Origin of the sequence: Nocardioides sp. AX2bis, from assembly GCF_902506435.1 — a bacterium.
Taxonomy (GTDB): domain Bacteria; phylum Actinomycetota; class Actinomycetes; order Propionibacteriales; family Nocardioidaceae; genus Nocardioides.
In genome coordinates, this window is the sequence record NZ_LR733215.1 from 812,355 (window position 1) to 868,943 (window position 56,589).

The 56,589-nt window shown below is 74.3% G+C and carries 52 protein-coding genes and 1 pseudogene (1 of these 53 cut by a window edge); 26 read left to right on the forward strand and 27 right to left on the reverse strand.

The window, feature by feature from the left end:
- From GV155_RS03965 to GV155_RS03975, 3 genes are all read right to left on the reverse strand, one after another.
- A partial coding sequence (locus GV155_RS03965) for an HNH endonuclease signature motif containing protein (RefSeq protein ID WP_160005441.1) occupies positions 1-1,560 on the reverse strand: 1,560 nt, incomplete at its 3' end.
- A 514-nt stretch (positions 1,561-2,074) separates the two neighbouring features.
- Positions 2,075-2,836 carry a DUF2786 domain-containing protein gene (locus tag GV155_RS03970; protein WP_160005443.1) on the reverse strand — a complete coding sequence of 254 codons (762 nt, stop codon included), beginning with the start codon at positions 2,834-2,836 and terminating at the stop codon, positions 2,075-2,077.
- 118 nt (positions 2,837-2,954) lie between these two features.
- A complete protein-coding gene (locus GV155_RS03975) occupies positions 2,955-3,320 on the reverse strand; it encodes a GntR family transcriptional regulator (protein WP_236553946.1) in 366 nt (121 codons plus the stop codon).
- Between the two features lie 69 nt (positions 3,321-3,389).
- Here GV155_RS03975 and GV155_RS03980 point away from each other — a divergent pair, with 69 nt between their 5' ends.
- Positions 3,390-4,280 (forward strand): carbohydrate kinase family protein, encoded by an 891-nt coding sequence (locus tag GV155_RS03980; protein ID WP_160005445.1) that lies wholly within the window; start codon positions 3,390-3,392, stop codon positions 4,278-4,280.
- A gap of 58 nt (positions 4,281-4,338) precedes the next feature.
- On the opposite strand, the gene GV155_RS03985 is transcribed toward GV155_RS03980, so the two are convergent.
- Positions 4,339-6,054, reverse strand: coding sequence for an FAD-dependent oxidoreductase (locus tag GV155_RS03985; protein WP_160005447.1), 1,716 nt, complete (start codon positions 6,052-6,054; stop codon positions 4,339-4,341).
- 39 nt (positions 6,055-6,093) lie between these two features.
- Between GV155_RS03985 and truA the strand changes: the two genes are divergently transcribed.
- Both truA and GV155_RS03995 read left to right on the forward strand, forming a co-directional pair.
- Positions 6,094-6,957 carry a tRNA pseudouridine(38-40) synthase TruA gene (truA, locus tag GV155_RS03990; RefSeq protein WP_160005449.1) on the forward strand — a complete coding sequence of 288 codons (864 nt, stop codon included), beginning with the start codon at positions 6,094-6,096 and terminating at the stop codon, positions 6,955-6,957.
- Positions 6,954-7,577: a class I SAM-dependent methyltransferase gene (locus GV155_RS03995; protein ID WP_160005451.1), complete on the forward strand. Its 624-nt coding sequence runs from the start codon at positions 6,954-6,956 to the stop codon at positions 7,575-7,577. Before truA ends, GV155_RS03995 begins: the two co-directional genes overlap by 4 nt.
- Here the strand turns inward: GV155_RS03995 and GV155_RS04000 are convergent.
- The 7 genes from GV155_RS04000 to GV155_RS04030 all read right to left on the reverse strand — a co-directional run bounded on the left by GV155_RS04000 (position 7,574) and on the right by GV155_RS04030 (position 14,861).
- Positions 7,574-8,365, reverse strand: a complete 792-nt coding sequence (locus tag GV155_RS04000; protein ID WP_160005453.1) for a maleylpyruvate isomerase family mycothiol-dependent enzyme — start codon at positions 8,363-8,365, stop codon at positions 7,574-7,576. The two genes, GV155_RS03995 and GV155_RS04000, sit on opposite strands and share 4 nt — an antisense overlap.
- A 4-nt stretch (positions 8,366-8,369) precedes the next feature.
- Positions 8,370-9,725: a short-chain fatty acid transporter gene (locus GV155_RS04005; RefSeq protein WP_160005455.1), complete on the reverse strand. Its 1,356-nt coding sequence runs from the start codon at positions 9,723-9,725 to the stop codon at positions 8,370-8,372.
- Between the two features lie 132 nt (positions 9,726-9,857).
- On the reverse strand, positions 9,858-11,222 hold the full coding sequence (locus GV155_RS04010; RefSeq protein ID WP_160005457.1) for an ABC transporter substrate-binding protein: 1,365 nt from the start codon (positions 11,220-11,222) through the stop codon (positions 9,858-9,860).
- On the reverse strand, positions 11,219-12,364 hold the full coding sequence (locus GV155_RS04015) for a branched-chain amino acid ABC transporter permease (RefSeq protein WP_160010803.1): 1,146 nt from the start codon (positions 12,362-12,364) through the stop codon (positions 11,219-11,221). The genes GV155_RS04010 and GV155_RS04015 overlap by 4 nt, the downstream gene beginning before the upstream one ends.
- Positions 12,365-12,380: 16 nt before the next feature.
- On the reverse strand, positions 12,381-13,256 hold the full coding sequence (locus GV155_RS04020) for a branched-chain amino acid ABC transporter permease (protein WP_160005459.1): 876 nt from the start codon (positions 13,254-13,256) through the stop codon (positions 12,381-12,383).
- Positions 13,257-13,270: 14 nt separating this feature from the next.
- Positions 13,271-13,975: an ABC transporter ATP-binding protein gene (locus GV155_RS04025; RefSeq protein ID WP_160005461.1), complete on the reverse strand. Its 705-nt coding sequence runs from the start codon at positions 13,973-13,975 to the stop codon at positions 13,271-13,273.
- Between the two features lies 1 nt (position 13,976).
- A complete protein-coding gene (locus tag GV155_RS04030; RefSeq protein ID WP_160005463.1) occupies positions 13,977-14,861 on the reverse strand; it encodes an ABC transporter ATP-binding protein in 885 nt (294 codons plus the stop codon).
- Positions 14,862-15,049: 188 nt separating this feature from the next.
- Between GV155_RS04030 and GV155_RS04035 the strand changes: the two genes are divergently transcribed.
- Positions 15,050-16,270 (forward strand): PucR family transcriptional regulator, encoded by a 1,221-nt coding sequence (locus GV155_RS04035; RefSeq protein ID WP_160005465.1) that lies wholly within the window; start codon positions 15,050-15,052, stop codon positions 16,268-16,270.
- Between the two features lie 179 nt (positions 16,271-16,449).
- Here GV155_RS04035 and GV155_RS04040 read toward each other — a convergent pair whose 3' ends face one another.
- The 5 genes from GV155_RS04040 to GV155_RS04060 form a co-directional block, all read right to left on the reverse strand.
- A complete protein-coding gene (locus tag GV155_RS04040) occupies positions 16,450-17,601 on the reverse strand; it encodes an acyl-CoA dehydrogenase family protein (protein WP_160005467.1) in 1,152 nt (383 codons plus the stop codon).
- A gap of 73 nt (positions 17,602-17,674) precedes the next feature.
- A complete protein-coding gene (locus GV155_RS04045; protein WP_160005469.1) occupies positions 17,675-18,910 on the reverse strand; it encodes an acyl-CoA dehydrogenase family protein in 1,236 nt (411 codons plus the stop codon).
- Positions 18,911-18,953: 43 nt separating this feature from the next.
- Positions 18,954-20,024 (reverse strand): phosphotransferase family protein, encoded by a 1,071-nt coding sequence (locus GV155_RS04050; RefSeq protein WP_201300046.1) that lies wholly within the window; start codon positions 20,022-20,024, stop codon positions 18,954-18,956.
- Positions 20,021-20,845 carry an SDR family NAD(P)-dependent oxidoreductase gene (locus tag GV155_RS04055; RefSeq protein WP_160005471.1) on the reverse strand — a complete coding sequence of 275 codons (825 nt, stop codon included), beginning with the start codon at positions 20,843-20,845 and terminating at the stop codon, positions 20,021-20,023. The genes GV155_RS04050 and GV155_RS04055 overlap by 4 nt, the downstream gene beginning before the upstream one ends.
- Positions 20,845-21,606, reverse strand: a complete 762-nt coding sequence (locus tag GV155_RS04060) for an SDR family oxidoreductase (RefSeq protein WP_160005473.1) — start codon at positions 21,604-21,606, stop codon at positions 20,845-20,847. Before GV155_RS04060 ends, GV155_RS04055 begins: the two co-directional genes overlap by 1 nt.
- Positions 21,607-21,677: 71 nt before the next feature.
- Between GV155_RS04060 and GV155_RS04065 the strand changes: the two genes are divergently transcribed.
- Positions 21,678-22,295 carry a TetR/AcrR family transcriptional regulator gene (locus GV155_RS04065; protein ID WP_236553948.1) on the forward strand — a complete coding sequence of 206 codons (618 nt, stop codon included), beginning with the start codon at positions 21,678-21,680 and terminating at the stop codon, positions 22,293-22,295.
- Positions 22,296-22,351: 56 nt separating this feature from the next.
- Positions 22,352-23,704 carry a WS/DGAT domain-containing protein gene (locus GV155_RS04070; RefSeq protein WP_160005477.1) on the forward strand — a complete coding sequence of 451 codons (1,353 nt, stop codon included), beginning with the start codon at positions 22,352-22,354 and terminating at the stop codon, positions 23,702-23,704.
- A gap of 75 nt (positions 23,705-23,779) precedes the next feature.
- On the opposite strand, the gene GV155_RS04075 is transcribed toward GV155_RS04070, so the two are convergent.
- From GV155_RS04075 to GV155_RS04085, 3 genes are all read right to left on the reverse strand, one after another.
- Positions 23,780-24,922 carry an acyl-CoA dehydrogenase family protein gene (locus GV155_RS04075; RefSeq protein ID WP_160005479.1) on the reverse strand — a complete coding sequence of 381 codons (1,143 nt, stop codon included), beginning with the start codon at positions 24,920-24,922 and terminating at the stop codon, positions 23,780-23,782.
- A gap of 16 nt (positions 24,923-24,938) precedes the next feature.
- A complete protein-coding gene (locus tag GV155_RS04080) occupies positions 24,939-26,093 on the reverse strand; it encodes an acyl-CoA dehydrogenase family protein (protein ID WP_160005481.1) in 1,155 nt (384 codons plus the stop codon).
- Between the two features lie 146 nt (positions 26,094-26,239).
- Entirely contained in the window at positions 26,240-27,541 is a 1,302-nt protein-coding gene (locus tag GV155_RS04085) for an Nramp family divalent metal transporter (protein WP_201300047.1), read from the reverse strand.
- Between the two features lie 124 nt (positions 27,542-27,665).
- Here GV155_RS04085 and GV155_RS04090 point away from each other — a divergent pair, with 124 nt between their 5' ends.
- Positions 27,666-29,384 (forward strand): ABC-F family ATP-binding cassette domain-containing protein, encoded by a 1,719-nt coding sequence (locus GV155_RS04090; RefSeq protein ID WP_160005483.1) that lies wholly within the window; start codon positions 27,666-27,668, stop codon positions 29,382-29,384.
- Positions 29,385-29,409: 25 nt separating this feature from the next.
- On the opposite strand, the gene GV155_RS04095 is transcribed toward GV155_RS04090, so the two are convergent.
- On the reverse strand, positions 29,410-30,744 hold the full coding sequence (locus GV155_RS04095) for a S1C family serine protease (protein ID WP_160005485.1): 1,335 nt from the start codon (positions 30,742-30,744) through the stop codon (positions 29,410-29,412).
- Between the two features lie 174 nt (positions 30,745-30,918).
- Between GV155_RS04095 and GV155_RS21090 the strand changes: the two are divergent.
- From GV155_RS21090 to GV155_RS04115, 4 genes and pseudogenes are all read left to right on the forward strand, one after another.
- A pseudogene (locus GV155_RS21090) lies at positions 30,919-31,725 on the forward strand (YihY/virulence factor BrkB family protein); the annotation flags it as partial.
- Between the two features lie 235 nt (positions 31,726-31,960).
- A complete protein-coding gene (locus GV155_RS04105) occupies positions 31,961-33,541 on the forward strand; it encodes a long-chain-fatty-acid--CoA ligase (RefSeq protein WP_160005487.1) in 1,581 nt (526 codons plus the stop codon).
- Positions 33,542-33,578: 37 nt separating this feature from the next.
- Positions 33,579-35,696 (forward strand): acyltransferase family protein, encoded by a 2,118-nt coding sequence (locus tag GV155_RS04110; RefSeq protein WP_160005489.1) that lies wholly within the window; start codon positions 33,579-33,581, stop codon positions 35,694-35,696.
- A gap of 40 nt (positions 35,697-35,736) precedes the next feature.
- Positions 35,737-36,666: an NAD-dependent epimerase/dehydratase family protein gene (locus tag GV155_RS04115; RefSeq protein WP_160005491.1), complete on the forward strand. Its 930-nt coding sequence runs from the start codon at positions 35,737-35,739 to the stop codon at positions 36,664-36,666.
- On the opposite strand, the gene GV155_RS04120 is transcribed toward GV155_RS04115, so the two are convergent.
- From GV155_RS04120 to GV155_RS04130, 3 genes are read right to left on the reverse strand one after another with little or no spacing between them, the layout of a single operon-like run.
- The gene (locus GV155_RS04120; RefSeq protein ID WP_160005493.1) at positions 36,659-37,282 is read right to left on the reverse strand and encodes an HAD-IA family hydrolase; all 624 of its coding nucleotides are present in this window, start codon (positions 37,280-37,282) and stop codon (positions 36,659-36,661) included. The genes GV155_RS04115 and GV155_RS04120 overlap by 8 nt on opposite strands.
- Complete coding sequence (locus GV155_RS04125; protein ID WP_160005495.1) at positions 37,279-37,836, reverse strand: NYN domain-containing protein; 558 nt, start codon at positions 37,834-37,836, stop codon at positions 37,279-37,281. Before GV155_RS04125 ends, GV155_RS04120 begins: the two co-directional genes overlap by 4 nt.
- Positions 37,837-37,838: 2 nt before the next feature.
- Positions 37,839-39,128: a citrate synthase gene (locus tag GV155_RS04130; protein WP_160005497.1), complete on the reverse strand. Its 1,290-nt coding sequence runs from the start codon at positions 39,126-39,128 to the stop codon at positions 37,839-37,841.
- Positions 39,129-39,374: 246 nt separating this feature from the next.
- Here GV155_RS04130 and rplM point away from each other — a divergent pair, with 246 nt between their 5' ends.
- The 4 genes from rplM to GV155_RS04150 all read left to right on the forward strand — a co-directional run bounded on the left by rplM (position 39,375) and on the right by GV155_RS04150 (position 42,215).
- On the forward strand, positions 39,375-39,818 hold the full coding sequence (rplM, locus tag GV155_RS04135; protein ID WP_160005499.1) for a 50S ribosomal protein L13: 444 nt from the start codon (positions 39,375-39,377) through the stop codon (positions 39,816-39,818).
- A gap of 66 nt (positions 39,819-39,884) precedes the next feature.
- On the forward strand, positions 39,885-40,382 hold the full coding sequence (gene rpsI / locus GV155_RS04140) for a 30S ribosomal protein S9 (RefSeq protein WP_160005501.1): 498 nt from the start codon (positions 39,885-39,887) through the stop codon (positions 40,380-40,382).
- A 20-nt stretch (positions 40,383-40,402) separates the two neighbouring features.
- Positions 40,403-41,746: a phosphoglucosamine mutase gene (gene glmM, locus GV155_RS04145; RefSeq protein ID WP_160005503.1), complete on the forward strand. Its 1,344-nt coding sequence runs from the start codon at positions 40,403-40,405 to the stop codon at positions 41,744-41,746.
- A gap of 37 nt (positions 41,747-41,783) precedes the next feature.
- Positions 41,784-42,215: an organic hydroperoxide resistance protein gene (locus GV155_RS04150; protein WP_160005505.1), complete on the forward strand. Its 432-nt coding sequence runs from the start codon at positions 41,784-41,786 to the stop codon at positions 42,213-42,215.
- A gap of 34 nt (positions 42,216-42,249) precedes the next feature.
- Here the strand turns inward: GV155_RS04150 and coaA are convergent, their stop codons facing one another.
- On the reverse strand, positions 42,250-43,230 hold the full coding sequence (coaA, locus tag GV155_RS04155) for a type I pantothenate kinase (RefSeq protein WP_160005507.1): 981 nt from the start codon (positions 43,228-43,230) through the stop codon (positions 42,250-42,252).
- A 74-nt stretch (positions 43,231-43,304) separates the two neighbouring features.
- On the opposite strand from coaA, the gene glmS reads away from it, so the two are divergent.
- Positions 43,305-45,149 (forward strand): glutamine--fructose-6-phosphate transaminase (isomerizing), encoded by a 1,845-nt coding sequence (gene glmS, locus GV155_RS04160; protein ID WP_160005509.1) that lies wholly within the window; start codon positions 43,305-43,307, stop codon positions 45,147-45,149.
- The gene (locus tag GV155_RS04165) at positions 45,146-45,499 is read left to right on the forward strand and encodes a holo-ACP synthase (protein WP_160005511.1); all 354 of its coding nucleotides are present in this window, start codon (positions 45,146-45,148) and stop codon (positions 45,497-45,499) included. The genes glmS and GV155_RS04165 overlap by 4 nt, the downstream gene beginning before the upstream one ends.
- A 48-nt stretch (positions 45,500-45,547) precedes the next feature.
- Here GV155_RS04165 and GV155_RS04170 read toward each other — a convergent pair whose 3' ends face one another.
- On the reverse strand, positions 45,548-46,501 hold the full coding sequence (locus GV155_RS04170) for a hypothetical protein (RefSeq protein WP_160005513.1): 954 nt from the start codon (positions 46,499-46,501) through the stop codon (positions 45,548-45,550).
- A 265-nt stretch (positions 46,502-46,766) separates the two neighbouring features.
- Here GV155_RS04170 and GV155_RS04175 point away from each other — a divergent pair, with 265 nt between their 5' ends.
- The 6 genes from GV155_RS04175 to GV155_RS04200 are packed head-to-tail and all read left to right on the forward strand — an operon-like array spanning position 46,767 to position 52,709.
- Positions 46,767-48,194, forward strand: coding sequence for an NAD(P)H-hydrate dehydratase (locus GV155_RS04175; RefSeq protein ID WP_160005515.1), 1,428 nt, complete (start codon positions 46,767-46,769; stop codon positions 48,192-48,194).
- Positions 48,195-48,217: 23 nt separating this feature from the next.
- Entirely contained in the window at positions 48,218-49,411 is a 1,194-nt protein-coding gene (alr, locus tag GV155_RS04180) for an alanine racemase (RefSeq protein ID WP_160005517.1), read from the forward strand.
- The gene (locus tag GV155_RS04185; protein WP_160005519.1) at positions 49,408-50,523 is read left to right on the forward strand and encodes an alpha/beta fold hydrolase; all 1,116 of its coding nucleotides are present in this window, start codon (positions 49,408-49,410) and stop codon (positions 50,521-50,523) included. The genes alr and GV155_RS04185 overlap by 4 nt, the downstream gene beginning before the upstream one ends.
- Positions 50,520-51,572, forward strand: coding sequence for a tRNA (adenosine(37)-N6)-threonylcarbamoyltransferase complex ATPase subunit type 1 TsaE (tsaE, locus tag GV155_RS04190; protein ID WP_236553964.1), 1,053 nt, complete (start codon positions 50,520-50,522; stop codon positions 51,570-51,572). The genes GV155_RS04185 and tsaE overlap by 4 nt, the downstream gene beginning before the upstream one ends.
- 19 nt (positions 51,573-51,591) lie before the next feature.
- Positions 51,592-52,230: a tRNA (adenosine(37)-N6)-threonylcarbamoyltransferase complex dimerization subunit type 1 TsaB gene (gene tsaB, locus GV155_RS04195; protein ID WP_160005521.1), complete on the forward strand. Its 639-nt coding sequence runs from the start codon at positions 51,592-51,594 to the stop codon at positions 52,228-52,230.
- A complete protein-coding gene (locus tag GV155_RS04200; RefSeq protein ID WP_160005523.1) occupies positions 52,227-52,709 on the forward strand; it encodes a GNAT family N-acetyltransferase in 483 nt (160 codons plus the stop codon). Before tsaB ends, GV155_RS04200 begins: the two co-directional genes overlap by 4 nt.
- Here GV155_RS04200 and GV155_RS04205 read toward each other — a convergent pair.
- Positions 52,655-53,545 (reverse strand): GNAT family N-acetyltransferase, encoded by an 891-nt coding sequence (locus GV155_RS04205; protein WP_160005525.1) that lies wholly within the window; start codon positions 53,543-53,545, stop codon positions 52,655-52,657. The genes GV155_RS04200 and GV155_RS04205 overlap by 55 nt on opposite strands.
- Positions 53,546-53,587: 42 nt before the next feature.
- Between GV155_RS04205 and tsaD the strand changes: the two genes are divergently transcribed.
- From tsaD to GV155_RS04220, 3 genes are all read left to right on the forward strand, one after another.
- Positions 53,588-54,667 carry a tRNA (adenosine(37)-N6)-threonylcarbamoyltransferase complex transferase subunit TsaD gene (gene tsaD / locus GV155_RS04210; RefSeq protein ID WP_160005527.1) on the forward strand — a complete coding sequence of 360 codons (1,080 nt, stop codon included), beginning with the start codon at positions 53,588-53,590 and terminating at the stop codon, positions 54,665-54,667.
- Between the two features lie 72 nt (positions 54,668-54,739).
- On the forward strand, positions 54,740-55,840 hold the full coding sequence (locus tag GV155_RS04215; RefSeq protein ID WP_160005529.1) for an S-(hydroxymethyl)mycothiol dehydrogenase: 1,101 nt from the start codon (positions 54,740-54,742) through the stop codon (positions 55,838-55,840).
- Positions 55,840-56,475 (forward strand): MBL fold metallo-hydrolase, encoded by a 636-nt coding sequence (locus GV155_RS04220; RefSeq protein WP_160005531.1) that lies wholly within the window; start codon positions 55,840-55,842, stop codon positions 56,473-56,475. The genes GV155_RS04215 and GV155_RS04220 overlap by 1 nt, the downstream gene beginning before the upstream one ends.
- Positions 56,476-56,495: 20 nt before the next feature.
- Here the strand turns inward: GV155_RS04220 and GV155_RS04225 are convergent, their stop codons facing one another.
- Positions 56,496-56,589, reverse strand: partial view of a class I SAM-dependent methyltransferase gene (locus tag GV155_RS04225; RefSeq protein ID WP_160005533.1) — the final stretch only. It continues 1,064 nt past the right edge of the window; only the last 94 of its 1,158 coding nucleotides appear in the window; the start codon falls outside the window, past its right edge; the stop codon is at positions 56,496-56,498.

Consider the following 56,589-nt stretch of genomic DNA (forward strand, 5'->3'; position numbering starts at 1 on the left):
GGTGTTGCGGGGTGGTGATTCGTCGGGTTGGTCGGGGTCGTCTGGGTTGTCTGCGGCCGGGGGTGACGGGTCCAGGTACGGGGTCGAGTCCGGTTCTTCGGGCAGGGGTTCGGGTGGTGGCCCGGGCGGGAGCTGGTCGATGGGGTGGGTCCCGGCGTGGGAGCGGAGGTACCGCTCGCCTTGGGGACTGGTCCACAGGTACAGCCCGGGGCCGAGGACGTCGTAGTCCCAGCCCATGTGGGTCTTGGCGCGGTGGTGGGTGCGGCAGGCGGGGGCGACGTTCCCGGTCTCCGTGGGGCCCTCGGGGTAGGGGATGACGTGTTCCATGTCGGTGAAGACCGCGGGGTTGGTGCACCACGGGAACACGCAGGTGGTGTCGCGCAGCTGGGTCTGTTCCTTGAGGCGGTCGGAGCACTCGTAGGAGTCGCAGTGGATCGTCTCGGCCAGGTCGAGGACCGGCCGGATCGTGATGCTCGCCGCGGTCCGCGCCCACTCGCGGACCTGCGCGGTGGTGATCGGGCCCTTGGCGGGGTGCCGGTTGTCCAACCGCGACACCAGGGCGTCGTTGACGCCGCCGGCGCCCGCCTGGAAGAGCGGGTTGAACACCCCGCCGGGGATGTGAGCGAACAACACCAGGGCCGGCCCCACCGGCCCCGCCGGCGCCGTGGGTGTCGTGTCGGTGTCGGTGTTGTCGGTGGGCAGGGTCTGCTCGCCGAGGGCCAGGGAGCCGAGGGCCATCGAGCGGCGGACGTCGAGGGACTCCGTGGACCCGTCCTGGGCGTAGGCCTTCGCCCGGTCGCGGACCGCTGCTTCGAGAGCGAGGGCGTCGGCGAGGTCGAGGCCGGCGTCGAGCTGGACGGTGCCGTCGGCGTGGTCGGCGAGTCCGATGCGGCAGTACCTGCCGTCGGCGGCAGCCTTCCGCTTCTCCTCTGCCGCGGCGGGGTCCCACCGCAGGAGTGCTTCGTCGGTCAGGCGGGACAGCTGGGCGTAGGAGATGGAGTGCGCGAACGGAGCGACGAGCCGGTCGACCTCCGCGGCACCGTCCTCGCACAGGGCCATGGTCTTCTCTGCGACGAGTCGGGCCCGCCAGACCGGGCAGGCACCGGACACGACGCGTTCGTAGAGTCTGGGGAGGCGGTAGCGGAGCTCGAGGGTGATCGCGATCTGGTCGGCACCGGACCTGGTCGAGACGCCCAGGACGGCGGAGATCTCGATGACCGCGGACTCGCGGACCAGGGGGCACCCGGCACCGCCGAGGGACAGGCCGTGGTCGCCGTAACCGGCGATCCACATCGCCTCGTCGTCGCGCAGTGCTTCGTTGATCACGCACCACTCCACGATCGACTGCAGGACCGCGACCTCGGCCGCTGCGCGGACTGCACGTGCGTTCTTCACGACTGCGAGTGCGTCGGCCCTGGTGGCTTCGCGGCGGTTGTCGAGCTCGTGGACCCAGTCGAGGAACGAGGGGTCCGGGGACATGACGGCCTCCACCTGCACGTCGACGTCGAGCATCGGGTCGGGCCCAGTGCAGTCGTCGTTGGTGTGGGCGGTGGTGGTCATGGATCTAGTGTAGTCGAACATGCGTTCGATTGTCAGTGGACCTATGTCCCTTGTGGAGGGGTCTCGTGACGCTCGCTGGCGCTCGCTCCTCGACCACCGACGCCTGGTCTCGTGACGCTCGCTGCGCTCGCTCCTCGACCACCGACGCCTGGTCTCGTGACGCTCGCTGCGCTCGCTCCTCGACCACCGACGCCTGGTCTCGTGACGCTCGCTGCGCTCGCTCCTCGACCACCGGGCTTGGTCTCGTGACGCTCGCTGCGCTCGCTCCTCGACCACCGGGCTTGGTCTCGTGACGCTCGCTGCGCTCGCTCCTCGACCACCGGGGTGGTGGCGCGGGTCTCGTGACGCTCGCTGCGCTCGCTCCTCGACCACCGGGGTGGTGGCGCGGGTCTCGTGACGCTCGCTGCGCTCGCTCCTCGGCCACCGTCGGGGTGGTGGCGCGGGTCTCGTGACGCTCGCTGCGCTCGCTCCTCGACCGCCGGGGCTCCCTGGCGCACTTCCGCCCGGGCAGGGGCTACCTGGGCGGGAGGGTGCGGCGGGCGCCGCCCAGGCGGGTGCCGCCGAGGTCGGCGCGCTGACCCGCGGCGAAGCCCTGGCCGGCGCCGCTGCCCGAGAGCTGGCGGGAGCGGGCGGTGCGGGCGTTCGGGTAGGCCTGGCCGGCGGCGTCCAGCACCTCGAGGGTCCGGTCGGCCAGCACCAGGGCCGTCGAGCGGCCCGCGGTGCCGGCGCGCCCCTCGGACTCGGCCTCGGCCTGCGCCGCCTCCTCGGCCTCGCGGAGGCGGCGGGACACCGCGGCGGTGAAGCCGGCCAGCCAGCTCCGACGGAACGCGGCCGGGTGGTCCCACGCCGGCACCGGGGTGGACAGCATCCTGGTGGAGGCCTGCAGGAGCAGGCTGGTGAAGAGCACCTCGGCCCGCTCGAGGTCGCTTCGGTGCCCGAAGACGTGGAGGGTCCAGCCGGAGCCGGAGCCGTCGGCGTCGCGGCTGCGGAGCCGGACGACCTGGCAGCGCAGCCGCATCGCCACGGTGCCGAGCAGGTCGGCCTTGTCGGCGGCGTACGGCGCGTCCAGCGGGATGCGGCGGTCCTCGACCGGGTCGGTGCCGGGGTCGGCGACGGCCAGCAGCGCCGCGTCGATGCCGTACGACGCGACCAGCGCCGCGGCCTTCGCGGTGTAGGTCTCGGCCTCGGCCTCGGTGGCCGCCGGGTCCTCGGCCTTGGCCAGCAGCTTGCGGACCTTCGCCAGCATCGCGGCGTGCGCCGCGCCGGTCGCGCTCATCGGTGCTCCTGACCTCGTCGGTGGTGCCGTCGTCCCCGCGGGCGCCAGCATGCGGCATCGGGCCGACACCCCGCGGGCTCCCTCCACAGGCACCGCGACGCCCCGAGGCGCGCCGGCCTCACCAGGCGTCGTCGAGCAGCCGGCCGGCCTCGGACCGGCTGAGCCCGGCACGGCGCGCGGCGGCGGCGTACCGCGCGGCCTCCTCCTGCACGTCGCCGCCCAGGCCCGCGCCGGCGGAGGCGGACGTCGAGGCCACGAAGGTGCCGCGCCGCCCCTCGGTGACGACCACGCCGTCGGCCTCGAGCTCGCGGTAGACCCGCGCCACGGTGTTCACGGCCAGCCCGACCTGGGCCGCCAGCGCGCGCACCGTGGGCAGCTTCTCGCCGGGCTCCAGCTCCCCGGAGGCCGCCCGGCCCGCGATCATGGCCCGGAGCTGGGCGAAGGGTGGCTCCGGCGAGGTCGGGTCGATGCTCAACGGGTCCACGACGACCACCCTGGCACGCTCCCCGCGGTGCCACCCCCGCGGCACGGCCGGTGGTGGTAGACCCTCCCCATGGCACCCGCGCAGCCCGTCAGCGACCAGCCCGTCCTCGTCCTCGGCGAGGCCCTCGTCGACGTCGTGCTCGACCCCGACGGAGGTCGCCGCGAGATGCCCGGCGGCAGCGCCGCGAACGTCGCGGTCGCCCTGGCCCGGCTGGGCCGCCCGGTGCGGTTCGCCACGTCGTACGCCCGGGACCGCCTCGGGGGCCTGATCGCCGACCACCTGGCGGCCTCCGGGGTCGAGCCGGCCGGGGACCACCGCGTCCTCGCCCGCACCTCCACCGCCGAGGCGACGCTGGCCCCCGACGGTTCCGCCTCCTACGTCTTCGACCTCGAGTGGCGCCTGGGGCCGCTGCCCGACCTGACCCCGCGCGCGGTGCACGTCTGCTCGATCGGGGCGGTGCTGGACCCCGGCTGCCGCGACGTCCTCGCCGCCCTGGAGCGGTTCGGCGGCGACGCGCTGGTGACCTACGACGTCAACGTGCGCCCGTCCATCACCGGGACCGGTCCCGAGGTCCTCGAACGGGTCGAGCGCGTCGCCGCCCTGGCCGACGTGGTCAAGGCCAGCGACGAGGACCTCGAGGCGCTCTGGCCCGGCCTCGACGAGGCCGGCGCCGCGCAGCACCTGCTCGGCCTCGGCGCCGGCGGCGTGGCCGTGACCCGCGGCGCGGCGGGCGCGGCGTGGTACGACCGGGCCGGTGCCACCGAGGTCGGGGCGGTGCTCCTCGGGGTGGCCGACACCATCGGCGCCGGCGACACGTTCTCCGCGGGGATCCTGGACGCGCTCTGGGACGACCCGGGCCGCGACCGTGCGGAGGTGCTGGCCCACGCGGCCCGGCTGGCGGCCGTCACCGTCTCCCGGCCGGGCGCCGACCCGCCGTGGCGGCACGAGGTGGCGGGCTAGGGGAGGTCCGGGGTCTCGAGACGCTCGCTGGCGCTCGCTCCTCGACCTCCGGGGCGCGCTAGGTGCGGTCCGGGGTCCCGAGACGCTCGCTGGCGCTCGCACCTCGACCTCCGGGCGCCGGGTCCGCCAGCCAGGCGTGGACCAGCGGCACCACCGAGGCGCCCTCGCCGGTCGCCGCGGCCACCCGCTTCATGGACCCCGCGCGGATGTCCCCGGCGGCGAAGATGCCGGGCACGGTGGTGGCCAGCTCCGGCGGGGGCAGCCCGTCGACCCAGCCCTCGCGCGGGACCTCGCGCCCGGTCAGCACGAACCCGCGCTCGTCCCGCCCGACCTCCGGCGGCAGCCACTCGCAGTGCGGCTCGGCGCCCAGCAGCAGGAACAGCCCGCCGGCGGCGACGGTCTCGCGGGTGCCGTCGCGGACGTCCTCCAGGACCAGCTGCTGGAGCCGCGCCTCCCCGCCACCGTCCACGACGCGGGTGTGCGGCCGCACGGCGATCCGCGGGTTGTAGCCGATCTCGTCCACCAGGTAGGACGACATCGTCGAGGCCAGCCCGTCGCGCCGCACGAGCACGGTGACCGACCGCGCGAAGCGCGCGAGGTGCACGGCGGCCTGGCCCGCGGAGTTGCCGCCGCCGACCACGAAGACGTCCTGGTCGGTCATCTCCCGTGCGGCGGTCATCGCCGCGCCGTAGTTCACCCCCGCGCCGACCAGCGCCTCCAGCGGCTCGACGCGCAGCTTGCGGTAGGCCACCCCGGTGGCGACCAGCACCGAGCGGGCGCGGACCTCGCCCTGGTCGGTGCAGAGCACGTGCGGCTCGTCGCCCTGCCCGACCCGCACCCGGTCGACCTGCCACCCGGTGAGGAAGCGGGTGCCGAAGCGCAACGCCTGGTTGCGGGCGCGCTGGGCCAGCCGCATGCCCGAGACCCCGCGCGGGAAGCCGAGGTAGTTGCGGATCATCGAGGAGGTGCCGGCCTGGCCGCCGACGGCCTCGGCCTCCAGCACCACCGTCGACAACCCCTCGGAGGCGGCGTAGACCGCGGCGGCGAGCCCGGCGGGGCCGGCACCCACGACCGCGAGGTCGACGACCTGCTCGAGGTCCTCGGCGGTGGCCCGGCCGTAGACCGCCAGCGCGACGTCGCGCACCGAGCGGGGTGCCAGGGGGACACCGCTCATCGGCACGACCCAGGGGTACGGCGCGTCGTGCGGCAGGGCCTCGCGGGCCGCGCGGGCGACGTCGCCGTCGGGGGCGTGGACGCGGTGCGGCAGGCCCATCCGGTCCAGGAAGTCCCGGATCTGCAGGGTCAGGCCGTCGACGTGCGGCGTCACGATCCGGACGGACTCCACCTCCGGCGCCGCCACGGTCGAGCCCCAGTCCGAGAGCAGCTCGCTGACGGCGTGGTGGAACTCCTCGTCCCGCGGGCCCTGCGGCATCAGCAGGTACGCGTCGTACTTGCCGGTCGCCATCCCGGCGCGCAGGCGCGGCGCGTCCTCGAGGAACCAGTCGACGTGCGCCGCGATCATCCGCCGTGCGGTCGGCACGACGGTGCGCCAGGCGTGGAAGGCGGTGAGCACCGCGCTGTCCGGCAGCCGGGAGTCGCTCACGAACAGCGCCACCTGGCCGCCGGACGCGCGTACCCGCTCGGCCACGTCGAGCGCCTCGGCGCACGAGGTGGCCGTCAGCACCTCGTAGTCCTGCTCGTAGCGGGCCAGGCCGGCGCGCAGCTGGTCGAGGTGCTCGCCCGAGACCAGGACGAGGGACGGGGTGGCGGCCACCCCACGACTGTACGACCGCTGCCTCCTAAGGTGGGGCCCGTGCGCCTCCGGATCGACCTCGCCTACGACGGCGGCGACTTCCACGGGTGGGCCGTCCAGCCGGGCCTGCGCACGGTCCAGGCCGAGCTGACGGCCGCGATCGCGACGGCGCTGCGGATCCCGCCCGACGACCCCGCGGAGCGGGTCGAGGTCGTGGTCGCGGGGCGCACCGACGCCGGCGTCCACGCGCGCGGCCAGGTCTGCCACGTCGACGTCGACGACGCCCGGATGGCCCGCTCGGCCGCCGACGGCCCCGCGCGGCTCGTGCGCCGGTTGAACGGGCTGCTGCCCCCCGACGTGCGGGTACGCACGGTGGCCGAGGCAGCCCCCGGCTTCGACGCCCGCTACGCCGCCCTCTGGCGCCGCTACACCTACCGCGTCTCCGACCGGACCACGACCTCCGACCCGCTGCGACGCGGCTGGGTCCTGGCCTGGCCGCGCGAGCTCGACGACGCCCTCATGCACCAGACCGCGCAGACCCTGGTCGGCCGGCACGACTTCGCCTCGTTCTGCAAGCGACGTGTCGGCGCGACGACCATCCGCACGCTGCTGGACCTGGACGTGGCGCGTGACGCCGAGGGCCTGCTGGAGGTGCAGGTGCGCGCGGACGCGTTCTGCCACTCCATGGTCCGCTCGCTCGTCGGCTGCCTGATCGCGGTGGGGGAGGGCCGCCAGGTGGCGTCGTGGGCGACCGGCCAGCTGGCCACCCGACGCCGCGACCCCGCGCTCACCGTCGCCCGGGCCCGCGGGCTGACGCTGGAGGAGGTCGCCTACCCCGCCGACGCCGACCTGGCGAGCCGGACGGCGGTCACCCGGGCCACCCGTCAGGAGCACGAGGCGACGGGGGAGAGGGTGGAGCCGTGAGCGAGGACCACTACTTCACCGCCGACCCCTCGGTGCCCTTCACCCGGGAGCCGGTCCAGGCCTCGGTCTGGGGCCACGACCTGGCGCTGACCTCGGGGTCCGGCGTCTTCGCCCGCGGCCGCGTCGACGTCGGCACCGCGGTGCTCCTGCGCGAGACCGAACCGCCCGTCGGCGTGCGCCGGCTGCTCGACCTCGGCTGCGGGTACGGCGTGCTCGCCGTCGCGCTGGCCGTCGCCGTGCCCGGGGCCCGGGTGACGGCGGTCGACGTCAACGAGCGCGCCCTGGCCCTGACCCGGGAGAACGCGACCGCCCTGGGCGTCGACGACCGGGTCACGGCCCTGACGCCGGACGAGGCGCTGGCCGGCGCCGGTGCCGGTGACGAGGACGGGACGTACGACGAGATCTGGTCCAACCCGCCGATCCGGATCGGCAAGGAGGCGCTGCACGCGCTGCTGCTGACCTGGCTGCCGCGGCTCGCGCCGGGCGGTCGCGCGGTGCTGGTGGTCGGCAAGAACCTGGGCGCCGACTCGCTGCAGCGCTGGCTCGGCGAGCAGGGCTGGCCCACCACCAGGACGGCCAGCGCCAAGGGGTTCCGCGTGCTCGAGGTCCGGCGGGCCTAGGGCACCAGGGGCCGGTCGAGCAGGTCGGCGGCCACGGCGGGGTCGCCCTCGACGTGCAGCCGCTCGTCGTCGAGGCCGAGCCGGTGCCACAGTACGAGCAGCAGCGCGTCGGCCGGACCGTGCAGCACGACGTCGGCCGGTGCCGCCGCGTCGCGCGGGTCGAGGGTGCCGTCGCCGCGCAGCAGCCACCCCGGGCCGTCCGGCTCGTCGGTCGGGCTGAGGCGGATCGCTGCCGGGAGCGGCGCGCACCGCTGGCTGCGGACCTGGCGGGGGAGGAACACCGAGGTCACCTCGTCGATCCCGTCCAGCGCCAGGACGGGGTCGTCGGACACCGTCCAGGGCGGGCCCGAGCGCTGGGCGGCGCGCACGTCCCAGGTGTGGAGCGTCGTCTCGTGCACCATCCGCCGCCACCAGAAGGCCGACGTGCGCGGCGGGGGACCGAACCCCCAGGCCGGAGCGTCCGGTCCGGCCTCGTCCAGCGCGTCCTGGAGGTCGTCGGCCTGGCGCGCGCTCCAGGCCAGCAGGGCCTGGCGCTCGCGGGCGTCGGTGGGTGCCGGGTCGGGCGCCGGGTCCGGCGGGCCGGCGGCGGGATCGGCCGCCCTGAGAGCGGCCGCGGCCCACCGGTGGACGTCGCCGAGGTGGCCGGCCAGGTCGACGACCCGCCAGCCGGGGCAGCCGGCGACCGGGGCCCCGAGGTCGGCGGAGTCCAGCGCCGCGACCGCGTCGCCGAGCACGGCGGGCAGCAGCCGCTCCAGCGAGGCCTGGGGCACGGGGGTCGTGGTGCTCACCGGGTCAGCCCGCCCCGACGATCAGCAGCGTGCCGCCGAACACGATGCCGGTCAGCACGAGCACCACCGAGGTGTAGCCCAGGATGTCGCGCACCCGCAGCCCGGCGACGGCCAGCAGCGGCACGGCCCAGAACGGCTGGATCATGTTGGTCCACTGGTCGCCGTAGGCGATGGCCATGATGACGACCGGCTGCGCGACGCCGAGCTGCTCGGCGGCGCCCGCGAAGATCGGCGCCTGGAGCGCGAACTGCCCCCCGCCGGACGGCACGAACACGTTCAGCAGGCCCGCGGCCAGGAACGCGAACAGGCCCAGCGTGCCCGGCGTGGCGGCGCCGACGATGGCGTCGCTGATCATCTCGGCCAGGCCGCTGGCGCCCATCATGGCCGCGATCCCGGCGTAGAGCGGGTACTGCAGCAGGACCTCCACGACCGTGCGCCCGCCGCGGGCGACCGTCGCGGCGAGCTGACGGGCGTTGCCGACCAGCAGCAGGACCAGGCACAGGAAGGTCCAGTTGACGATGTCCAGGGTCAGTGCGAAGCCGTTCGCCTCGAAGTAGAACACCAGGTAGAGCCCCAGCAGCACGCCCATCGTCAGCGTGACGAGGCGGGAGGTCTCCATCCGGTCCGCGGGTGAGTCCTTCTCCTGCGCCGAGGCGTCCTCCTGGTCGTCGGCGACCGCGAGCGCGGCCTCGGGGGCCTCGCGGACCTCCTCGCCCGGGCCCGGAGCCATCAGCGGCATCGCGACGGCGAGGACGACCAGGGTGACCACGATCGCGGCCAGGTTCCACGGCGCGAAGGTGGTCTCGGAGACCGGCACCACGTCCATGCCCAGCGTGGTGGCGTAGACGCCGGACTCGGTCGCCGCGTTCAGCGGCCCCGAGCCGGAGTAGCCCATGTGCCAGATCACGAAGCCGGCGTAGGCGGAGGCGACGAGCAGCGGGTAGTGCAGCGGGGTGCCACGGTCGCGGAACCGGCGGGCCACCTCGACCGCGACGACACCACCGACGATCAGGCCGAGCCCGAAGCTGAGCAGAGAGGCGAGCCCGGCCACCACGGTGACGAACGCGTACGCCGTCCGGGGCGTGCGCGGCACGCCGGCGACGCGGGCGAGCAGCCGGCGTACCGGCGGGAGGTTGGCCAGGGTGTAGCCGAGCAGCAGGACCAGCGCGACCTGGGTCATGAAGGCCAGCAGGCCGATCAGGCCGTCGCCCCACGCCAGGGTCAGCTCGCGCGGCCCGGTGTCGGTCAGCAGCAGCGCGAGCGCGGCCACCACGACGGTGAGCACCACCGCGAAGACGAACGCGCCGGGGAGCCAGCGCTCCACGGCTCGGCTGGCGGGGGTCGCGATCTTTCTCAGCATCGGCACACCTCATCGGTCGGCGGGGGGAAGGTCAAGGTCCGGCGCCCCCGGAGGAGGCGGGGACGGCGACGGCCGGGGACCTGGTGGGGTCCCCGGCCGTCGCGGGGTGGTGCGGGCATGCGAGCGAGGGGGTCAGCCCTCCTCGGGGATCCCGCTCTCCGGCGGGGCGTCGTCGGCGGAGCCCGAGGACTCCTCCTCGATCGGGGCGTCCCCGATGTCGGTGACCAGCACCGGCGTCAGCTCCTCGGTGTCGTTGCCCTGGAGCTCGACGATCCGGACGCCGGAGATGCCCATGTGGCTGTCCGCGCTGAAGCGGAACGGGGCCAGCGGGGGACCACCGAGGTCGGCGCCGATCTCCTCGACCGTCTCCACGAGGCCGTCCCGCGTGAGGTCCGGGCCGGTGGCCATCAGGGCCTGCGTGAAGGCGTAGGCCTGGCTCATGCCGTAGATGCGGTAGTTGGTCAGCTCGCCCTCCTCGCCGCTGGCGTCCCAGACCTCCTGCCACAGCTGCACCCAGGGGTCGTCGGGCTGGTCGGTCCCGGGGATGTACTCGGAGGTCATGACGCCGTCGAGCGCGCCGCCGCCGTCGACCGCACCCTCCGAGAACTGCTCGAGCAGCGATCCCACCAGCGCCGGGTCGGAGCCGACGTTGGAGTAGTACCAGTCGGGCTCGTAGCCCAGCTGCTGGGCGGTGAGCTGGCTCAGGGCGGTGTAGGAGGGCACGTTGAAGCCGAGCACCAGGTCCGCGCCCGAGGCCTGCAGCGCGGCGATCTGCGGGCCGACGTCGGTGTTGCCGGAGGTGTAGCGGACGGACTCCACGATCTGGTCGTCGATGTACTGGCGGACCCCGGCCTCGCCGTCGTCACCGAAGTCGTCGTCCTGCAGGAAGAGGCCGACCTTGGCGTCGGGCATGTTCTCGGCGATGTACTGGCCGATGATCTTGCCCTCGATCTCGTAGTCGGGCTGCCACGAGAACGTGTACGGGTTGGTCTCCGGGTCCTCGCCCCAGGCCAGGGCGCCGGAGGAGACGAACATGTCCGGGACCTGCTCCTGGTTCAGGAAGTCGATCACCGCGGAGTGGGTGGGCGTGCCGAGGCCGCCGACCATCGCGAAGATCTCGTCCTCGAGCACCAGCTGGTCGGTGACGCGGCTGGTGTTGGAGGGGTTGTAGCCGTCGTCCTCGACGAGGTACTCGATCTGGCGGTCGTAGACGCCGCCGTTCTCGTTGACGTAGTCGAAGTAGGCCTTCGCGCCGGTGGGGATCTCGCTGTAGCCCGGCGCGGCGACCCCCGTGAGCGGGAAGTGCGCGCCGATCTTGATGGAGTCCTCGGTGACGCCGGTCTCCGTGGCGCCGCCGCTCTCCTCGGTCGAGGACTCGCGGTCGGCGCCGGCGCCGCACGCGGCCAGGCCGAGGGTCAGGGCGGTGGCGGCCGCGGTGAGGCTGCCCAGGCGTACCGCCCGGGCCCCCCGCCGTCGCCGTGGGTCGAGGTGGGTCATGGCTGATCTCCCTTCGTGGTGGCGACGGGCCGGCGCTGCTGGTCGGCGGGGCCGTCGGGGTGGTGCGGGTCGGTGGGACGGGCGGCGGGGGGAGTCGTACGACGGTCCGCGCCGCGGGCGGCACGGGCGGCGCGCCACCGCAGGAGGGACCCGACCAGGCCTGCGGGGGCCAGCAGGATGACCAGGATCATCACGGTGCCGTAGACCAGCGGCGCCAGCTCGGCGGCGGCGATGCTGTCCAGGCCCTGCGCGGTCCCCACGTCGGTGGCGATCCGGGCGGTGTAGACGAGCACGACCGAGCCGATGATGGCGCCGGACAGCGTGCCCAGCCCGCCGAGGACGATCGCGGTGAGCAGGGTCAGGGACAGCGTCAGCTCGAAGGCCGTCGGTGCGGCGAGGCGGATCTGGATGGCCATCAGGGCGCCGGCGAGCCCGGCGACGGCCGCGCTGACGGTGAAGGCCGAGACACGGGCACGGGCGAGGTTGATCCCGGCCAGCTCCGCGGCGACCTCGTCGTCGCGCACGGCGGCCCAGCGCCGTCCGACCCGGCCCCGGATCAGGTTGGCCAGCAGGAAGAACACCACCACGAGCAGGGTCCAGCCGAGGATCGCGTAGTACTGGCTGTTCGAGGGCTCGGTGCCGGTGAGGAAGAACAGCGCGTCCAGGAACCACGCCGGCGGCTCGGGGCTGGTCACGCGCAGGCCCTGCTCGCCGCCGAGGGTGGTGGAGAAGTAGCGGGCGATGCCGGGCACGGCGATGGCCAGCGTCAACGTGGCACCGGCGAGGTACGGCCCGTGGAGGCGGGCCGCGGCCACGCCGACCAGGACGCCGACGACGAGCGCGACGAGCAGCGAGGCCAGCAGGACCAGCGGCAGCGGCAGCGCCGTCTCGGGGTCCTGCAGCAGCAGCGCGGTGGTGTAGGCGCCGATCGCCATGAACGCGCCGTGGCCCAGGGAGATCTGCCCGTTGATGCCGGTCAGCAGCGTCAGGCCGCCGGCGGCGAGGGCCATGTAGGCCAGCTCGGTGAGCTGGCGGTTGCGGAAGTCGTCGACCGACATCAGCACGACCACGGCGACCAGCAGCCCGAGGACGGCCAGGGTGGCGTGGCGGACCAGGGTGTGGCGCCAGGCGCGGGAGAGCATCTGCACGGTGTCCTCCTCAGACCCGTCGGGCCTGGGCCTGCGAGAACAGGCCGGCCGGTTTGAGGGTCAGGAGCAGCATCAGGATCACCAGCGCTGCCAGCGGCACCAGCTGGGAGCCGACGTACCCGCTGACCAGCGACAGCGAGAGGCCGAGGACCAGGCCGCCGACGACGGCGCCGACGGGGCTGTCGAGGCCGCCGAGGACGGCCGCGACGAACCCGTAGACCACGACGGGGTCCATGTAGCCGGGGTGGACCAGGCCGCCCCCGGCGATCAGCAGGCCGGAGAGCGAGCCCACCACGGCGGCCAGCGCCCAGCCGAGGGTCAGCATCGAGCCGACCCGGACGCCGAGCAGCTTGGCGACCTCCTGGTTGAAGGCCGAGGCCCGCATCTTCAGGCCGACGTCGGTGAAGCGGAAGAGCAGGACCAGCAGGCCCATGGTGACCACGACCGCGCCGATCGCGAACAGGTCGGCGGGGCCGATGCCGAAGGTGGTGCCGCCGACCTCGAGCCCCCGGATGCTGAAGGGGGCCGGGAAGGAGCGGAACTGGCTGGAGAAGATGATCGCGGCGGCGGCGTGCAGGGCCACGAACAGGCCGAGGGTGAGGATCACCGGGTTGATCTCGGAGCTCTGGTCGACCCGCCGGATCAGCAGGAACTCGACCGCCGCGCCGAGGACGAGCCCGGCGAACAGGGCCACCGCCCCGGCCACCCAGTAGGAGTAGCCGGCGTCGATCAGCTCGAGCGCGAGCAGGGTGGTCACCATGGCCATCGGGGCCTGGGCGAAGTTCACGATCCGGGTCGAGCGCCAGATCAGCACGAGCGCCAGCGCGAACGCGGCGTAGACCGCGCCGAGCGTGAGGCCGCTGAGGAGGGTGTTGAGCAGCTGCATCGGTCAGTCCTCCCTTAGAAGCCGAGGTAGGCGTGTCGGAGCGTGTCGTCGGCCGCGAGGCTCGCGGCGTCCTGGTCGGCCACGACGGCGCCCAGGTTGAGCACCACGCCGTGGTCGGCGATCGACAGCGCGCTGCGGGCGTTCTGCTCGACGAGCAGCACCGCGAGCCCCTCGCGGGCGACGAGGTCGCGCAGCAGGGCGAAGATCTGGGCCACGACCCGGGGGGCGAGTCCCAGCGACGGCTCGTCGAGCAGCAGCATCCGGGGGCGGGCCATCAGGGCCCGGCCGACCACCAGCATCTGGCGCTCGCCGCCGGACAGGACGTGGGCGACCGCCGTACGGCGCTCCCCGAGCACGGGGAACAGGTCGAAGATGCGCTGCAGGTCGTCGCCGCGGACCTTGCCGCCGCGACCGAGGCCGCCCAGGCGGAGGTTCTCCTCGACCGTGAGCTCGGTGATCACGCCGCGTCCCTCGGGCACGTGCGAGAGCCCGAGGCGGGGCATCTTCTCCGGGGCGGTGCCGACGAGGTCGGTGCCGTCGAAGGTGGCCGTGCCCGAGGTCGGGCGCAGCAGGCCGGAGATCGTCCGCAGCAGGGTGGTCTTGCCGGCGCCGTTGGCGCCGAGGACGGCGGTGATCGCGCCCTCGCGGGCGGTGAAGGACACCTCGCGCAGGGCCTTCACGGGCCCGTAGCTGGTGGACAGCTCGTGCAGCTCCAGCACGTCAGGCCTCCGTCGGGGTGGCGGGGTCGGTGGCGGGGCCGGTGTCGGCGTCGAGGTCGGCGACGTCGTCGCCGAGGTAGGCCGCGACCACCGCGGGGTCCTGCTGGACCTCGGCCGGGCTGCCGTCGGCGATGACCTTGCCGAAGTCGAGGACGGTGATCCGGTCGCAGACCTTCATCACGAGGTCCATGTGGTGCTCGACCAGCATCACGGCCATCTCACCGGACAGGCCGCCGATCAGCGCGGCGAGCTCGTCCATCTCCTCGCTCGACAGGCCGCTGGCCGGCTCGTCGAGCAGCAGCAGGGTGGGCTCGGCGACCAGGGCGCGGGCGAGGGCGACGCGCTTGCGCAGGGCGTACGGCAGGCTCGGCGGGTACCGGCGTGCGTGCTCGGCGATGCGGAGACGCTCCAGCGCCTCCATCGCCCGCTCGCGCAGCCGGTCCTCGTCGCGGGTGGCGCCGGGCAGGGCGAGCATCGTGCCGAGGAACCCCGACCGGCCGTGGCGGTCCGCGCCGACCATGACGTTGTCGAGCACGCTGAGCCGGTCGAAGAGGCCGAGTCCCTGCAGGGTGCGGGACATGCCGTACGAGGCCAGGCGGTGCGGCCGGAGCCGCGCCAGGGTCTCGCCCCGGCGCACGACCTGGCCCTCGTCGGGGCGGAGGAAGCCGCAGGCGACGTTGAACAGCGTGGTCTTGCCAGCACCGTTGGGCCCGATCACGCCGTGCACGGTGTGCTCGGCGACCCGCAGCCCGGCGGCGCTGAGGGCGGTGACGCCGCCGAAGCGGACGGTGACGTCGCGCAGCTCGAGGGCGGGCGTGGCGGTCGCCGAGGGCGTGGCGGACGTCGGGTCGGGCGTGGCGTGGGCGACCTGGTCGGATGCCGGCATCCGCGTCCTCCGCTCGGTCGGGGGGTGGGCAGGGTGGTGGGGCTCCTGGCGGGGCCGTGTGACCGGCACCACTCTGGTGACTCCGTCCAAGGAACGCACTAGGCGGAACGCACAATGTTGCCTGTCTGACGGGGCGAATGTGCGCCCTGCTCTGGTCATCGTTGTGCGCGGAGTGCGAACGTGCCTTCGTGCGCACCGACCAGCCCGTCCCACCGCCTGAGCCGCGGGTACGCGTCGAGAACGCCTGGTCCCTGCTGGCCGACCAGTCCGACGCGATCGCCGACGACATCACGCTGACGTTGTTCGAGCGCGACACCGACATCTACGAGAGGTTCGGTCCCGAGCTGCGCGTGGACGTGCGGCAGAGCACCCGGATGCACATCCGCCGCGGCCTGGACGTGCTCAGCGGGGACCGCTCGCAGCTGGACTCGGCCCGGGAGACCTGGCGCGAGACCGGTCGACGGCGGGCACGGCAGGGCGTACCGCTGGAGCTCGTCATCAACGCCTACATCACCGGTGCCCGCAAGCTGTGGGAGGCGCTGGTCGAGCGCTCGCGCACCGACCTGGTGGACGTCATCGACGCCGAGATGCTGATCCGGGCCGGCAAGGCGGTGTGGGCCAACCTGGACGTGCAGAACGGCGTCCTGATCGAGGCCTACCACCGTGAGTCGGGCCGTCTGCAGCGGCAGGACCTCCAGCGCCAGCAGGCCGTGATCGACGGGCTGCTGGAGGGCCGGGGGGCCGACCCCGACTTCGCCCGGGACGCCCACCAGGCCCTCGGCGTCGGTCCGGAGGACCCCGTCGCCTGTGTCGTGGTGCTCTCCGAGGACTCGCCGGCCGACGCGCTCGCGCCCGCCGAGGACCGCCTCGACCGGGCCGGCGTGCACGCCTTCTGGCACCTGCGCGGCGGGGTCTACCTCGGTCTGCTCGCCGGGCCGCTGCCGGCCGAGGAGGAGCTGGTCGAGATCTTCGCCGCCGCCGGTGCGGGCCGGGTGGGGCTGGGTCGGTGCGCCGGGGGCGTCGCTGGGTTCGCCACCGCCTTCCAGCTCGCGACCCGGGCCGCCGAGACGCTGCCGCGCCAGGCCCGCGGGGTGGTCCCGGTCAGCGGCGCGCTGCCCGAGGTGCTGCTGGCCGGCAGCCCGCAGATGGTGCCGCTGCTGCTCGCCGAGGCCCTCGGCCCGTTGCTGGCCCAGCCCGACCCGCAGGGCCGCACCCTGCTCGACACCCTGGCCGCGCTGCTGCGCCACGACGGCTCACCCACGCACGCCGCCGAGGAGCTCTACTGCCACCGCAACACCGTGATCTACCGGCTGCGCCAGATCGAGGACCTCACCGGCCGTACCCTCGCCGACCCCCGCGACAAGCTGCTGCTGACGCTGGCGATGATCGCCCGGGGCGCGGGGGAGTAGCGGGCTGGCGGGGTCGGCGCCCCTCAGCCCCGCCCGCCTCATCCGCCCCAGGATCCCCGCTCGAGCGGGGGTTCCCCGGGTTGTCGTCCCTTGCAAGGCGCGCGAACCCCGGGAACCCCCGCCTGAGCGGGGATTCCCGGGGCTCCTAGGGCTCCTGGTGCTGACGGTGCCGGCCCTGCTCAGACGAACGCGCTGATCCCCGTCTCGGCCCGCCCGATCAGCAGCTTCTGGATCTGGCTGGTGCCTTCGTACAGCGTCATCACACGGGCGTCGCGCAGGTACTTCGACGGGGGGTACTCGTCGACGTACCCGGCGCCGCCGTGCACCTGGATGGCCAGGTTGGCGGCGCGGACGGCGGCCTCGGAGGCGTACAGCTTGGCCTTGGAGGCGGCCACGCCGAACGACTCGCCCCGGTCGATGAGGTCCGCGCAGCGCCACACCAGCAGACGCGCGGCGTCGGCGTCGAGCGAGATGTCGGCGATCATGTCCTGCACCATCTGGAAGCCGGCGATCTTGCGGCCGAACTGGGTGCGGGTGGTGGCGTAGTCGACCGCGGACTCCAGGCAGCCCTGGACGATCCCGACGCAGCCGGAGGCGACCGCGAGGCGGCCCTTGTCGAGGGTGCTCATCGCGATCTTGAAGCCCTGACCCTCCTCGCCGAGCATCGCCGAGTGCGGCACGCGCACGTCGGAGAGGAACAGCTCGGCGGTGGCCTGGCCCCGCAGCCCGAGCTTGCCCTTGATCTCGCGGGCCTCGAAGCCGGGGGCGTCGGTCGGGACGAGGAAGGCGGTGACGCCCCTCGGCCCCTCGCCGCCGGTGCGCGCGAAGACCAGCGCGACGTCGGCCCAGGTGCCGTTGGTGATGTAGAGCTTCTGGCCGTTGATGACCCAGTCGTCGCCGTCCCGCTTCGCCCGCGAGGTCAGGTTGCCGGCGTCGGAGCCGGTGTCGGGCTCGGTGAGGCCGAAGCAGCCGAGCTTCGAGGCGGTCGCCAGCTGCGGCAGCCACTCCTGCTTCTGCTCCTCGGTGCCATGGAAGAGGATCGACTTGCCGACCAGGCCGGAGGAGACCGAGACGATGCCGCGCAGGGCGGAGTCGGCGCGGCCGAGCTCCTCCATCCCGATCGCGTACGTCACGTAGTCGCCGCCGAGGCCGCCGTACTCCTCGGGGATGGTCAGGCCGAAGAAGCCGATCTCGGCCATCTTGGGCACGATGTCGAGGTCGACGGCCTCGCGGCGGTCCCACTCGATGCGGTGCGGGACGGCTTCCTTGTCGAGGAACTCGCGGGCGAGGTCTCGGAAGCTCTGTTGCTCGTCGCTGAGGCTCAGGTCCATGAGGGGGATCCTCCCTGGTCGGGGTGGGGTGGCGGTAGGTCCTGGTGGGGTGTCCGGCGTGGGCCGGGCGGGGTCACGACAGCGTCGCGACCTGGCGCGCGATCTCGGCCTTGGCCAGGGAGTTGCGGTGCACCTCGTCGGGCCCGTCGGCGAAGCGGAGCGTACGGATCCCGGCCATCTGCTCGGCCAGCGGGAAGTCCTGCGACAGGCCCCCCGCACCGTGCGCCTGGATGGCCTTGTCCAGGATCCACTCCACGGTGGCCGGGGTGGCGATCTTGATGGCCTGGATCTCGGAGTGCGCCCCGCGGTTGCCGACGGTGTCCATCAGCCACGCGGTCTTGAGCACCAGCAGGCGCAGCTGCTCGATGCGTACCCGCGACTCGGCGATCCACTCGCGGATCACGCCCTGCTGGGACAGCGTCCGACCGAAGGCGACCCGGCTGTCGACGCGCTGGCACATCAGCGTGATCGCCCGCTCGGCCACACCGATCGAGCGCATGCAGTGGTGGATCCGGCCGGGGCCGAGGCGGGCCTGGGCGATCGCGAAGCCCTCGCCCTCGCCGCCGATCAGGTTCGAGACCGGGACGCGTACGTCGTCGAAGCGCAGCTCGGCGTGCCCGCCGTGCTCGTGGTCGTCGTAGCCGAGCACGTGCATCGGGCGGACCACGGTCAGCCCGGGGGTGTCGCGGGGGACCAGGACCTGGCTCTGCTGGCGGTGCCGCGCGGCGTCGGGGTCGGTCTTGCCCATCACGATCATGATCTCGGCGTCGGGGTTCATCGCCCCGGTGATCCACCACTTGCGACCGTTGATGACGTACTCGTCGCCGTCGCGCACGATCGAGGTGGAGATGTTGGTGGCGTCCGAGGACGCCACGTCGGGCTCGGTCATCGCGAACGACGACCGGATCTCGCCGTCGAGCAGGGGGCGGAGCCAGCGCTCCTGCTGCTCGGGGGTGCCGAACATCGCCAGCACCTCCATGTTGCCGGTGTCCGGCGCCGCGCAGTTCAGCGCGGCCGGGGCGAGGGTGCCGTGGTGGCCGGTGATCTCGGCCAGCGGGGCGTACTGCAGGTTGGTCAGGCCGGCACCGAGCTCGCCGTGCTCCTTCGGCAGGAACAGGTTCCACAGCCCGCGCGAGCGGGCCTCGGCGCGCAGCTCGGCCACCACCGGCGTGCGGGACCAGGCCCAGCGCTCCTCGCCGGTGCCGAGCTGCTCGTGGAAGACCTGCTCGGCGGGGACGACGTGCGTGGTCACGAAGTCCCAGAGCCGCTCCTGCAGGTCCTGGGTGGTGGAGTCGAGCTCGAAGTCCATGGGTCTCCCTCGTCGGGGTGCGGGTGCGGGTGGGGGCGCGGGGTCAGACCAGCGAGCGAGTGGCGTCGAGGCCGGCCGCGAGCAGCGTCGGGACGGCCTCGCCGACGCCGTCGAAGCCCGCGCCGACCGTCTGGCCCTGCTGGTGGCGGAAGTGGATGCCCTCGAGGATCGCGGCGAGCTTGAAGTAGGCCAGCCCGAGGTGGAAGTCGAGGGTGTCGAGCGCGAGGCCCCCGCCGGCGGCGTACCGCTCGAGGATCGCGTCGGGCCCGGGGTAGCCCGGGGCGCGCGAGGCGTCGGCGACCGCGGCGCCGCCGGTGATCGTCGAGAGCCGGTCGTAGACCAACAGCAGGGCGACGTCGGTCAGCGGGTCGCCGAGGGTGGCCATCTCCCAGTCGACGACGGCCAGCACCTCCGAGCCGACCCGGGCGGGGTCGGCGAGCAGGTTGTCGAGGCGGTAGTCGCCGTGCACGATCCCCGCCCGGACGGCCTCGGCGTCACCGGCCGGGACGTGCTCGCGCAGGCGGGTCACGAGGGTCTCGGCGTCGGGCAGCTCCCGGCTGGAGGAGCCCTCGAGCTGACGCGCCCAGCGGCGCACCTGGCGCTCGAGGAACCCCTGCGGGCGTCCGAGCTCCTCGAGCCCGACGGAGGCCGGGTCGACCTGGTGGAGCGCCGCGAGCACGTCGACCATCGCGCCGGCCAGGCGGCCGGTGGCCTCGGGGCCGATCTCGGCCAGCTGGTCGGCGGTGCGGTACGGCGTGCCGCGCACCAGCTCCATCACGTAGAACTCGGCGCCGAGCACGTCGGTGTCGCGGCACATCGCGTAGGTCTGCGGGACCGGGACGGCGGTGCCGGCCAGGGCGCTCATCACGGTGTGCTCGCGGCCCATGTCGTGCGCGGTGGCCTGGACGTGACCGAGCGGCGGGCGACGCACGACGCGGGTGGTCGTGCCGTCGGTGACCTCGTAGGTCAGGTTGGACTTGCCGCCGGCCAGGAAGCGCCCGCGCAGGTCGGCGCCGAGGTCGCCGGGGCGCTCGCCGTCGTACCAGCGGTGGAAGGCGGCGAGGTCGAGCCCGCGGAGGTCGGTGGTGAGCTGGTCGGTCGTGTCGTCGGTCATCGTTCTCCCAGGGCGCGGGCCTGCAGGCGGCGCATGCCCGCCAGCCAGCGGTCGGTGTCGGTGGCGCGGGCGACGTAGTAGTCGGCCACCTGCGGGTGGGGCAGGACCAGGAAGCGGTCGTCGGCCAGGGAGTCGACCCAGGCCTGCGCGACGTCGTCGGGCTCGAGCGCGGCGTCGCGCGAGAGCAGGGCCTGCAGCGGCCCGGACTCCTCGAGCATCCGGGTGGCCACGCCCTGCGGGCAGATCGCCTGGACGGCCACGCCGCGGTCGCCGTAGGTGATCGAGAGCCACTCCGCGAACGCCACGGCGGCGTGCTTGGTCACCGAGTACGGCGCGCTGCCGATCATGGTGAGCAGGCCCGCGGCGGAGGCGGTGACGACGAGCCGGCCGCCCGCGCCGTCCCCGGTGTCCTCGAGCCAGCGGGGGACCAGGGCACGGGCGGTGCGGACGTGGGCCATCACGTTGACGTCGTGGACCTGCGCCCAGACCTCCTCGCTGGTGTCCAGGCTCGACCCCGAGCCGGCGGCCGCCCCGAGGGCGCCGTCGATGCCGGCGTTGGCGAACCAGACGTCGACCCGGCCGAGCTCGGCCGTGGCCGCCTCGACCAGTGCGTCGACGCCCTCGACCGAGGCGCAGTCGCCGGGCAGCGCGGTGGCGCCCAGGGCCTCGGCGGTCTCGCGGCACGCGTCGGCGTCGAGGTCGTTCACCACGACGCGGGCGCCCTCGCGCACGGCCCGGGCGGCCAGGGCGCGCCCGATCCCGCGGCCGGCGCCGGTCACGACGACGCCGCGGCCCTCGAGGACCTCGGGGGCGGTGGCCATCACACGCCGCCGGTCTGGCTGACGCCGCCGTCGAGGGTCAGGCACTGGCCGGTCACCCAGGAGGCCTCGTCGGAGAGCAGGAACGCCACGGCGCTGGCCACGTCGGTGGTCTCGCCGAGCCGCTTCAGCGGGTACGCCGCGGAGACCTGCTCCTCGCGGCCCTCGTAGAGCGCCTCGGCGAAGCGGGTCTTGACGACCGCGGGCGCGACCGCGTTGACCCGGATGCCCGGGCCGAGCTCGACGGCGAGGTCGCGGGTCAGGTGGATGAGCAGCGCCTTCGTCGCGCCGTACCAGGAGATGCCCGGGGCGGGCTTCACGCCGGCGAGGGAGGCCACGTTGACCACGGCCCCGCCGTGCTCGCCCATCCACGCCCGGTGGCACTCCTGGACCCAGGCCAGCGCGGCGACGCCGTTGACGTCGACGGTCTTGCGGGCGGCGTCGAGGTCGAGGTCCATCAGCGGGCCGTAGGTCGGGTTGATGCCGGTGTTGTTGACCAGCAGGTCGACGCTGCCGAACGCCTCGAGGGTGGCGGCCACGGCCTCGCGGCGGTGGTCGGCGTCGCCGGCGTTGCCGGCCACGGCGATCGCGCGGCCCTCGCCGTGCTCGGCGGTGATCTGCTCGACCGCGGCGGTGAGCGCCTCGGGCTTGCGGGCGGTCAGCGTCACCCGGGAGCCCTCGGCGACCAGGCGCTGCGCGATGGCCAGCCCGATCCCGCGGCTGGCTCCGGTGACGATCGCGGCGGTGCCGTCCAGGCCCTGCATGGGCGCCTCCCAGGTGGTGGATGGTGGTGGGTCGTTGCCGAGTGACTAAGCGCTTGCTTACTCTGGATCGCGTGACCACGTCCCGTCAACCCGCCCCGACGGGCTCCTCGCGCGCCGCGGACGCCCGGGCGCGGCTGCTCGACGCGGCGGTGACGGCGTTCGCCGAGCGAGGCTTCCACGGCACGACGACCCGCGACATCGCCGCCGCGGCCGGGATGTCGCCGGCGGCGCTCTACGTGCACCACCGCTCCAAGGAGGAGCTGCTCTACGAGATCTCGCGCGCCGGCCACCAGCGCACGCTGGACCTGGTCACGCAGGCGGCCGAGGGCACCGACGACCACCGGGAGCGGCTCGGGCGGGTGGCCGCCGACTTCGTGCGCCACCACGCCCGCGCGCACACCACCGCGCGGATCCTCAACTACGAGCTCGAGGCGCTCGAGCCCGCGCACCGCGCGGAGGTGGAGGAGCTGCGCCGTGCGATCAGCGCCCAGGTCGTGTCCGTCCTCGAGGACGGTGCGAGAGCCGGCGTGTTCGCCGCGGGCGACGCCCGGATGACCGCGGCCGCCCTGCTGTCGCTGGGCATCGACCTGGCCCGGTGGTTCGACGACGCCCGCGGCTGGGACCCCGACGCCCTCGCCGCGCACTACCGGGAGCTGGTGCTGCGGATGGTCGGGTCTGCGCCGACCTGAGCGTCCGGGGCGACCTGGGACGCGGGAGGGTGGTCCACGACCTGGGACGCTGTGGTGTGACCGCCTTCCCGCTCAACCCCGTCGACTCGATCTGGTGGCGCACCGACCGCCCCGAGAACCTGATGGTGATCGAGTGCCTGGTCCGGCTCGAGGGCCACCTGGACCGTGCGCGCCTGGCCCTGGTCCTGCAGGAGCGCGTCGTCGACCGGTTCCCGGTCTTCCGGCGCCGACCGGCCCGGTCCCGCGTCCCCGGTGGCCTGCCGCGGTGGACCGCGATCGACGACTTCCGCCTCGACGACCACCTGGTCGAGGTCCGGCTGCCCCCGGGCGCCGGTGACGAGGAGGTCCAGGAGCACGTCGGTCGTCACCTCGGGCAGCCGCTGGACCCGGGCCGCTCGCCGTGGGAGGTGCAGGTCCTCGAGGGGCACCCCGACGGCACGATCCTCTACGCGCGCCTCCACCACGTCCTGGCCGACGGGATCGCGCTGACGCGCGTCCTGCTCTCGCTGACCGACGCCGGTCCCGACGCACCCGTGGACGCCGGCCCCGCCGCGACCTCGGTGGCCGCCGCTCCCCGCCCCAGCCGGCCGACGTCCGGTCGGTCGGTCAGGGCCCGTGCGGCGGCCGCGGCCACCGTGCGTACGCCGGCGGTGCTGGCCAAGCTGCTGCTGAGCCGCACCCCGCCGACCCGGCTCACCGGGCAGGTCACCCCCGGCAAGGCCGTGGTGTGGTGCGAGCCGGTGCCGCTGGACCGCGTCAAGGCCCTCGCCCGCCGCACGGGCGCGACGGTCAACGACGTGCTCGCCGCGGCGCTCGCCGGTGCCCTGCACCGCTACCAGACCCATCACCACGCGGTGCCGAGGGACATGACCACGATGATCCCGGTCAACCTCCGCCCGCTCGACAAGCCGCTGCCGCGGCGGCTGGGCAACCGCTTCGCGCTGGTGCTGCTGCGGCTGCCGTCGGGGACCCCGGAGGCCGGGGCGCGGCTGCAGGAGGTGCAGCGACGGATGGGGGCGATCAAGAGGTCGCCCGAGCCGGTGCTGACCTTCGCGCTGCTGCACGTGATCGGGCTGCTGGGGGAGTCCGTGGGCCGGGGGCTGGTCCGCTTCTTCGCGGCCAAGGCCGTCGGCGTGACCACGAACGTGCCCGGCCCGCCGGAGCACCGCTACCTCGCGGGCACCCGGATCGGCGGTCTGCTGGGGTGGGTGCCGGGCTCGGGCGAGCAGGCCGTGGGCACCTGCATCTTCACCTACGCCGGGTCCGTCCACGTCGGCTTCAAGACCGACGCGGCGGTCGTGCCCGACCCCCGACGGCTGCTGGCCTGCTTCGAGGACGAGCTGGCCGCGATGCTCGACCCGGCCCCGTCGACCGCGACCAGCGGGGCCTCGGCCGCCGCCCTCGTCTGACCCGCGGGCCCCCGGGGTCGTGTGCCTGAGAGCGGTCCGGGGACCGTCCTCAGGCACACGACCTGGTCGCGCGGGTCAGTGCAGCGGGTCGACGCCCTCGTGGTCGCCGATCCGGCCGACCAGCTCGCCGAGGTGGTGCGTGCCGTCGCCGAGCAGGTGGTCCAGCGCGGTGAGCCGGGCGACGTGGTTGCCCACGGCGTACTCGGCGGTGACGCCGATGCCGCCGTGCAGCTGGATGGCCTCCTGGCCGACGTGGCGCGCGGCCCGCGAGACCTGCAGGGAGGTACGGCGGGCGGCGTCGGAGGCCGCCTGCGCGTCGCCGCTCATCAGCACCATCGTCGCCCACTGCACCATCGAGCTGGCCAGCTCGAGCGAGACGTACATGTCCGCGGCGCGGAACGTGAGCGCCTGGAAGGTGTTCAGCGTGACGCCGAACTGCTTGCGGCTCTTGAGGTAGTCGGTGGTGAGCCGCAGCGCGGTCTCCATCGACCCCAGCGCCTCGTTGGCGGCGGTGATGCGGCCGACGTCGAGGATGGTGGCCACGGTGGACTCGCGGTCGGCGACCTCGCCCAAGGGCGTGGCCGACGTGCCGGAGAAGGTGACCTTCGCCGCGCGGCCGCCGTCGTAGGTCCGGTAGGAGCTGCGCTGCAGGTCGGCGGCGTCGCCGTCGACCAGGAAGAGGCCGGTGCCGCCGTCGGGCAGCGCCGCGGTCACCACGAGGGTGTCCGCGCGGGCACCCTGCACGACCGGCTCCTTGACGCCCTCGAGCGTCCAGGCCCCGCCCTGCTCGGTGGCCGTGACCGCCGAGGCGGTCGGGACCCAGCCGCGGCCGGGCTCGTCGTGGGCCAGGGCGAGCACGCGCTCGCCCTCGGCGACCGCGCCGAGGATCTCCTCGCGCTGCTCGGCCGACCCGGCCGCGGAGACCAGGCCGCCGGCCAGGACCACGCAGGCCAGGAACGGCTCGGGCGCGATGACGCGTCCCAGCTCCTGGGCCACGATGCCGATCTCGACCGGTCCGGCGCCGACGCCGCCGTCGGACTCGGCGAACGGCAGCCCGAGGATGCCCATCTCGGCCATCCGCGCCCACTGCTTCTCGTCGAAGCCGGGGTCCTCGTTGACCGTCTGGCGGCGGTGCTCGTGGTCGGAGTACGTCTTGCCGACCAGGCCGCGCACCGCGTCGCGCAGGGCGACCTGCTCGTCGTCGTAGGTGAAGTCCATGTCTGTCCCGTCCCCCTCAGAGCCCGAGGATCGTCTTGCTGATGATCTGACGCTGGACCTCGTTGGAGCCGCCGTAGATGGAGGCCTTGCGCAGGTTCAGGTAGGTCGGCGTCGCCCGGCGGGCGAAGCCGGGGAGCGCGGACCCCTCGTCCGCGCCGGAGGCCAGGGAGGCCGGGCCGGCGAGGTCGACGGCGAGCTCGCTGACGGCCTGCTGCAGCTCGGTGCCCTTGAGCTTCAGCACCGAGCTGGCCGGGTGCGGCTCGCCGCCCTCGGAGTGGGCAACCACGCGCAGCGCGGTCAGCTCGAGGGCGAGCAGCTCGTTCTCGAGCTCGGCCACGCGGGCGGCGAGCAGCGGGTCGGCGGTGATCCGGTCGGCGTACCGCTCCTTGGCCAGGGCCAGGTTCCGCTTCGTCGCCGCCACCGGGGCCACGCCGACGCGCTCGTTGCCGAGCAGGAACTTCGCGATCGTCCAGCCGCCGTCGACCTCGCCGACGAGGTTGGCGCCGGGGACGCGGACGTCGGAGAACCAGACCTCGTTGACCTCGTGGCCGCCGTCGATCAGCTCGATCGGGCGCACCTCGAGGCCCGGCGAGGTCATGTCGATGAGCAGCATCGAGATGCCGGCCTGCTTCTTGACGTCCGGGTTGGTGCGCACCAGGGTGAAGATCCAGTCGCCGTACTGGCCGAGCGTGGTCCAGGTCTTCTGGCCGTTGACGACCCAGTCGTCGCCGTCGCGGACCGCGGTCGTGCGCAGGCTGGCCAGGTCGGAGCCGGCGTCTGGCTCGGAGAAGCCCTGGCTCCACCAGACGTCGAGGTTCGCGGTGGGCGCCATGAAGCGCTCCTTGAGCTCCTCGCTGCCGAACTGCGCGAGCACCGGGCCGATCATCGAGGTGTTGAACGCCAGCGGCGCCGGCACGAAGGCGCGCTGCATCTCCTCGTTCCACAGGTGGCGACGCAGGTCGGACCAGCCGCGGCCGCCGTACTGCTCGGGCCAGTGGGGGACGGCGAGGCCGGCGGCGTTCAGCGCCTGCTGGCTCGCGACGATCTGGTCCTTGGAGAGCTCGCGGCCCTCCTTGACGGCGTCGCGGATCTCCTCGGGCACCTTGGTGGTGAAGAAGTCGCGCATCTCCTCGCGGAACGCGCGGTCCTCCTCGGACAGCTCGAGCTGCATCGCTCGCCTCCTGCTCGCGTCGGTGGGCGGCCGCCTGCGGCCGCCGGTCGGGCGTCGTACCCGACGTCCGAGTCCATCATGACGCGCGAACCTACGCGTCGGTAACCCCGCCCAGTCCTTGTCGGGCGCCGCGCCCGTCCGACCCGTCAGAACACCCCGGCGACGGCGTCGTAGACCTGGGTGACGGCCAACCAGGCGAAGACGACCGTGCACACCACGAGGGCGACGTTGGAGGGCGGCTTGTTGCGCCACTGGCGCGGCACCCGGTCGGTGTTGAGCAGCCACAGCAGCGTCACCGAGAGGAACGGCATGAAGAACGCGCCGAGCACGCCGTAGGCCAGGATCAGGTAGACCGGCTCGCCGAGGAACAGCATCGGGACCGGCGGCAGCGTCAGCCACAGGACGTACGCGGTGTACCACCGCCCGCCGAGGCGGTAGCGCGGCTCGTCCGGGTCGCCGCCCGAGACGTGACCGACGAAGTCGGCGAACATCAGGCTGACGCCGTTCCAGACCCCGACCAGCGACGACATCGCCGCGGCCCAGAAGCCGACCAGGAAGACGGTGCCGGCCGCGGTGCCGTAGCGGTCGGCCAGCACGTCGGACAGGTCGAGCAGGCCCTGGTCGCCGGAGCTGACCGCGATCCCGGCGGAGTAGAGCAGCTCGGCCCCGACGATCAGGGTGGAGACCACGAAGACGCCGGTGATCGCGTACGCCATGGCGTTGTCGATCCGCATGACCCGCATGTGGCGCGGGCTGTCCCAGCCCTTCTCGCGCAGCCAGTAGCCGTAGGCGGCGAGCGTGATCGTGCCGCCCACGCCGCCGGCCACGCCCAGGACGTAGACCAGGCCGCCGTCGGGCACGACCGGGACGAGGCCGCCGGCCATGTCGGGCAGGTTCGGGACCGTGAGCGCGGCGGCGCCGACCATCGAGACGAACATCAGCAGCACCAGGACGCTGCAGACCTTCTCGAAGACCGAGTAGCGCCCGAGCAGCACCAGCCCCGCGCCGAGCAGGCCCGACACGACGCCCCACCACGCCACGGACAGGCCGCCGAGCAGCGAGTAGAGGGCCAGGCCGGTGCCGGCCATCGCGGCGGCGCCGTAGACGAAGCCCCAGATGACGATGTAGGGCCCGAAGTACCAGTGGGTCCAGCGGCCCAGGCTCGACCAGCCCTCGTAGATCGTGCTGCGGGTGGCCAGGGACCAGCGGCCGGCGCCCTCGACGAGGACGACCTTGAGTACGCAGCCGAGGACCGCGGTCCACAGCAGGGCGTAGCCGTACCTGCTCCCCGCCAACAGGGTGGCGACGAGGTCGGCGCCGCCGACCCCGGTGGCGGCGACGACGAGGCCGGGGCCCACGAGGTGCCAGCGGGGTGCGGGGCGGTCGTCGGTGGTGGTGCCGGACGGGCCGGAGCCGTGGGGGTCGGAGGGTGTGGACGAGGACGGCACGGGGCCTCCCGAGGGCCTGGGGCGTGTCAGTCGGTCAGGGGCCCGGACCCTACAAGAGGCCCGCGTCCGCCGCGAGGGCGAAACCGACCTGCGCCGGTGGCGGGTGGCAGGGGAGGATGCTCCCGTGGGACACGTCGAGGTCAGTGGAGTGCGCTACGAGCTGCCCGACGGGAGGGTGCTGCTCGACGACGTCTCGTTCCGGGTCGGCGACGGGGCGAAGGTGGCCCTGGTCGGCGCGAACGGGGCCGGCAAGACGACGCTGCTGCGCATCGTCACCGGCGAGCTGGAGCCGCACGGCGGCGCGGTGACCCGCACCGGCGGCCTCGGCGTGATGCGCCAGATGGTGGCGGCCGGCCTCGGCCGCCCGGGCACGCCCGACGGCGAGCCGACCGTGGCCGACCTGCTGCTGTCGGTGGCGCCGCCGCGGGTGCGGGCGGCCGCCGCGGCCGTCGACACCTGCGAGCGGGCGCTGATGGACACCGACGACGAGCCCACGCAGCTGCGCTACGCCGCCGCGCTGGGCGACTACGCCGACGCCGGCGGCTACGACGTCGAGGTCACGTGGGACGTCTGCACCGTGCGGGCGCTCGGGGTGCCCTACGACCGGGTGCGTCACCGCGAGCTGCGGACACTGTCGGGCGGGGAGCAGAAGCGCCTGGTGCTGGAGTACCTCCTGGCCGGGCCCGACGAGGTGCTCCTGCTCGACGAGCCGGACAACTTCCTCGACGTGCCGGGCAAGACCTGGCTCGAGGGGCGGATCCGCGACTCGGCCAAGACGATCCTGTTCGTCAGCCACGACCGTGAGCTGCTGGCCAACACCGCCACCCGCGTGGTCACCGTCGAGCTGGGCGCGGCGGGCAACACCGTGTGGACCCACCCGGGCGGCTTCGGGTCGTACCACGACGCGCGCCGCGACCGGTTCGCGCGCTTCGAGGAGCTGCGCCGGCGCTGGGACGAGGAGCACGCCAAGCTGGTCGCCCTGGTCCTGCGCTACCGGGTGAAGTCGGAGTTCAACGACGGCCTGGCCGCGCAGTACAAGGCCGCGCAGACCCGGCTGCGCAAGTTCGAGGAGGCCGGCCCGCCGACCGAGCAGCCGCGCGAGCAGCAGGTGACCATGCGGCTGACCGGCGGGCGTACCGGCAAGCGCGCGGTCGTCTGCGAGCAGCTCGGGCTGACCGGGCTGATGAAGCCCTTCGACCTCGAGGTCTGGTACGGCGAGCGGGTCGCCGTGCTGGGCTCCAACGGCTCCGGCAAGTCGCACTTCCTGCGGCTGCTGGCGGCCGGGGGCAGCGACCCCGACGTGGAGCACCGCCCGGTCGAGGAGAAGCCGGTGGAACCGGTCCCGCACACCGGTCGCGTCCGGCTCGGCGCGCGGGTGCGCCCCGGGTGTTTCGTGCAGACCCACGAGCACCCCGAGCTGCGGGGCCGCACCCTGCTCGAGGTGCTGCACCGCGGCGAGCGCGGTCCCGACGGCGGTGGCCGGGCGGGGATGGGCCGCGAGCAGGCCGCCCGCGTGCTGGACCGCTACGAGCTCGCCCACGCCGGGGAGCAGCGCTTCGAGCAGCTCTCGGGCGGGCAGCAGGCCCGCTTCCAGATCCTGCTGCTGGAGCTGTCCGGCGCGACGCTGCTGCTGCTCGACGAGCCCACCGACAACCTCGACGTCCAGTCGGCCGAGGCGCTGGAGACGGGCCTGCGGGCCTTCGAGGGCACGGTGCTGGCGGTCACGCACGACCGCTGGTTCGCCCGTGGCTTCGACCGGTTCCTGGTCTACGGCTCGGACGGCGAGGTCTACGAGCCCGACGGCCCGGTGTGGGACGAGGCGCGGGTGGTCCGCGCCCGCTGACCCGCACCGGGCGTCGACCCCGGCCTCAGTCCGCCGCCACCTCGCCGTCCGAGCCGAGGGTCAGCGTGGTGGTCTCCTCGTCGCCGCCGCGGACGTAGGTCACCTCGACCTCGTCGCCCGGGCGGTAGCTGCGCACGGTGGTGATCAGCGAGTCCGGGTCGGAGATGCGGGTGTCGTCGATGCCGGTGACGACGTCCTCGGCCTCGAGCCCGGCCTCCTGGGCCGCCGAGCCGTCGTTGACCTCGGCCACCTGGGCGCCGGCCTCGACGGGCGCGCCGCCCTCGGTCGTGGACTGCACCGGCTGCACCGAGATCCCGAGCAGCGCGTGCGTGGGCTCCTCGCCGGCGATGATCTGGTCGACGATCGGCCGCACGTCGTCGATCGGGATGGCGAAGCCGAGACCGATCGAGCCGGAGGACTCGCCGGTCACCGAGCTGCCGCTGGTGCGGATGGAGGAGTTGATGCCGACCACGCGGCCCTGCGAGTCGACCAGCGGGCCACCGGAGTTGCCCGGGTTGATCGCGGCGTCGGTCTGCACTGCCGGGTAGGCGGTGACGTTGCCCTCGTCGTCCTGGCCGACGTCGACCGGCCGACCGAGGGCGCTGACGATGCCCGAGGTCACGGTGGCGTCCAGGCCGTAGGGCGAGCCGATCGCCACGACGTCCTCACCCACGTTGAGGTCGGCCGAGCTGCCGATCGTCGCCGGGGTCAGCCCGGAGACGCCCTGGGCCTGCACGACCGCCACGTCGGTGATCGGGTCGGTGCCGACGATCTCGGCCGGGGCCGTGCTGCCGTCGCTGAAGGAGATCGTGATCGACCCGCCGCCCTCGGCGACCTCGGCCACGTGGTTGTTGGTCAGGATCCGCCCGTCGGAGGAGATGATCACGCCCGAGCCGGAGCCCGAGCCCTCCTGGCCGGCCACGTCGAGCTTGACCACCGACGGCAGCACGGCCGCGGCGACCTGCTCGACGTCGGTCTCGCTGCCGTCCGCCTCGCCGGTGTCGACCACCGGCGAGGTGGTCACCGCGCTGCTGCTGCCGCCGCCGCTGCTCAGCGTGCCGTCGTCGTCGAACCAGGTCGAGTACGCCGCAGCGCCGCCGAGGCCGGCGCCGCCGCCGACCACGAGGGCGGCGGTGAGGACACCGGCCGCGAAGCGCTTGCGACCGCGCGAGCGCTCCCGCGGCGCCGGGGCGGGGGAGCCGAACGGCGGGCCGTACGGGTCGCCGTACGGCGGCTGTCCGCCCGCACCCGCGGGCGTGCCGCCGAGCTCGGTGGTCGGCTCGTGGTCCCCGGCCCAGGAGGGGCGGCTCGACGGCTGGTCGGCGGAGGGGCGGTCGGGGGTGGGGGTCTGGTCGGACATGGCTCCACTCTCGGGCGTCGGCCTGTGAGCAGGCTGAGACGCACCTGACGGTCGGCCAAGAGTCGGGGCCGGAACCCGGACCGGAACCTGGGCCCGCGCCCTGCTCGAGCCACCCCGGGGGTGTGCCAGAGTTCCGCCGTGACCACCGCCCGCACCGTCCCGGTGACCACCGAGATGGGCGGCGACGAGCTCGACGCCGAGGACGCCTGGCACCTCGCCCGGCGCCACGGTCTGCGCCGCATCCTGGTCGACTCGTTCGTCCGGTTCCGCTACGGCGACGGGTTCACCAACAGCCGGGCGCTGGCGCTCCAGGCCTGCCTGGCCGTGGTGCCCTTCCTGCTCGCCGTCACCGGCCTGGCCGCCGACATCGACGACGAGAAGCCGGCCCGGGTGGTCGCGCAGACCATCGAGGCCGTCTCGCCCGGCCACGGGGGCGAGGCCGGCGACGCGCTCGCTCGGGCCGCGACCTCGCCCGAGACCTCCGGGGAGGTCGCGCTGGTGCTGGGGCTGCTCGTCGCGCTGGTCTCGATGACCACCGCGATGGCCCAGGTCGAGCGGGGGACGAACCGCATCTACGGCATCCGGCGGGACCGCCCCGCGAAGGCGAAGTACGGCCGCGCCGCCGTGCTGACCGCCCTGCTCGCCGTGCCGACCGGGGTCGGCTTCCTGCTCCTCGTCGCCGGCGGCGCGTTCGCCCAGGCGATGACGGAGGTCTACGGCTGGGGGGACGGGCTGCGGCTGTGGTGGAACGTGCTGCGCTGGCCCGCGGGCCTCGCGCTGCTCGTGCTGACCATCGCGGTGCTCCTCGACCACAGCCCGCGCCGTCGTCAGCCGGCCCTGTCGTGGCTGGCCCTGGGCGCCGGGGTCTCGGTGGTGCTGTGCATGGGGGCGACGGCCGCCCTCGGGATCTACGTCGAGGCCAGTGGCTCGTTCGGGACCACCTACGGGCCCCTGGCCGGCATCGTGGCGCTGCTGCTGTGGAGCCTGATGGCCTCGGTCGCGTTCTTCTACGGCGCCGCCGTCTGCGCCCAGCTCGAGGCGATGCGGACCCGCCTCACCGACCCCGCCGAGGACGACCCCGGGCGCCCCCACCACGAGGTCACCACGAGGTCGTCTGACCCCCTCCGACCCCCGCGGTGCGCCGGAACCGTCATCTCGAGGCGCCGCGAGCGTCATCTCGGCTTGTGGGGGCGTGTGGGCTCGGTCACAATCGACCATGGACGCACCGCACCCGATCTTCACCGACGACCGCCTCGCCCACTGGGCCGCGACCACCCCCGACGCCGAGGCGATGACCTACCTCGGGCGGACGTGGACCTGGGCGGAGTGGGACGACCGCGTCCGTCGGGCCGCCGGCGCCCTGCGCGGGCTCGGCGTCGGTCGCGGCGACGTGGTGGCGTTCCTGGACAAGAACCACCCGGCCTGCGTCGAGCTGTCGCTGGCCGCCGGGTCGCTGGGCGCGGCCAACGCGATCGTGAACTGGCGCCTGGCCGGGGACGAGGTCGACTACACCCTCAACGACTGCCGGGCCAAGGTCCTCGTCGTCGGCTCCGAGCTGATGCCGGTCCTTGCCTCCGTCCGGGACCGGCTGTCCCACGTGGAGCACGTGGTCGAGGTGACGCCCGACGGCGCCGCGGGGGACGGCTGGGAGGCGCTGCTGGCCGCGGCCGAGCCGGTCGGCCGCGACCCCGAGGTGGAGCCGGGCGACGTGTGCCTGGTGATGTACTCCTCCGGCACGACCGGGCGGCCCAAGGGGGTCATGCTGACCCACGCCAACATGGTCGCCCACACGCTCGCCGCGCACGACGGCTGGGAGTTCCGGCCGGGCCAGAAGTCGATGGTGGCGATGCCGCTGTTCCACGTCGGCGGGTCCTCGTACGTCCTCTTCGGCCTCCACGACGGCATCCCCAGCGTGATGACCCGCGAGCCCGACGCCGCCTCGCTCGGCGGGGCGATCATGGCCGGGGCGACCGCCACCTTCCTGGTGCCGGCGGTGCTGGCCCAGGTGCTCCAGTCGGGCCCCGAGGCCGTGGCGCTCTTCGGCCGCCTCACGACCTACACCTACGGCGCGGCGCCGATGCCGCTCCCGCTGCTGCGCGAGGCGATGGAGGTCTGGCCGGACACCGACTTCATCCAGGTCTACGGCCTGACCGAGGTCGCCGGCGTGGCCACCCACCTGATGCCGGAGGCCCACCGCGAGGCGATGGCCTCGGGACGCCACGACCTGCTGGTCTCCGCCGGCCGGCCGCTGCCGGGCGTCGAGGTCCGGGTCGTCTCGCCCGACACGCTCGCCGACGTCGGGGTCGGGGAGCCCGGCGAGCTGTGGCTGCGCACGCCGCAGCTGATGGCGGGCTTCCTGGGGCGCCCGGAGGAGACCGCCGCGGCGATCACCGAGGACGGCTGGTTCCGCACCGGTGACCTGGGCAAGGTCGACGCCGAGGGCTACGTCTTCGTCGAGGACCGCCTCAAGGACATGATCATCACCGGCGGCGAGAACGTCTACAGCCCCGAGGTCGAGCGGGTGCTCGCCGAGCACCCCGCCGTCGCCGAGGTGGCGGTCATCGGCGTGCCGCACGACCGCTGGGGCGAGACGGTCAAGGCCGTCGTCTCTCTGCGCCCGGGCGCGAGCGCGACCCCCGACGAGCTGATCGCGCACTGCCGGGCCTCGCTGGCGACCTTCAAGTCGCCCACCTCGGTCGACGTGGTCGCGGCGCTGCCGCGCAACCCCACCGGCAAGATCCTGAAGCGGGACCTCCGCACGCCGTACTGGGAGAGCCGGGACCGCGCGGTGGTGTGACCCGGGTGTGACCCGCGGCCCCCTAGGCTCGGGACCGATGACCTCAGCTGCGCCGCACCCCTCCGTCCCGACGACCGGCGCCGAGCGCCCTGCGAGCAGCTTCCGCTACCGCCCCGAACTGGACGGGCTGCGGACCTTCGCGGTCGTGGTCATCGTGTTCTTCCACGCCCGGGTGGCCGGGGCGTCGAGCAGCTTCATCGTGCTGGACCTCTTCTTCGTCCTGTCGGGGTTCCTGGTCACCAACGTGGTGCTCCGCGAGATGGACACCACGGGGGGCCTGCGGCTGGGGCTCTACTACGCCCGCCGCGTGCGACGGCTGCTGCCGGCGGCCGTCGTGGCGATCGTGGTGACCTCCGGGGTCTTCCTGCTCGTCGCCTCCCAGCCCGAGCGGCTGGCCCTGGTCCGGCAGGCGCAGGCGGCCCTGCTCTACCTGGCCAACTGGCAGTTCGTGGCCGACGGCGCCGACTACTTCGCCGGGGACGTGCGCAGCTCGCCGTTCCTGCACTACTGGTCGCTGTCGATCGAGGAGCAGTTCTACATCGTCTTCCCGCTGCTGCTCCTGCTGTGGTGGAAGGTCGCCCCGCGCCGCCCGCGGGTGCTGCTGGTGTGGTTCGGCGTCCTGATCGCCGCCTCCGTCGCCTCCCAGCTCTACTGGGCGCAGGTCGACCCGACGCGGGCCTACTTCGGCACCGACGCCCGGCTCTTCCAGCTGCTCGCGGGCGCCGTCCTCGCGGTGGCCCTGCGCGAGTTCGCGACGCCGGCCGCCGCGGGCGGCGTGGAGTGGCGGCGGGCCGGTCGCGTGCTGGCCCTGGCCGGCCTGGGCGGCTACCTCGTCCTGGGCAGCGAGCTGGTCGACATGACCGTCTCGCACCGCAACCTGCTCGCCACCCTCCTGGCCGGGGCGCTGGTGGTGGGCACCTACACCGCACCCGGCTCCCTGGTGGCCCGCGGCTTCGCCCTGCCGTGGATGACCTACCTCGGCAAGATCTCCTACGGCATCTACCTGTGGCACTACCCGGTGCTGCTGGTGCTGGCCCGGGTGCTCGACGTGCGCCCTGTGGTGGTCGCGGTGCTGGGGCTGGGCCTGGCCGTGGCCCTGGCCTCGGCGTCCTACCAGCTGATCGAGACCCCGATCCGGCGCGGTCGGCTGCTCGACCCGTTCCCGTGGACCGCCGTCGGCGCCGGGCTGGCCGTCAGCGTGGTCACCGCGCTCGTGGTGGTCGGGCCGGTCCTGGGCAGCGACCGGCGGCCGTCGCTGGTGGCCGGCACCGGTGGTGCCGGGACCGCGATCGCCGCGGCCGACCCCGCGGTGGACCGCCAGCTGGAGAGCAGGGTGCCCGACCTGGACCTGCGCCGGGTGAGCAACGACCGGGGCCCGGCCGACGTGTCGTGCACGCCGGACGCCCCCGAGGACTGCACCGTCGTCGAGGGCGACGGCCCGCACGTCGTCGTGGTCGGCGACAGCCACGCCCGGATGCTCGCCGAGGCGTTCACGGACCTGGCCGAGGAGCAGGGCTTCCGCCTCTCGCTCAGTGTCGTGACGGCCTGTCCCTGGCAGGACGGCCTGCTGAACACGGCCGCGGCGCCCGACGTGCAGCAGCAGTGCCTCGACGCCCGGCGCGGCTTCTACGACCGGACCCTGCCGGCGCTCGAGGCCGACGTGGTGGTGCTGGCGAACCTGAACCGCAGCGACCCCGACGAGTGGGAGGGCAAGGTCCGCGACTACGACGGCCGGCGCACCGGCCCGCTCGGCGAGGTCCAGCGCGACGCGGTGCAGACGACGGTGGACAAGGTCAACGCCGCCGGCGCCAAGGCCGTGATGCTGCGCAGCATCCTGGGCACCGGCGGGTGGGACGGCGAGGGCTTCGACCCCCTGGACTGCCTCGCGCGGGCCGACCGGCAGCGCGAGTGCGTGGTCGACCCGCCCCTGGACCGGCCGCTGGTCGACTCCTCCTACGACATGGCGGCGCTGGGCAACGAGGACGCGGCGACGGTCGACCTCAACCCGGTGTTCTGCCCCGACGTCCCGGCGTGCCGACCGATCCTGGACGGTGCCGTGGTGTGGCGCGACGCCCGGCACGTCACCGCCGAGGTGGCCCGCGACCGGCGCGGCCAGATCCTCGAGGCGCTGGAGGCCACCGGCTTCCTCTCCTGAGCACCCCGGTGGGGGGTCGGGGCGCTGGCAGGGTGAGGGGATGAGCGACTCCACGAGCACCACCTCGGCCACCGCACCCTCCGCCCCGATCGTCGTCGTCACCGGCGCGAACGGCCTGGTCGGCAGGCAGACCTGCGCCGCGCTCCTCGAGCGGGGCGCGACCGTGCGGGCCGTGGTCCGGCGGGCCGGGACCGCCCCGGAGGGCACCGAGGAGCACGTCGGGGAGTTCGGGGACGCGGACCTCGCCGACGAGGTCGTGCTCGGCGCGGACGCCGTGGTCACCACCGTGCACCCGATGGGCAGCGACCTGGCCACGCAGCGACGGATCGCCGTCGAGGGCACCCCGCTGCTGGCCCGCGCGGCCGCCGACGCCGGTGTCGCCCGGCTGGTCCACATCTCGACCGCCGCCGTCTACGACCGGGCGCCCGGCGGGGTGGACGTCGACGAGTCCTCGGCCCTGGTGGGTCAGGACGGCGGCGACTACCCGGTCACGAAGCGCGAGACCGACGAGGCGCTCGCGGCCGTCACCGGCCTGACCCGTGTCCTGCTGCGGCCCCCGGCGATCCTGGGCGCCGGCGAGAGCTCGGTGTGGAACTCGCTGCGTCCGGCCGCGGTCCGCGACGACGAGGCCGCCCGGCACGTGGACCCGCGCAAGAGCTTCCCCTGGGTGCACGTCGACGACCTGGCGGCGCTGGCCGCCGACGTCGCCACCGCGCGGGTCCCGGAGTCCGACGACGCGACCCGTGGACCGGTGGCGGGGGAGTGCACGGTCGTCAACGTCGCGGCGGAGCCCGCGACCTGGCGCGACTACCTCGGCGCGGTGACCGAGGCGCTCGGCGTCGAGCCGGTGTGGGTCGAGGGCGACGAGTGGACCCGGCAGGTGCTGGCCGACCGGGCCCGGGGCTGGGGCTGGGAGCCGCAGGTCACCCTCGCCGCGGCGCTGGACGAGGTGCGCGCCGGGCTCAGGTAGGGCCGAGCAGGCCGCGCTCGCCGAGGTCCCGGCGCAGCCGGGCGGCGTCGGTGAAGAGCACGCCGTCGAGCCCGGCCGCCGCCCCGGCCGCGACGTTCTCGGCACGGTCGTCGACGAAGACGAGCCGGTCGAGGGTCACGCCCACCCGCTCGCGCAGGACGGCGAAGATCCGCGGGTCGGGCTTCGCGACCCCCTCGGTCCCCGAGACGACGACGTCCTCGAGCAGCGAGAGCACCTCGAAGCGGGCGGGGGCGTGCGGCCACAGCTCGTGGCTCCAGTTGGTCAGCCCCCACAGGCGTACGCCGCCGCGGTGCAGCTCGCGGACCACGTCACCGGTGCCGGGCACCTCACCGCGCAGCGAGGCACCGAAGTGCTGACGGTAGGCGCGCACGTGCGGCAGCCAGCGGGGGTGCTCACGGGCCACGTCGGCCAGCACGTCGTCCCAGTCGCGACCGGCGTCCGCCTGGTGGTTCACGGCCCGGAAGTCGATCTCGGCGCTGGCCAGGAAAGCCCGGGCCTCCTGCGCGCCGACACCGGCGGCGACGGCGTGGAAGGGGTCCCAGTCGACGACGACGTTGCCGAGGTCGAGCACGACGCCCGACGGCGCCGCGGTCACAGGAACAGGCGCGGGTCGAAGTCGTCGATCGGGATGACGCGCATCCGGGGCAGCCGGGTGGTGAAGGCGGCCACGTCGTCCTCGAGGTCGAAGACCTCCAGCCCGCGCGGCACCAGCGAGGAGAACTGGTGGTTGCGGAACTCGGTGAAGCCGATCAGGCCGACCCGTCGGGCGGAGCCGTCCAGCAGGGCACCGACGTGCTCGAAGAAGTCGCCGTCGTTGCTGACCAGGACCACGTCGGCCTCGCGGAGCGCGATCTCCTCCAGCGTGCGCAGGATCGCGATGTCCACGACCTTCTGGCCCGGCGCGCCCTGCAGCGGGATCGGCCGGTAGTGCAGCGCGGTCAGCGCCTGGACGAAGGACATCGGCAGCTCGCCGTTGACGGCGAGGTAGAACAGCCCGCTCGGCTCGCACTCCCACTCCGTGGCGACGAAGTCGAGCAGGCGCTCCCAGCGCGGCCGTTCGGCCGGCTGGGGGCGCCTGCCCAGGATCGAGTTGCCGAGGGTGGCGTCGATGTTCTCCCCGTCGACGAGGACGTACGTCGGGGAGGTCATGCTCAGGCCCAGCGCTCCGAGGCGGGGACGAAGTCGAGCCTGCGGGCCCCGGTGTAGATCTGCTTGGGGCGCGCGATCTTCTGCTCCTTGTCCTGCACCAGCTCGAGCCACTGCGCGAGCCAGCCGGGCGTGCGCCCGATCGCGAACAGGACCGTGAACATCTCCGGCGGGAACTGGAAGGCCTCGTAGATGAGGCCGGAGTAGAAGTCGACGTTGGGGTAGAGCTTGCGCTTGACGAAGTACTCGTCCTCGAGCGCGATCTTCTCCAGCTCCAGGGCGATCTCGAGCAGCGGGTTAACCCCGGTGACCTCGAAGACGTCGTCGGCGGCCTTCTTGATGATCCGGGCGCGCGGGTCGTAGTTCTTGTAGACCCGGTGGCCGAAGCCCATCAGCTTCTCGTTGCCGTTCTTCACGCCCTCGATGAAGGAGGGGATGTTCTCCTTCGAGCCGATCCGGCGCAGCATCCGCAGGACGGCCTCGTTGGCGCCGCCGTGCAGCGGGCCGTAGAGCGCGCCGACGCCGGAGGCGACCGCGGAGTACGGGTCGACCTGCGTCGAGCCGACGCTGCGCACCGCGTTGGTGGAGGCGTTCTGCTCGTGGTCGGCGTGCAGGATGAACAGCACGTCGAGCGCCTTGACCAGCCGCGGGTCGGGCTCGAAGGTCTTCTCGCTCATCTTGAACAGCATCGAGAGGAAGTTCGCGGTGTAGGAGAGCTCGTTGTCGGGGTAGACGAACGGCTTGCCCTGCGCGTGCCGGAACGACCAGGCGCCCAGCGTCGGCATCTTGGCGATCATCCGCACGATCTGCATGTGGCGGTTCTCGGCGTCGTGGATGTCACGGGCGTCGGGGTAGAAGGTCGACAGCGCGCCCACGGAGGCCATCAGCATGCCCATCGGGTGGGCGTCGTAGCGGAAGCCCTCCATGAAGGTCTTGATGTTCTCGTGCACGAACGTGTGGTAGGTGATCTCGTGCTCCCAGGCGTCGAACTCCGCCTTGGTGGGCAGCGCGCCGTGGTTGAGCAGGTAGGCCACCTCGAGGAAGTTCGAGCCCTCGGCGAGCTGCTCGATCGGGTAGCCGCGGTACTCCAGGATCCCCTCGTCCCCGTCGATGAAGGTCACGGAGGAGCGGCAGGAGGCGGTGTTGACGAAGCCGGGGTCGTAGACGGCCAGGCCCGGCTGGTCATCGCCGGCCTTGATCTTCCCGAGGTCGGCGGCCTTGATGGTGCCGTCGGCGATCGGGACGTCGTACTCCTGCCCGGTGCGGTTGTCGCGTACGGTGAGAGAGTCAGTCACGCCCCACAACCTAGTCCGCGCGCCGCGAGCGGCGCCAACGGGTGGTTTGCGAGGCGAGACGGACACGGGGCACGGGCCTCGCAGCACGGGCCGTTTTGACCTGTGCGCAGGCCCCGCCGTAACATCGACGGTCGCGGCCAGCCGCGCAACGACTGCAGGTGCGCCACCGCACCGATCCGGGCCCGGACGGGCGAGATGCCCACCGGACGCCCCGCTCCACCGACACCGACGAGAAGGCCTATCACCGTGCGTACGTACAGCCCCAAGCCCGCTGACATCCAGCGTGAGTGGCACGTCATCGACGCCGAGGACGTGGTCCTCGGTCGTCTCGCCGTCGAGACCGCCACCCTGCTGCGCGGCAAGCACAAGCCGATGTACGCCCCGCACATGGACGTCGGCGACTTCGTCGTCGTCATCAACGCGGAGAAGGTGTCGATCAGCGGCGACAAGGCCACCAAGAAGATGGTCTACCGCCACTCCGGCTACCCGGGCGGTCTGTCCGCGACGCCCATCGGCGAGCTGCTGGCCAAGGACGCCCGCAAGGCCGTCGAGAACGCCGTCTGGGGCATGCTCCCCAAGAACAAGCTCGGCCGCGCCATGCTCGGCAAGCTCAAGGTCTACTCGGGCCCCGCGCACCCGCACGAGGCGCAGCAGGTCAAGCCGTTCGAGATCCGCCAGGTCACCCAGTGACCCTGCTCTCCTGAGCAGCAGCACCACCCACACGTACGCACCAGATGAGCACCAGTGAGGAATGACGTGGCTGACACCACCGAGGTCGAGGAGACCTACCAGGCCGACGAGCAGGGCGTCGCCTACAGCTCCGAGACCGTGCCCAGCGCCGAGTCCACGGACCGCCCGGCCACCATCGCCCCCGCCGCGGCCACCGGCCGTCGCAAGGAGGCCGTGGCCCGCGTCCGCATCGTCCCGGGCACCGGCCAGTGGCGCGTCAACGGCCGCACGCTGGACTCGTACTTCCCGAACAAGCTGCACCAGCAGGTCGTCAACGAGCCCTTCGCCGCGACCCAGCTCGAGGGCCGCTTCGACGTCGTCGCCCGCATCCACGGTGGCGGCATCACCGGCCAGGCCGGCGCGCTGCGCCTCGGCGTGGCCCGTGCGCTGAACGACGTCGACCTCGACGCCAACCGCGCCACCCTGAAGGCCGCCGGCCTGCTGACCCGCGACTCGCGCGCCATCGAGCGCAAGAAGGCCGGTCTCAAGAAGGCCCGCAAGGCGCCCCAGTTCAGCAAGCGCTGATCCCCGCCGCGGAGCCCGTCATGGACCGACTCTTCGGCACCGACGGCGTCCGCGGCCTGGCCAACGGCACGCTGACCGCCGAGCTCGCCATGGAGCTCGGCGTCGCGGCCGCGCGCGTCCTCGTCGAGGACGGGTCGTACGCCGGGCCGCGCCCGCTGGCCGTCGTCGGCCGCGACACCCGCGTCTCGGGGCAGTTCCTCGAGCACGCCGTCGTCGCGGGGCTGGCCTCGGCCGGCATGGACGTGCTGCGGCTGCGGGTCCTGCCCACCCCGGGCGTGGCGTTCCTCACCGGCACCCTCGGTGCCGACCTGGGCGTGGTCATCAGCGCCTCGCACAACCCGATGCCCGACAACGGCATCAAGCTGCTCGCCCGCGGCGGTCGCAAGCTCGACGACGCCGTGGAGCGCGAGATCGAGGCGCACGTCGGCCGGCCCTGGGACCGCCCGACCGGTGCCGACATCGGCCGCGTCACGCCGTACGGCCCGACCGTCGAGGACTACGCCGCCCACCTGGTGCGGACCGTCGAGCGCCCGCTGGCCGGCCTGAAGGTCGTCCTCGACTGCGCCCACGGCGCCGCCTCCGAGGTGGGCCCGCGTGCGCTGATCGACTCCGGGGCGACCGTGGTCGCGATCGGTGACCAGCCCGACGGCACGAACATCAACGACGGCTACGGCTCGACCTACCTCGACCGGCTCTCGGCCGCGGTGCTCGAGCACGGCGCCGACGCGGGCTTCGCCGTCGACGGCGACGCGGACCGCTGCCTGGCCGTCGACCACACCGGCACCGTCGTCGACGGAGACCAGATCATGGCCGTCCTGGCCCTGGGCATGCACGAGCAGGGCCGGCTCGTGCGCGACACCGTCGTGGCCACCGTGATGAGCAACCTCGGTTTCGTCCAGGCCCTCGAGCGGGCCGGGATCACCGTGCTGCGGACCGCGGTCGGCGACCGGTACGTCCTCGAGGCGATGAACGCCGGCGGCTACAACCTCGGCGGCGAGCAGTCCGGCCACGTGATCATGAGCGACCACGCCACGACCGGCGACGGCCTGCTGACCGCGCTGCAGGTGCTGGCCCGGATGGCCGGCACCGGCCGTACCCTCGCCGACCTCGCCGGCGTGATGACGCGACTCCCGCAGGTGCTGCTGAACGTGGGCGGCGTCGACCGCGCCCGCACCGACGACGAGGGTGTCCTGGCCGCCGTGGCGGCCGAGGAGGCCGCGCTGGCCGGCGAGGGGCGCGTGCTGCTGCGCCCGTCGGGCACCGAGCCGATCGTGCGGGTGATGGTCGAGGCGCCGACGCAGGACCGCGCGACTGCCGTCGCCGAGCGGCTCGCGGCCGTCGTGCGGCAACGACTCGCGCTGTAGCGGAATGGACCGCCGCCCGGTCGGTGTTGGGCCGAGCATGACCAACACCCCGGAGAAGATCGTCTACACCGCCCGCGCCACCGTCACCGGCGGCCGTGCCGGACACGCGCGCAGCGAGGACGGCGTCCTCGACCTGGCGCTGACCGCGCCCAAGGAGACCGGCGGGCCCGGCACCGGCACCAACCCCGAGCAGCTCTTCGCCGTCGGCTACGGCGCCTGCTTCCAGGGTGCCCTGGGCATGGTGGCCAAGAAGGAGGGCGTCGACGCCTCGGCCTCCACCGTCGACATCGCGGTCGGCTTCGGTCCCGAGGGCGACTCGTTCGCCATCACCGCCGACATCACCGCCACCATCCCGGGCGTCGACGACGAGACCGCCCAGCGCCTCGTCGAGACCGCCCACCAGGTCTGCCCCTACTCCAAGGCCACCCGCGGCAACGTCCCCGTCACGGTGACCGGCAAGGGCGCCTGAGCCACCCCGCCCTGCCCCGGTCGGTACGTCCGCCTCACACCTTGCGGAGGCGGACGTACCGCACCGAGTGGTCGCGGTCCTTGCGCAGCACCAGGGTCGCGCGCGACCGGGTCGGCAGGATGTTGTCGACCAGGTTGGGACCGTTGATGGTGTCCCAGATCCGCTCCGCCTCCCGGACGGCCTCGCCCTGGGAGAACGCGGCGTACTTGGCGAAGTACGAGCCCGGGTCCTGGAACGCGGTCTCGCGCAGCCGCAGGAAGCGGGAGACGTACCAGTCGCGGATCTTGTCGCGGCCGGCGTCGACGTAGATGGAGAAGTCGAAGAAGTCGCTCAGCGTCAGCCCGGCGCTGCCGTCCTCGCGCACGCGCGCCGGCTGCAGGACGTTGAGGCCCTCGATGATCACGATGTCGGGCCGCTTGACCACGACCCGCTCGTCGGGGACGACGTCGTAGACCAGGTGGGAGTACGTCGGGGCGACGACCTCGTCGCGGCCGGACTTGATGTCCACCACGAAGCGCAGCAGCGCGCGCCGGTCGTAGGACTCCGGGAACCCCTTGCGCTGGAGCAGCCCGCGCCGCTCGAGCTCGGCGTTGGGGTAGAGGAAGCCGTCGGTGGTGACCAGGGCCACGTTCGGGTGCTCGGGCCAGTGGGCGAGCATCTGCTGCAGCACGCGGGCGGTGGTGGACTTGCCCACCGCCACCGAGCCGGCCAGCCCGATCACGAACGGGGTGCGCGGCGGGGTCCGCTGGTGCAGGAACGCCTCGGTGTCGTGGTGCAGCTTGCCCGCGGACTCGACGTACATGCTCAGCAGCCGCGACAGCGGCAGGTAGACCTCCTGCACCTCGCGCAGGTCCAGGCTGTCGCCCAGGCCGCGGAGGCGGGCGATCTCCTCGTCGGTCAGCGGCGCCTCCATCTGGGGCGTCAGTGCGGCCCAGGTGTCACGGTCGAGCTCGAGGTAGGGCGACGACTCGTGGCCGGCGTGCTCCTCGACCGGGGGGCTCCCGCCAGCGGACATGCGGGGGAGTCTTGCAGCACTCCTGCCGCGTGGGTCGTCGGGGCCGGGCCCCGGGCTCGGTAGAGTCGTGCCCCATGTGCGGGATCGTGGGCTACGTCGGGCCGAAGTCAGCCCAGGAGGTCGTCGTCGAGGGACTGCGCCGCCTGGAGTACCGGGGATACGACTCCGCGGGGGTGGCGCTCGTCGTGGACGGTGCGCTGGTCGTCGACAAGAAGGCCGGGAAGCTGGCCAACCTGGAGAAGGCGATCGCGGAGACGCCGCTGCCGGCGGCGACGACCGGCATCGGGCACACCCGGTGGGCCACGCACGGTCCCCCGACCGACGCCAACGCCCACCCGCACCTCGGGGAGTCGCGCCGGGTCGCGCTGGTGCACAACGGGATCATCGAGAACTTCGACGCGCTGCGCACCCAGCTCGAGGCCGACGGCCACCAGCTAGTCTCTGACACCGACACCGAGATCGTGGCCCACCTCGTCGAGCTGCAGGTGCGCTCCGGGGTCGACCTGACCGAGGCGATGCAGCGGGTCTGCCAGGTCCTCGAGGGCGCGTTCACGCTCGTCGCCGTGGACGCCGAGGACCCCGACCGGGTCGTCGCGGCCCGCCGCAACTCCCCGCTGGTCGTCGGGCTGGGGGAGGGCGAGAACTTCCTCGGCTCCGACGTCGCCGCCTTCATCGAGCACACCCGCGAGGCCCTCGAGCTCGGCCAGGACACCGTGGTCACCATCACCGCCGCCGGCGTCGAGGTCACCGACTTCCACGGCGTGCCGCAGGAGGGCGTGCGCTACCACGTCGACTGGGACCTCTCGGCCGCCGAGAAGGACGGCCACGACTGGTTCATGCGCAAGGAGATCTTCGAGCAGCCGCGGGCCGTCGCGGACTCCCTGCTCGGTCGCCGCACGCGTACCGGAGCCCTGCAGCTGGACGAGATGCGGCTCTCGGACCAGGAGATCCGCGACATCGACAAGATCATCATCATCGCGGCCGGCACGTCGTTCTACGCCGGCATGGTGGCCAAGTACGCCATCGAGCACTGGTGCCGCGTCCCGGTCGAGGTCGAGCTGTCCAGCGAGTTCCGCTACCGCGACCCGATCCTGGACTTCTCGACCCTCGTGGTCGCGATCAGCCAGTCCGGCGAGACCGCGGACACGCTCCAGGCGATCCGGCACGCGCGCACCCAGCGCTCGAAGGTGCTGGCGATCTGCAACACCAACGGCTCGACGATCCCGCGCGAGTCCGACGCGGTGATCTACACCCACGCCGGCCCCGAGATCGGCGTCGCCTCGACCAAGGGGTTCCTGACCCAGCTGGTCGCGACCTACCTGCTCGCGCTCTACATCGCGCAGGTCAAGGGCACCCGGTACGGCGACGAGATCGCCGAGGTGATGCACCAGCTCGAGGCGATCCCGGCCCAGATCGAGGAGCTGCTGGGGCGCAGCGAGGAGGTGTACGAGCTGGCCCGCGCGCACGTGAAGGCCACCTCGGTGCTCTTCCTCGGCCGGCACGCCGGCTACCCCGTGGCGCTCGAGGGGGCGCTGAAGCTCAAGGAGATCGCCTACCTGCACGCCGAGGGGTTCGCCGCCGGCGAGCTCAAGCACGGTCCGATCGCGCTGATCACCGACGGCCTGCCGGTGCTGTGCGTGGTGCCGCCGCAGGGCCGCGACCAGCTCCACTCCAAGATGCTGTCGGGCATCCAGGAGGTCCGGGCCCGCGGCGCCCTGACGATCTGCCTGGCCGAGGAGGGCGACGAGGCGATCCCGCGCTACGCCGACCACCTGATCCGCCTGCCCAAGGTGCCGGTGCTGCTCCAGCCGCTGGTGGCCACGGTGCCGCTGCAGCTGTTCGCCTGCGAGCTGGCCACCGGGCTCGGCCACGACGTCGACCAGCCGCGCAACCTGGCCAAGTCCGTCACCGTCGAGTGAGCGTGCTCGGCGTCGGCATCGACGTCTGCGACATCGCGCGCTTCGGGCTCTCGCTCGAACGCACCCCCGGGCTGCGCGAGCGGCTGTTCACCCCCGCGGAGGCCGGCCGCTCGCTGGCCTCGCTGGCCGCCCGGTTCGCCGCGAAGGAGGCCCTGGCCAAGTCGCTGGGCGCCCCCGGCGGCCTGGCCTGGCACGACGCCGAGGTGGTCTCGGAGGACACCGGCCGGCCCCGCCTGGAGATGCGGGGGTCGGTCCTCGCCCGGGCGGCCGAGCTCGGCGCCACCTCGGTCCACGTCTCGCTCTCCCACGACGCCGGCATCGCCTCGGCCGTGGTGGTGCTGGAGGGCTGACCCAGGGCCGGGGCAGTCGTGTGCCTGAGCACGGTCCCTGGGCCGTTGTCAGGCACACGACCCTCCCGGCCCGAGGCGCAGCAGGACCCGGAGGTCCCGGACCAGCTCCTCCGGCTCGTGCCGCAGCTCGTGGGCGGTGCAGCCGACGACGGTCCGACCCGGCCCGGAGAGTCGTCGGTGGCGCTGCTTGTCGTTGCTCCACGACCGGATCTCGGTGTGGAACGCGCCGTCCACCTCGAGCACGACGACGTGGCCGTCGGGCAGGTCCCACTCGGCGTCGGTCCACCGCGCTCGACCGGCAGGGTCACGGCGCGGCCGCTGCCGGTCCGGGAGCGGGAGCCCGTGGTCGCGGCACAGGTCGACGAGGTCGAGCTCGGCGCGCGAGTGCGACCCGCGGGCGACGTCCTCCAGCACGGAGCGGAAGGACGCGGCGCGCCGGAGCGGTCGGAGGACGGGGATCCAGGACTGCAACCGCTCGGCGGTGGTCAGTCGTTGCTGGACCACCGCCGCCAGGACGCCGTGGGCGGAGCGCAGGTCCGCGTCGTACGCCGCCCAGAGCAGCACCGCCGGCTCGAGCTGCGCGAGCGGCAGACCGTGCGCGTGGCGCAGGAGCAGGTCGTGGGGCCGGCGGGTCCGGAAGAACCGGACGCCCGGGACCGGGTCGAAGCTGAGCTCGTCGTCCACCCAGACGGTGAGCGTGTCGCGTCCCCACCCGGCCAGTCCGTGCGCAGCCGCGGCGGACAGGCTGCCGAGCATGCTGCGCGGGCCGGCGTGCAGGACGGCGAGCCACCGACGCTGCTGGAGGTCGAGCGGGCCGGTCGTGGTGCTGACGACGCGGGGCGTACGGGCGACCCAGCGGCTGGCGCGCACGGCGGCGTCGACGTGGTCCCAGTCCACCCCGTGGGCCGTCAGCTGGCGGCGGGCGACCATCCCGGCCTGGTCGGTGATGAGGGCCCGCAGGTCGCGGTGCTGCTCGCCGTGCGGTCGGGGGTCGGGATCCACCGGTCCACTGTCGGCGCGCCGTGGTGCGGCCGGCTGGCGAGAGCAGGCGCCCTGGGGACGACGGCACGAGTCGTGTGCCTGTGCACGGTCCATGGCCCGTGCTCGGGCACACGACCGCGGGCGGGGTGGGTGTCCGTCCCCGCTCCCGGGCAGTCGTGTGCCCCACGACGGTCCCGGGGCCGGTCTGAGGCACACGACTCCTCCGCCCCGCCCCGGCTCGCCCCGGCTCGGCCCGGGCCCGGTCGCGCCGGGCTAGCGTGGCGGGATGAGGCGCGCGCACACGGTGGAGCAGGTCCGGGCGGCGGAGGGGGCGCTGATAGCACGGCTGTCCCCGGGGGCGCTGATGCAGCGGGCCGCGACCGGGCTGGCGCACGCGGTGCTGGACCTGCTGGCCGGGCCGGCGGGGGACCAGCCGGCGTACGGGCGTCGCGTGCTGCTGCTCGTCGGCGGCGGCGACAACGGCGGGGACGCCCTGTGGGCGGGGGCGCGGCTGGCGGCGCGCGGGTGCGCGGTCGAGGCCGTGCTGCTCTCCGACCACGCCCGCGCCGACGGCCTGGCCGCGCTGCGCGCCGCCGGCGGCCGCGTGGTCGCCGCGGGCACCGCCCACCGGCCCGACGTCGTCCTCGACGGCATCGTCGGCATCGGCGGTCGGCCCGGGCTGCGGCAGGACGCGGCCGAGGAGCTCGGGCGGTACGCCGGGGTGCCGGTCGTCGCGGTCGACACCCCGTCCGGCGTGGACGTCGACACCGGCGAGGTCGACGGGTCCCACGTGCGGGCCACGCTGACCGTCACCTTCGGCACCCACAAGCCCTGCCACCTGCTCGACCCCGCCGCGCTGGCGTGCGGCCCGGTGCACCTGGTCGACCTCGGCCTCGACCTTCCCGCCCCGGAGCTCGAGGCGCTGCAGCCCGACGACGTGGCCGCGCTGCTGCCCGTGCCCGGCGCGGCGGACCACAAGTACTCCCGCGGCGTGGTCGGCGTCCGCGCCGGCTCCGCCACCTACCCCGGGGCCGGCCTGCTCAGCGTCATGGGCGCCGCGACCGGGCTGGTCGGGATGGTGCGCTACGTCGGTGACGACCTGGTGGGCGACCGGGTCCGCACGGCCCACCCCGAGGTGGTCGGCGCCGGCCGGGTCCAGGCGTGGGTGGTCGGCAGCGGCAGCGGCGACGGCTCCGCCGGCACCTTGGCCGAGGCGCTGGCCGACGACGTGCCGCTGGTCGTCGACGCCGACGCCCTGGTGCACCTCGCCGCGCCGGCCCCCGCCCACGCCGTCCTGACGCCGCACGCCGGCGAGCTGTCCCGGATGCTCGACGTGGCCCGCGAGGACGTCGAGGCCCGCCCGCTCCACCACGTCCGGGCCGCGGTCGAGCGGTACGGCTGCACCGTGCTGCTCAAGGGCCGGCACACCCTGGTCGCCGCCCCGGGGCGCCCGGTCCGGGTCACCACCACCGGGACGCCCTGGCTGGCCACGGCCGGCGCCGGCGACGTCCTCGGCGGGCTCGTCGGGGCCCTGCTCGCCGCGGGCCTGGAGCCGTACGACGCGGCGTCGGCCGGCAGCTGGCTGCACGGGGCCGCGGCCACGACCGCCGCGGCCGGCGGTCCCCTCACGGCGAGCGCCGTCGCCGGCGCGCTGCCCGGCGTCGTGCGCGACCTGCTCCGCGCCGCTCCGCGGGGTGGGAGGTCCACACCCTGACGACGGTGGAAGGATGGTCGGTCATGAGCAGGTCCACCACCGAGCGGCCCCCACCGCGCGCGGAGATCGTGGTCGACCTCGCCGCGGTGCGGCACAACGTCCGCGTGCTGCGGGAGACCGCCGGCGTGCCGCTGATCGCGGTGGTCAAGGCCGACGGCTACGGCCACGGGATGGCGCCCGTGGCCCGCGCCGCCCGGGCCGCCGGGGCCGAGTGGCTCGCGACCGCCACGCCCGACGAGGCCCTGGCCCTGCGGGCCGCCGGCGACACCGGCCCCCTGCTCTGCTGGCTCGGCGCCCCCGGCGAGGATCTCGCGCCGGCGCTGGTCGCCGGCATCGACGTCAGCGCCTACTCCGTCGAGGCCCTCGACGAGCTGGCCGACGCGGTACGGCGCGCCGGTGCCGACGCGCCGCCGGCCCGGGTCCACCTGAAGGTCGACACCGGGTTGTCCCGCGGCGGCGCCGCCGAGGCCGACTGGGCGCCGTTCCTGGCCCGGGCCCGTGCCGGCGAGCAGGACGGGACCTGGCGCGTGGTCGGGCTGTGGTCGCACCTGGCCTGCGCCGACGAGCCCGACCACCCCGCCAACGACGCCCAGCAGGCCGCCTTCGAGCGGGCGCTCGCCCTGGCCACCGCCGCCGGCCTGAGCCCCGAGCTGCGGCACCTGGCCAACTCCGCGGCCACCCTGACCCGCCCGCAGGCGCGCTACGACGCGGTCCGCTGCGGGCTCGCGGTCTACGGGCTCGACCCCGCCCCGGGCGTGCCGCACGGTGCCGACCTGCGACCGGCGATGACGGTGCGGGCCCGGGTCGCCCTGCTCAAGCGGGTCGGACCCGGCGACGGCGTCTCCTACGGCCACACCTGGGTCGCCCCGGCGCCCACCACGCTGGCGCTCGTCCCGGCCGGGTACGCCGAGGGCGTCCCGCGCCACGCCGCGACCGGGCCCACGGGGCCGGCGGCCGAGGTCGCGGTCGGCGGACGACGCCGCCCGATCCGCGGTCGCGTCTGCATGGACCAGGTCATGGTCGACCTCGGCGACGACGACGTCCGCGCGGGCGACGAGGTCGTCCTGTTCGGACCGCCCGGCGAGGGCCGCCCCACCGCCCAGGAGTGGGCCGAGGCGTGCGGCACCATCAGCTACGAGATCGTCACCCGGGTCGGCGGCCGGATGCCGCGCCGCCACACCGACAGCGACACCGACCCCCAGGAGGTCCGGCCATGAGCCGCGGACGTGTGATCGGCGCCGTCGCCGGCGGGCTCGGGCTGGCCGCGGCCGGCACCGCCTTCGGCGTGGTCCACCAGGCCCGCTCGATCGGCCGACGCCGACCCAGCGCCGAGGACGAGGAGCACCGCGACGACGAGCAGGCGGCGTACGGCCCGGACGGCACGCCCACCTTCGGCCGGCTCCGCTCGCGCCCGCTCACCGTGGTCGCCGACGACGGGGTGCCGCTGCACGTCGAGGTCGACGAGGTCGACGGGGTCGCCGCACGGGCGGGCGCCGGCCCGGCGCCGACGGTGGTGCTGGTCCACGGCTACTGCCTCCAGCTCGACTGCTGGCACTTCCAGCGGGCGGCCTACCGCGGCCGGCTGCGCACGGTGCTCTACGACCAGCGCAGCCACGGCCGCTCCGGCCGGTCCGCCCGGGAGCACGCCACGATCGCCCAGCTCGGCCGCGACCTGCTGCGCGTGCTGGAGGAGGTCGTGCCCGACGGTCCCGTCGTCCTGGTCGGCCACTCCATGGGCGGGATGAGCGTGATCTCCCTGCTGGTCACCTACCCCGAGCTGCTCGAGGAGCGGGTGGTCGGTGTCGCCCTGGTGGCCACCACCGCCGGCGGTCTCGACCCCGGCCGCATCCTGCTGCCGCTGCTGCCGGCGCGGCTGTCCGGCGAGCTGACCGGCACCGCGGTCAGCACCCTGCGCCTGGGTCACCGCGCGGTCGACTCGGTGCGGCGGCTCGGGAAGATCGTGGCCCGCGTCGGCACCGACGTGCTCGCCTTCGGTGACCCGGTGCCGGCCTCGTACGTCGACTTCGTCGACCGGATGCTGGCCTCGACCCCGTTCGAGGTGGTCAGCGACTTCTTCCCCAGCTTCCGAGGCTTCGACGAGTTCGGCACGGTGGGCGTGCTGGCCCGGGTGCCGACGGTCGTGGTCTGCGGCACCGCGGACCGCCTGACCTCGATCGGGCACAGCCGCAAGCTGCACCAGCGCATCCCCGGCTCGCGCCTGGTCGAGCTCGAGGGCGCCGGGCACCTCGTGCTGCTGGAGCGCCACGCCGAGGTCACCGCGGCGATCGACGACCTGCTGGACCGGGCCCAGGAACGGCTCGCCTCGTGAGCGGTGACCCCGACACCGGTGACGCCCCGGGCGTGGTGACCACCGAGACGGTCGGCCCGGAGTGGGCCTCGGTGGTGCTCGGGGTCGTCCGGGCCGCGTTCGCCGACCGTCCCGTGCTCGACCCGCCGGCCGACGCGCTGGTCGAGACCCTCGACACCATCGAGGCCCGCCTGCGCGCCCACGGCGGCATCGTGGCCCGCCTGGACGGCGAGGCGGTGGGCGCCCTGATCCTGGACCCCGACCACGAGGGCATCGTCTGGCTGCGCCGGTTCGGGGTCGTCCCCGGCGTCCAGGGCCGCGGCGTCGCCGGCGCGCTGATCGCCGCGGCCGCCGAGGCCGCCGCGGGTCGGCGCGGGCTCGGCGTCTTCGCGCGCCAGGAGCTGCCGCGGACCGTCGGCTTCTGGGCCCGCCAGGGGTTCGCGGAGATCGACCGGCACCCGCCGTACGTCGAGATGGTCCGCTCGCTGCCGCAGGCCTACGACGCGGCCACCGCGGCGGAGATGCGCACCATCGGCCGGGTGCTGGCCGAGCGGCTCGAGCCGGGCGACCTCGTCGTCCTCTCCGGCGGGCTCGGCGCCGGCAAGACCACCTTCACCCAGGGCCTGGGGGAGGGGCTCGGGGTGCGGGGCGCCGTCACGTCGCCCACCTTCGTGATCTCCCGCGTGCACCCGCCGACCACCGGCGGACCCCCGCTGGTGCACGTCGACGCCTACCGCCTCGACGGCCTCGACGAGCTGGACGACCTGGACCTCGACACCGCGGTGGAGGAGGCCGTCACCGTCGTCGAGTGGGGGACCGGCGTGGTCGAGCAGCTCGCGGAGTCCCGCCTCGAGGTCCGCATCGAGCGCGCCGACACCGCCCCCGGCGCCAGTCCGGGCGACCGCCCGGACCCCGGGGAGGGGATCGGTGCCGGCCCCGACGACGACGACGAGGACGAGCCGCTGGACCCCCGGGTGGTCCGCATCCAGGGGTACGGCCCCCGCTGGACGTTCCTGGCCCGGCTGCCGCTCCACCCGACGGCCCCCGACCAGCCCGGCACGGCCCGGTGACGCTCGGTAGCCTGCGCGGGTGCTCCTCGCTCTCGACACCGCCACCGGCCTGGTCACCGTCGCCCTGCACGACGGGGCCGACGTCGTCGTCGAGCTCTCCTCGACCGAGCGCCTCCGTCACGGCGAGCAGCTCGCACCGCTGGTCGCCGAGACCCTCGACCGCGCCGGCATCGAGCGCTTCGACCTGACGGCGATCGCCGTGGGGGTCGGTCCGGGCCCCTTCACCGGCCTGCGGGTCGGCCTGGTCACCGCCCGCACGCTCGCCTGGGCGCTCGAGCTGCCCGTCTACGGCGTGTGCACGCTCGACGTGCTGGCCGTCGAGGCGGTCGCCACCGGCGCTGTCCAGGACGCGTTCGTCGTGGCCACCGACGCCCGGCGCAAGGAGGTCTACCTGGCCTCCTACGACGCCGACGGGACCCGGCTGGCCGGGCCGGTCGTGGACCGACCGGCCGAGGTCGCCACCGACGTCCCGGTCGTGGGCGAGGGCTCCCGGCTCCACCCCGAGCACTTCCCGCAGGCGGTCGGCCCCGAGCGTCCCTCCGCCGGCTGGCTGGCCGTCGCGGTCGCCGAGGAGCGCGCAGAGCTGCTCGACCCCGAGCCGCTCTACCTGCGCCGCCCCGACGCGGTCGCCCCGGGCCCGCGCAAGCCCGCCTCGTGACGGCCCGGTCGTCACCGCCCGCGGACGCGGCCCGCGTACGCCGGGCGACGGCGCGGGACGCGGCCGCGGTCGCGGCCCTCGAGGAGGCCGGGCTCGGGGACGACGCGTGGTCCTACGGGCTGCTCTCGGAGGTCGTCGGCGGCACCCTGCCCACCGTGCACGCGCTGGTCGCCGAGGCCGATGGCGAGGTCCTGGGGTACGCCGCCGGCAGCCTGGTCGTCGACGTGGCCGAGCTCCAGCGGCTGGTCGTGGCCGGACCCGCCCGCCGCCGCGGGATCGCCCGGGCCCTGCTCGACGCGCTGCTCGGGCTGGCCCGCGACGCCGGGGCGGAGCGGGTGCTGCTCGAGGTCCGCGCCGACAACGAGGGTGCCCGTGCGTTCTACGCCGCCGCCGGCTTCGCCGAGGTCGGCACCCGGCCGCGCTACTACCGCGACGGCGAGTCGGCGCTGGTGCTCGAACGGTCGGTCCCGGCCCGCTGACCGGCCCGCTGACCGGTCCGACCACGGGGCCGGGAGGTCAGGCCCGAGGCGAACGTGTGCCGGGTGGCGTAGCCGAGGTCGCGGTAGATCCGCAGCGCCGGCGCGTTGTCGAGGTAGACCCCGAGACTGACCACGGGCGCCATCGCGAGGCCGGCGCGGGTCAGGCCGACCGACAGGGCGCGACCGAGCCCGCGGCCGGCGTGGTCGGGGTGCACCGTGACCGCGCGCAGGTGCCCGCTGCCGTCGGCCTGGCGGACCAGCGCCCCGACGGCCCGCAGCTCCCCGTCCTCGCGCAGGCCGAGCCAGCGCGCGACGCCCGGGGTGGTGCCGGGCCGGGCGAAGGAGCCGGGGTTGCCGGCGTCGAGGACGCCCCGGACCTCCGCAGCCGCTCCGTCCGTCCCTTCCTGCGCAGCTCCTGCGGGGCCGTCGAGCGGGCCGAGGTCGACCAGCCGCGGGTCCACCGGCCCGGACGGGACGGTGTCGGTGAGCATCCAGTGCCAGCGGTTGGTCGAGACCTGCGCCCAGCCCGGCGGCAGCGAGGTCTCGGCGCCGTCGCTCACGCTGACCCGGTCGACCGGCCCGGCGGCCTCCGCGGCCGGCGCGAGCATCGTCGCCAGCAGCCCGGCCGGACCGACGCCGTGCCCGACCCGCATCCTGCCGCCGTCGTGCCACACGACCTCCGCCACCCACAGCGCGGCCCGCTCGACCCCGTGGACGCCCTCCCGCTCGGTGACCCACGCCCGGCGCACGGTGCCCGGGTCGAGCTGGTGCCGCACGAACGGCTCCGGGGCGACGTCGCGCGGCGCGGTCAGCCCCACCACGTCGACCTCGCGCACGTCGCCCAGTCTGCGCGGCGGCCGGGCTGGCACGATGGGCGGGTGCCCGACCGACCCGCCCCCGACGGCCCCCTCGTCCTCGGCATCGAGACGTCCTGCGACGAGACCGGGGTGGGGGTCGTCCGCGGGCACACCCTGCTCGCCGACACCGTGGCCAGCAGCGTCGACCAGCATGCGCGCTTCGGCGGGGTCGTGCCGGAGGTGGCCAGCCGGGCGCACCTGGAGGCGATGGTCCCGACGCTCGAGCGTGCCTGCGAGACCGCCGGCATCCGTCCGGGCGACGTCGACGCGATCGCGGTCACCAGCGGCCCCGGGCTGGCCGGCGCGCTGCTGGTCGGGGTGGCCTCGGCCAAGGCGCTGGCGCTCGCCCTCGGCAAGCCGCTCTACGGCGTCAACCACCTCTCCGCCCACGTCGCGGTCGACCAGCTCGAGCACGGCTCCCTGCCCGAGCCGTGCCTGGCGCTGCTCGTCAGCGGCGGGCACTCCAGCCTGCTGCGGGTCACCGACGTCACCGGCGGCGGTGCCGACGGCGGCGGGGTCGACCCGATGGGCGCGACCATCGACGACGCCGCGGGGGAGGCCTTCGACAAGGTCGCCCGCGTGCTCGGGCTGCCGTTCCCCGGAGGGCCCCACATCGACCGGGCCGCCCGCGAGGGCGGGACCGTCACCATCGACTTCCCCCGGGGCCTGACCGGGCGCCGCGACCTCGAGCGGCACCGCTTCGACTTCTCCTTCTCGGGCCTCAAGACCGCCGTCGCCCGGTGGGTCGAGGCCCGCGAGCGCAGCGGCGAGCCGGTCCCGGTCGCCGACGTCGCCGCGTCGTTCCAGGAGGCCGTCTGCGACGTGCTGGTGCGCAAGGCGCTCGACGCGGCGACCTCCGACGGGATCGAGGACCTCCTGATCGGGGGCGGCGTGGCCGCCAACTCCCGGCTGCGTGCGATGGCCGTCGAGCGGGCCGCCGCCGCGGGCGTACGCGTCCGCGTGCCGCGACCCGGTCTGTGCACCGACAACGGGGCGATGGTCGCCGCGCTCGGTGCCGAGATGGTGGCCCGCGGGCGTACCCCCTCCGCGCTGGACCTGCCGGCCGACAGCAGCCAGCCGGTCACCACCGTGCTGGTCTGACCCGGTCCCGCCCGTAGGCTGCGCGGGCGACGTCCCGGACCGCCGGGGGGCGAGATGCGAGGAGAGCAGAGCATGCACGAGGTGCAGGGCGTCATCGCCCGCGGCAAGGGCCAGCCGGTCGAGCTGACCACGATCCACGTCCCCGACCCGGGCCCGGGCGAGGCCCTGGTGAAGGTCCAGGCTTGCGGTGTGTGCCACACCGACCTGCACTACCGCGAGGGCGGCATCAACGACGACTTCCCGTTCCTGCTCGGCCACGAGGCCGCGGGCGTGGTCGAGGCCGTCGGCGACGACGTCACCGAGGTCGCCCCGGGCGACTTCGTGGTCCTCAACTGGCGCGCGGTCTGCGGCGAGTGCCGGGCCTGCAAGCGCGGCGAGCCGCAGTACTGCTTCGCCACCCACAACGCCACGCAGAAGATGACGCTGCCCGACGGCACCGAGCTGTCCCCGGCGCTGGGGATCGGCGCCTTCGCCGAGAAGACCCTCGTGGCCGCCGGCCAGTGCACGAAGGTCGACGAGTCCGCCCGCCCGGCCGCCGTCGGCCTGCTCGGCTGCGGCGTGATGGCCGGCATCGGTGCCGCCATCAACACCGGTGCGGTCACCCGCGGGAAGTCCGTGGCGGTCATCGGCTGCGGCGGGGTCGGCGTGGCCGCCGTGGCCGGCTCGGTCCTGGCCGGCGCCAGCCCGGTCATCGCGGTCGACATCGACCCGAAGAAGCTCGAGACCGCGACCCGGATGGGCGCGACCCACACCGTCGATTCCTCGAAGGTCGACCCGGTCGAGGAGATCAAGCGGATCTGCGCCGAGACCTACGAGGGCGCCGAGGGCGCTGACGTGGTCGTCGAGGCCGTGGGGCGCCCCGAGACCTGGAAGCAGGCGTTCTACGCCCGCGACCTCGCCGGCACCGTCGTCCTGGTCGGCGTCCCCACGCCCGACATGACCGTCCCCGAGATCCCGCTGATCGACGTCTTCGGCCGCGGCGGGGCGCTCAAGTCCAGCTGGTACGGCGACTGCCTGCCCAGCCGCGACTTCCCGATGCTGGTCGACCTCTACCAGCAGGGCCGCCTGGACCTCGACGCGTTCGTGACCGAGGAGATCGGCATCGGCGACGTCGAGGCCGCGTTCGACAAGATGCACGGCGGCGACGTCCTGCGCTCGGTCGTGATCCTCTGATGGCCGGCGCCGTGCGCGTCGACCACGCCGTCTCCAGCGGCACCTTCAGCCTCGACGGGGAGACCCACCAGGTCGACAACAACCTGTGGGTCGTCGGCGACGACACCGAGTGCGTCGTGATCGACGCCCCGCACTCGGTCGACGACGTGATGGCCCTGGTGGGCGACCGCACGGTGAAGGCGATCGTGCTGACCCACGCCCACGACGACCACTGCCGCGTCGCCCCTGCCCTGCGCGAGCGGGTCGCCGCGCCGATCATGCTGCACCCGGCCGAGCGCCCCCTGTGGGAGCTGACCCACGGCGGGCCGGACGACGCCGACGGCTACCTGTGGGACCTCGACCTCGCCGACGGCACCGTCGTCGAGGTCGCCGGGACCCGCCTCGAGGTGCTGCACACGCCGGGCCACTCGCCCGGCGCGGTGTGCCTGCACGCCCCCGACCTGGGCTGCGTCTTCAGCGGGGACACCCTCTTCCAGGGCGGTCCCGGGGCGACGGGGCGCTCCTACAGCGACGCGGACGTCATCGTGGAGTCGATCCGGACCCGCCTGCTCGTCCTCCCCGACGACACCGTGGTCCACACCGGCCACGGACCCGACACGTCGGTCGGGGCGGAGCGGGCCGGGCTCGAGGGCTGAGCCCGTCCCCGGGCCGCCAGTCAGGCGCGGCCCGGGGGCAGCGGCTCGACCAGGAGCGCCGTGCCGCGGCCCGCGACCCGGGTCAGCACCACGGTGGCGGCGAGGTCCCCGGTG

Excerpts from the sequence above, each read along its gene's own strand:
- GV155_RS03980 (WP_160005445.1), top strand. The coding sequence starts at position 3,390 with ATGGCACCCGCGCAGCCCGTCAGCGACCAGCCCGTCCTCGTCCTCGGC.
- glmM (WP_160005503.1), top strand. The coding sequence starts at position 40,403 with ATGGACCGACTCTTCGGCACCGACGGCGTCCGCGGCCTGGCCAACGGC.
- glmS (WP_160005509.1), top strand. The coding sequence starts at position 43,305 with ATGTGCGGGATCGTGGGCTACGTCGGGCCGAAGTCAGCCCAGGAGGTC.
- GV155_RS04215 (WP_160005529.1), top strand. The coding sequence starts at position 54,740 with ATGCACGAGGTGCAGGGCGTCATCGCCCGCGGCAAGGGCCAGCCGGTC.
- GV155_RS04055 (WP_160005471.1), bottom strand. The coding sequence starts at position 20,845 with ATGGCCACCGCCCCCGAGGTCCTCGAGGGCCGCGGCGTCGTCGTGACC.
- GV155_RS04005 (WP_160005455.1), bottom strand. The coding sequence starts at position 9,725 with ATGCTGAGAAAGATCGCGACCCCCGCCAGCCGAGCCGTGGAGCGCTGG.
- GV155_RS04175 (WP_160005515.1), top strand. The coding sequence starts at position 46,767 with ATGAGGCGCGCGCACACGGTGGAGCAGGTCCGGGCGGCGGAGGGGGCG.
- GV155_RS03970 (WP_160005443.1), bottom strand. The coding sequence starts at position 2,836 with ATGAGCGCGACCGGCGCGGCGCACGCCGCGATGCTGGCGAAGGTCCGC.
- GV155_RS04045 (WP_160005469.1), bottom strand. The coding sequence starts at position 18,910 with ATGGACTTCGAGCTCGACTCCACCACCCAGGACCTGCAGGAGCGGCTC.
- GV155_RS04040 (WP_160005467.1), bottom strand. The coding sequence starts at position 17,601 with ATGGACCTGAGCCTCAGCGACGAGCAACAGAGCTTCCGAGACCTCGCC.
- GV155_RS04150 (WP_160005505.1), top strand. The coding sequence starts at position 41,784 with ATGACCAACACCCCGGAGAAGATCGTCTACACCGCCCGCGCCACCGTC.
- GV155_RS04095 (WP_160005485.1), bottom strand. The coding sequence starts at position 30,744 with ATGTCCGACCAGACCCCCACCCCCGACCGCCCCTCCGCCGACCAGCCG.
- GV155_RS04080 (WP_160005481.1), bottom strand. The coding sequence starts at position 26,093 with ATGCAGCTCGAGCTGTCCGAGGAGGACCGCGCGTTCCGCGAGGAGATG.
- GV155_RS04030 (WP_160005463.1), bottom strand. The coding sequence starts at position 14,861 with ATGCCGGCATCCGACCAGGTCGCCCACGCCACGCCCGACCCGACGTCC.
- GV155_RS04050 (WP_201300046.1), bottom strand. The coding sequence starts at position 20,024 with ATGACCGACGACACGACCGACCAGCTCACCACCGACCTCCGCGGGCTC.
- GV155_RS04110 (WP_160005489.1), top strand. The coding sequence starts at position 33,579 with ATGACCTCAGCTGCGCCGCACCCCTCCGTCCCGACGACCGGCGCCGAG.
- GV155_RS04075 (WP_160005479.1), bottom strand. The coding sequence starts at position 24,922 with ATGGACTTCACCTACGACGACGAGCAGGTCGCCCTGCGCGACGCGGTG.
- GV155_RS04010 (WP_160005457.1), bottom strand. The coding sequence starts at position 11,222 with ATGACCCACCTCGACCCACGGCGACGGCGGGGGGCCCGGGCGGTACGC.
- GV155_RS04115 (WP_160005491.1), top strand. The coding sequence starts at position 35,737 with ATGAGCGACTCCACGAGCACCACCTCGGCCACCGCACCCTCCGCCCCG.
- GV155_RS04015 (WP_160010803.1), bottom strand. The coding sequence starts at position 12,364 with ATGCTCTCCCGCGCCTGGCGCCACACCCTGGTCCGCCACGCCACCCTG.
- GV155_RS04060 (WP_160005473.1), bottom strand. The coding sequence starts at position 21,606 with ATGCAGGGCCTGGACGGCACCGCCGCGATCGTCACCGGAGCCAGCCGC.
- GV155_RS04185 (WP_160005519.1), top strand. The coding sequence starts at position 49,408 with ATGAGCCGCGGACGTGTGATCGGCGCCGTCGCCGGCGGGCTCGGGCTG.
- alr (WP_160005517.1), top strand. The coding sequence starts at position 48,218 with ATGAGCAGGTCCACCACCGAGCGGCCCCCACCGCGCGCGGAGATCGTG.
- GV155_RS04020 (WP_160005459.1), bottom strand. The coding sequence starts at position 13,256 with ATGCAGCTGCTCAACACCCTCCTCAGCGGCCTCACGCTCGGCGCGGTC.
- GV155_RS04125 (WP_160005495.1), bottom strand. The coding sequence starts at position 37,836 with ATGACCTCCCCGACGTACGTCCTCGTCGACGGGGAGAACATCGACGCC.
- GV155_RS04105 (WP_160005487.1), top strand. The coding sequence starts at position 31,961 with ATGGACGCACCGCACCCGATCTTCACCGACGACCGCCTCGCCCACTGG.
- coaA (WP_160005507.1), bottom strand. The coding sequence starts at position 43,230 with ATGTCCGCTGGCGGGAGCCCCCCGGTCGAGGAGCACGCCGGCCACGAG.
- GV155_RS04220 (WP_160005531.1), top strand. The coding sequence starts at position 55,840 with ATGGCCGGCGCCGTGCGCGTCGACCACGCCGTCTCCAGCGGCACCTTC.